Annotated in this window: 54 protein-coding genes, 1 tRNA gene and 2 pseudogenes (2 of these 57 running past the window's edge); 48 read left to right on the plus strand and 9 right to left on the minus strand. The window is 70.1% G+C overall.

The genetic code is table 11. The features are described 5' to 3' along the window. The 12 genes from ACQCO7_RS29270 to ACQCO7_RS29325 form a co-directional block, all read left to right on the plus strand. Positions 1-1,596, plus strand: partial view of a cell division protein FtsK gene (locus ACQCO7_RS29270; protein ID WP_464074614.1) — the 3' portion only. It extends 486 nt beyond the left edge of the window; only the last 1,596 of its 2,082 coding nucleotides appear in the window; its start codon lies beyond the left edge, outside the window; the stop codon is at positions 1,594-1,596. Positions 1,597-1,743: 147 nt separating this feature from the next. Then, positions 1,744-2,022 carry a hypothetical protein gene (locus ACQCO7_RS29275; protein WP_464074615.1) on the plus strand — a complete coding sequence of 93 codons (279 nt, stop codon included), beginning with the start codon at positions 1,744-1,746 and terminating at the stop codon, positions 2,020-2,022. After that, positions 2,013-2,201: a hypothetical protein gene (locus tag ACQCO7_RS29280; protein ID WP_464074616.1), complete on the plus strand. Its 189-nt coding sequence runs from the start codon at positions 2,013-2,015 to the stop codon at positions 2,199-2,201. Before ACQCO7_RS29275 ends, ACQCO7_RS29280 begins: the two co-directional genes overlap by 10 nt. A gap of 82 nt (positions 2,202-2,283) precedes the next feature. Continuing rightward, complete coding sequence (locus tag ACQCO7_RS29285) at positions 2,284-2,778, plus strand: hypothetical protein (protein ID WP_464074617.1); 495 nt, start codon at positions 2,284-2,286, stop codon at positions 2,776-2,778. A gap of 11 nt (positions 2,779-2,789) precedes the next feature. Continuing rightward, positions 2,790-3,101 carry a DUF4326 domain-containing protein gene (locus ACQCO7_RS29290; protein WP_464074618.1) on the plus strand — a complete coding sequence of 104 codons (312 nt, stop codon included), beginning with the start codon at positions 2,790-2,792 and terminating at the stop codon, positions 3,099-3,101. 46 nt (positions 3,102-3,147) lie between these two features. Next, positions 3,148-3,438, plus strand: a complete 291-nt coding sequence (locus tag ACQCO7_RS29295) for a hypothetical protein (protein WP_464074619.1) — start codon at positions 3,148-3,150, stop codon at positions 3,436-3,438. Positions 3,439-3,456: 18 nt separating this feature from the next. Beyond that, a complete protein-coding gene (locus tag ACQCO7_RS29300; RefSeq protein WP_464074620.1) occupies positions 3,457-4,416 on the plus strand; it encodes a MazG-like family protein in 960 nt (319 codons plus the stop codon). 87 nt (positions 4,417-4,503) lie between these two features. Further along, positions 4,504-5,409: a bifunctional DNA primase/polymerase gene (locus ACQCO7_RS29305; protein WP_464074621.1), complete on the plus strand. Its 906-nt coding sequence runs from the start codon at positions 4,504-4,506 to the stop codon at positions 5,407-5,409. After that, on the plus strand, positions 5,406-5,765 hold the full coding sequence (locus tag ACQCO7_RS29310; RefSeq protein ID WP_464074622.1) for a hypothetical protein: 360 nt from the start codon (positions 5,406-5,408) through the stop codon (positions 5,763-5,765). Before ACQCO7_RS29305 ends, ACQCO7_RS29310 begins: the two co-directional genes overlap by 4 nt. Beyond that, a complete protein-coding gene (locus ACQCO7_RS29315) occupies positions 5,762-6,928 on the plus strand; it encodes a DUF3631 domain-containing protein (protein ID WP_464074623.1) in 1,167 nt (388 codons plus the stop codon). The genes ACQCO7_RS29310 and ACQCO7_RS29315 overlap by 4 nt, the downstream gene beginning before the upstream one ends. A 211-nt stretch (positions 6,929-7,139) precedes the next feature. Continuing rightward, the gene (locus ACQCO7_RS29320; RefSeq protein ID WP_464074624.1) at positions 7,140-7,334 is read left to right on the plus strand and encodes a helix-turn-helix transcriptional regulator; all 195 of its coding nucleotides are present in this window, start codon (positions 7,140-7,142) and stop codon (positions 7,332-7,334) included. Beyond that, complete coding sequence (locus ACQCO7_RS29325; protein ID WP_464074625.1) at positions 7,331-8,815, plus strand: tyrosine-type recombinase/integrase; 1,485 nt, start codon at positions 7,331-7,333, stop codon at positions 8,813-8,815. The genes ACQCO7_RS29320 and ACQCO7_RS29325 overlap by 4 nt, the downstream gene beginning before the upstream one ends. 141 nt (positions 8,816-8,956) lie before the next feature. Here the strand turns inward: ACQCO7_RS29325 and ACQCO7_RS29330 are convergent. Next, positions 8,957-9,028: transfer RNA gene (locus ACQCO7_RS29330), tRNA-Arg, on the minus strand. A 103-nt stretch (positions 9,029-9,131) separates the two neighbouring features. Between ACQCO7_RS29330 and ACQCO7_RS29335 the strand changes: the two are divergent. The 26 genes and pseudogenes from ACQCO7_RS29335 to ACQCO7_RS29460 all read left to right on the plus strand — a co-directional run. After that, positions 9,132-9,549, plus strand: a pseudogene (locus tag ACQCO7_RS29335) (response regulator); the annotation flags it as partial. A gap of 813 nt (positions 9,550-10,362) precedes the next feature. Continuing rightward, a complete protein-coding gene (locus ACQCO7_RS29340) occupies positions 10,363-11,580 on the plus strand; it encodes an IS110 family RNA-guided transposase (RefSeq protein WP_464074626.1) in 1,218 nt (405 codons plus the stop codon). A gap of 220 nt (positions 11,581-11,800) precedes the next feature. Continuing rightward, a complete protein-coding gene (gene nrtL / locus ACQCO7_RS29345) occupies positions 11,801-13,096 on the plus strand; it encodes an ArgS-related anticodon-binding protein NrtL (RefSeq protein ID WP_464074627.1) in 1,296 nt (431 codons plus the stop codon). 45 nt (positions 13,097-13,141) lie between these two features. After that, entirely contained in the window at positions 13,142-14,533 is a 1,392-nt protein-coding gene (lysA, locus tag ACQCO7_RS29350) for a diaminopimelate decarboxylase (protein WP_464074628.1), read from the plus strand. A 138-nt stretch (positions 14,534-14,671) separates the two neighbouring features. Further along, a complete protein-coding gene (locus tag ACQCO7_RS29355; protein ID WP_464074629.1) occupies positions 14,672-15,961 on the plus strand; it encodes a homoserine dehydrogenase in 1,290 nt (429 codons plus the stop codon). 6 nt (positions 15,962-15,967) lie between these two features. After that, on the plus strand, positions 15,968-17,026 hold the full coding sequence (thrC, locus tag ACQCO7_RS29360) for a threonine synthase (protein WP_464074630.1): 1,059 nt from the start codon (positions 15,968-15,970) through the stop codon (positions 17,024-17,026). A gap of 248 nt (positions 17,027-17,274) precedes the next feature. Continuing rightward, positions 17,275-18,210, plus strand: a complete 936-nt coding sequence (gene thrB, locus ACQCO7_RS29365; RefSeq protein WP_464074631.1) for a homoserine kinase — start codon at positions 17,275-17,277, stop codon at positions 18,208-18,210. Positions 18,211-18,639: 429 nt separating this feature from the next. Beyond that, positions 18,640-20,697: a transcription termination factor Rho gene (gene rho, locus ACQCO7_RS29370; protein ID WP_464074632.1), complete on the plus strand. Its 2,058-nt coding sequence runs from the start codon at positions 18,640-18,642 to the stop codon at positions 20,695-20,697. A 168-nt stretch (positions 20,698-20,865) separates the two neighbouring features. Beyond that, positions 20,866-21,957 carry an LCP family protein gene (locus tag ACQCO7_RS29375; protein ID WP_464074633.1) on the plus strand — a complete coding sequence of 364 codons (1,092 nt, stop codon included), beginning with the start codon at positions 20,866-20,868 and terminating at the stop codon, positions 21,955-21,957. Between the two features lie 331 nt (positions 21,958-22,288). Then, positions 22,289-22,513: a 50S ribosomal protein L31 gene (gene rpmE, locus ACQCO7_RS29380; RefSeq protein WP_075732744.1), complete on the plus strand. Its 225-nt coding sequence runs from the start codon at positions 22,289-22,291 to the stop codon at positions 22,511-22,513. A gap of 110 nt (positions 22,514-22,623) precedes the next feature. Then, the gene (gene prfA / locus ACQCO7_RS29385) at positions 22,624-23,700 is read left to right on the plus strand and encodes a peptide chain release factor 1 (protein WP_464074634.1); all 1,077 of its coding nucleotides are present in this window, start codon (positions 22,624-22,626) and stop codon (positions 23,698-23,700) included. A gap of 26 nt (positions 23,701-23,726) precedes the next feature. Continuing rightward, the gene (prmC, locus tag ACQCO7_RS29390) at positions 23,727-24,572 is read left to right on the plus strand and encodes a peptide chain release factor N(5)-glutamine methyltransferase (protein ID WP_010357469.1); all 846 of its coding nucleotides are present in this window, start codon (positions 23,727-23,729) and stop codon (positions 24,570-24,572) included. 91 nt (positions 24,573-24,663) lie between these two features. Then, positions 24,664-25,311 (plus strand): L-threonylcarbamoyladenylate synthase, encoded by a 648-nt coding sequence (locus ACQCO7_RS29395; protein ID WP_464074635.1) that lies wholly within the window; start codon positions 24,664-24,666, stop codon positions 25,309-25,311. A 46-nt stretch (positions 25,312-25,357) separates the two neighbouring features. Continuing rightward, positions 25,358-26,017: an arsenate reductase/protein-tyrosine-phosphatase family protein gene (locus ACQCO7_RS29400; RefSeq protein WP_010357471.1), complete on the plus strand. Its 660-nt coding sequence runs from the start codon at positions 25,358-25,360 to the stop codon at positions 26,015-26,017. 84 nt (positions 26,018-26,101) lie between these two features. After that, on the plus strand, positions 26,102-27,343 hold the full coding sequence (locus tag ACQCO7_RS29405) for a serine hydroxymethyltransferase (protein WP_464074636.1): 1,242 nt from the start codon (positions 26,102-26,104) through the stop codon (positions 27,341-27,343). Between the two features lie 139 nt (positions 27,344-27,482). Beyond that, entirely contained in the window at positions 27,483-28,781 is a 1,299-nt protein-coding gene (locus ACQCO7_RS29410) for an MraY family glycosyltransferase (protein ID WP_464074637.1), read from the plus strand. A gap of 335 nt (positions 28,782-29,116) precedes the next feature. After that, entirely contained in the window at positions 29,117-29,530 is a 414-nt protein-coding gene (locus ACQCO7_RS29415) for a hypothetical protein (protein WP_464074638.1), read from the plus strand. A gap of 225 nt (positions 29,531-29,755) precedes the next feature. Further along, a complete protein-coding gene (atpB, locus tag ACQCO7_RS29420; protein WP_010357476.1) occupies positions 29,756-30,583 on the plus strand; it encodes a F0F1 ATP synthase subunit A in 828 nt (275 codons plus the stop codon). Positions 30,584-30,661: 78 nt separating this feature from the next. Then, positions 30,662-30,910, plus strand: coding sequence for an ATP synthase subunit c family protein (locus ACQCO7_RS29425; RefSeq protein WP_010357477.1), 249 nt, complete (start codon positions 30,662-30,664; stop codon positions 30,908-30,910). A 41-nt stretch (positions 30,911-30,951) separates the two neighbouring features. Continuing rightward, positions 30,952-31,497 carry a F0F1 ATP synthase subunit B gene (locus tag ACQCO7_RS29430; RefSeq protein WP_464074639.1) on the plus strand — a complete coding sequence of 182 codons (546 nt, stop codon included), beginning with the start codon at positions 30,952-30,954 and terminating at the stop codon, positions 31,495-31,497. Then, positions 31,494-32,309: a F0F1 ATP synthase subunit delta gene (locus tag ACQCO7_RS29435; protein ID WP_464074640.1), complete on the plus strand. Its 816-nt coding sequence runs from the start codon at positions 31,494-31,496 to the stop codon at positions 32,307-32,309. The genes ACQCO7_RS29430 and ACQCO7_RS29435 overlap by 4 nt, the downstream gene beginning before the upstream one ends. A 131-nt stretch (positions 32,310-32,440) precedes the next feature. Next, positions 32,441-34,024, plus strand: a complete 1,584-nt coding sequence (gene atpA, locus ACQCO7_RS29440; protein WP_409117140.1) for a F0F1 ATP synthase subunit alpha — start codon at positions 32,441-32,443, stop codon at positions 34,022-34,024. A 21-nt stretch (positions 34,025-34,045) separates the two neighbouring features. After that, complete coding sequence (locus ACQCO7_RS29445) at positions 34,046-34,966, plus strand: F0F1 ATP synthase subunit gamma (protein WP_464074641.1); 921 nt, start codon at positions 34,046-34,048, stop codon at positions 34,964-34,966. Next, positions 34,966-36,402, plus strand: a complete 1,437-nt coding sequence (gene atpD / locus ACQCO7_RS29450) for a F0F1 ATP synthase subunit beta (RefSeq protein ID WP_464074642.1) — start codon at positions 34,966-34,968, stop codon at positions 36,400-36,402. The genes ACQCO7_RS29445 and atpD overlap by 1 nt, the downstream gene beginning before the upstream one ends. A gap of 134 nt (positions 36,403-36,536) precedes the next feature. Further along, positions 36,537-36,911 carry a F0F1 ATP synthase subunit epsilon gene (locus ACQCO7_RS29455; RefSeq protein ID WP_010357483.1) on the plus strand — a complete coding sequence of 125 codons (375 nt, stop codon included), beginning with the start codon at positions 36,537-36,539 and terminating at the stop codon, positions 36,909-36,911. Positions 36,912-37,065: 154 nt separating this feature from the next. Beyond that, a complete protein-coding gene (locus tag ACQCO7_RS29460; RefSeq protein WP_464074643.1) occupies positions 37,066-37,512 on the plus strand; it encodes a DUF2550 domain-containing protein in 447 nt (148 codons plus the stop codon). A gap of 73 nt (positions 37,513-37,585) precedes the next feature. Here ACQCO7_RS29460 and ACQCO7_RS29465 read toward each other — a convergent pair whose 3' ends face one another. The 4 genes and pseudogenes from ACQCO7_RS29465 to ACQCO7_RS29480 all read right to left on the minus strand — a co-directional run bounded on the left by ACQCO7_RS29465 (position 37,586) and on the right by ACQCO7_RS29480 (position 41,063). Then, complete coding sequence (locus ACQCO7_RS29465; RefSeq protein ID WP_464074644.1) at positions 37,586-37,774, minus strand: hypothetical protein; 189 nt, start codon at positions 37,772-37,774, stop codon at positions 37,586-37,588. Between the two features lie 117 nt (positions 37,775-37,891). Beyond that, positions 37,892-38,998: pseudogene (locus ACQCO7_RS29470) on the minus strand (glycoside hydrolase family 18 protein); the annotation flags it as partial. Between the two features lie 263 nt (positions 38,999-39,261). Beyond that, positions 39,262-39,903, minus strand: a complete 642-nt coding sequence (locus ACQCO7_RS29475) for a response regulator (RefSeq protein WP_464074645.1) — start codon at positions 39,901-39,903, stop codon at positions 39,262-39,264. Next, positions 39,900-41,063 carry a sensor histidine kinase gene (locus ACQCO7_RS29480; RefSeq protein WP_464074646.1) on the minus strand — a complete coding sequence of 388 codons (1,164 nt, stop codon included), beginning with the start codon at positions 41,061-41,063 and terminating at the stop codon, positions 39,900-39,902. The genes ACQCO7_RS29475 and ACQCO7_RS29480 overlap by 4 nt, the downstream gene beginning before the upstream one ends. 160 nt (positions 41,064-41,223) lie before the next feature. On the opposite strand from ACQCO7_RS29480, the gene ACQCO7_RS29485 reads away from it, so the two are divergent. Further along, a complete protein-coding gene (locus ACQCO7_RS29485; protein WP_464074647.1) occupies positions 41,224-41,805 on the plus strand; it encodes a hypothetical protein in 582 nt (193 codons plus the stop codon). 7 nt (positions 41,806-41,812) lie between these two features. On the opposite strand, the gene ACQCO7_RS29490 is transcribed toward ACQCO7_RS29485, so the two are convergent. Continuing rightward, entirely contained in the window at positions 41,813-42,385 is a 573-nt protein-coding gene (locus ACQCO7_RS29490; RefSeq protein ID WP_464074648.1) for a cob(I)yrinic acid a,c-diamide adenosyltransferase, read from the minus strand. A 343-nt stretch (positions 42,386-42,728) separates the two neighbouring features. Here ACQCO7_RS29490 and ACQCO7_RS29495 point away from each other — a divergent pair, with 343 nt between their 5' ends. The 6 genes from ACQCO7_RS29495 to ACQCO7_RS29520 all read left to right on the plus strand — a co-directional run bounded on the left by ACQCO7_RS29495 (position 42,729) and on the right by ACQCO7_RS29520 (position 50,394). Beyond that, positions 42,729-43,052 carry an STAS domain-containing protein gene (locus tag ACQCO7_RS29495; RefSeq protein WP_409117149.1) on the plus strand — a complete coding sequence of 108 codons (324 nt, stop codon included), beginning with the start codon at positions 42,729-42,731 and terminating at the stop codon, positions 43,050-43,052. 402 nt (positions 43,053-43,454) lie between these two features. Further along, the gene (locus ACQCO7_RS29500) at positions 43,455-45,953 is read left to right on the plus strand and encodes an ATP-binding protein (RefSeq protein ID WP_464074649.1); all 2,499 of its coding nucleotides are present in this window, start codon (positions 43,455-43,457) and stop codon (positions 45,951-45,953) included. Positions 45,954-46,322: 369 nt separating this feature from the next. Beyond that, on the plus strand, positions 46,323-47,273 hold the full coding sequence (locus tag ACQCO7_RS29505; RefSeq protein WP_464074650.1) for an ABC transporter ATP-binding protein: 951 nt from the start codon (positions 46,323-46,325) through the stop codon (positions 47,271-47,273). 1 nt (position 47,274) lies between these two features. Continuing rightward, complete coding sequence (locus ACQCO7_RS29510) at positions 47,275-48,054, plus strand: ABC transporter permease (protein ID WP_464074651.1); 780 nt, start codon at positions 47,275-47,277, stop codon at positions 48,052-48,054. 103 nt (positions 48,055-48,157) lie between these two features. Beyond that, positions 48,158-49,552, plus strand: coding sequence for an ABC transporter ATP-binding protein (locus tag ACQCO7_RS29515; RefSeq protein ID WP_464074652.1), 1,395 nt, complete (start codon positions 48,158-48,160; stop codon positions 49,550-49,552). Next, positions 49,549-50,394 (plus strand): ABC transporter permease, encoded by an 846-nt coding sequence (locus tag ACQCO7_RS29520; protein ID WP_464074653.1) that lies wholly within the window; start codon positions 49,549-49,551, stop codon positions 50,392-50,394. Before ACQCO7_RS29515 ends, ACQCO7_RS29520 begins: the two co-directional genes overlap by 4 nt. Here ACQCO7_RS29520 and ACQCO7_RS29525 read toward each other — a convergent pair whose 3' ends face one another. Then, positions 50,395-50,727, minus strand: a complete 333-nt coding sequence (locus ACQCO7_RS29525; RefSeq protein ID WP_464074654.1) for an ATP/GTP-binding protein — start codon at positions 50,725-50,727, stop codon at positions 50,395-50,397. 244 nt (positions 50,728-50,971) lie between these two features. Between ACQCO7_RS29525 and ACQCO7_RS29530 the strand changes: the two genes are divergently transcribed. Then, on the plus strand, positions 50,972-52,000 hold the full coding sequence (locus tag ACQCO7_RS29530; RefSeq protein ID WP_464074655.1) for an LLM class flavin-dependent oxidoreductase: 1,029 nt from the start codon (positions 50,972-50,974) through the stop codon (positions 51,998-52,000). 120 nt (positions 52,001-52,120) lie between these two features. On the opposite strand, the gene ACQCO7_RS29535 is transcribed toward ACQCO7_RS29530, so the two are convergent. Beyond that, positions 52,121-52,513: an SCO5389 family protein gene (locus ACQCO7_RS29535; protein WP_409117156.1), complete on the minus strand. Its 393-nt coding sequence runs from the start codon at positions 52,511-52,513 to the stop codon at positions 52,121-52,123. Between the two features lie 346 nt (positions 52,514-52,859). On the opposite strand from ACQCO7_RS29535, the gene nucS reads away from it, so the two are divergent. Continuing rightward, positions 52,860-53,531, plus strand: coding sequence for an endonuclease NucS (gene nucS, locus ACQCO7_RS29540; protein WP_464074656.1), 672 nt, complete (start codon positions 52,860-52,862; stop codon positions 53,529-53,531). A 637-nt stretch (positions 53,532-54,168) separates the two neighbouring features. Here the strand turns inward: nucS and ACQCO7_RS29545 are convergent. Next, complete coding sequence (locus tag ACQCO7_RS29545) at positions 54,169-55,551, minus strand: COG1470 family protein (RefSeq protein ID WP_464074657.1); 1,383 nt, start codon at positions 55,549-55,551, stop codon at positions 54,169-54,171. A 222-nt stretch (positions 55,552-55,773) separates the two neighbouring features. On the opposite strand from ACQCO7_RS29545, the gene ACQCO7_RS29550 reads away from it, so the two are divergent. After that, positions 55,774-56,384 carry the 5' portion of a helix-turn-helix transcriptional regulator gene (locus ACQCO7_RS29550; RefSeq protein WP_464074658.1) on the plus strand. 58 nt of this gene lie beyond the right edge of the window, so only the first 611 of its 669 coding nucleotides appear in the window; its start codon is at positions 55,774-55,776; the stop codon falls past the right edge of the window.

A 56,384-nucleotide genomic window follows, 5' to 3' on the forward strand; every position in this document is an offset into this window, starting at 1 on the left:
GCCCCCGAGTACCTGTACGCGTTCGCGGCCGGAGGGGTGCTGCTGCTCGGCATGGGCGGACAGCAGCCCGACGCCCCCGTGGTCGGCCCGGCGGTCCTGAAGACCGAGGTGCAGAAACTCACCGGCTCGATCGTCCTGCGCGGTCTGGACTCGATCGGGAACGCGAAGGTCACCGCCGCGATCAAGAAGGGCGGTGACATGAACGGGCTGCGGTTCGTCTCGGAGATCGTCCGGGACGGGCCCGGCTACCGCGCCGACCTCGATCTCCCCTACGGCGTCACGCCCGAGGACATCATGGAGGCCCGCAAGCCCCTCGCGTCCGGCCTGCGGCGCAAGACCGGCTGCGTGTGGCCCGCCCCCGACCCCGAGCAGCACGAGGGACGCCTCGTGCTGTGGGTGGGGGACAAGCCGATGAACGAGACCACCAAACCCGCCTGGCCCCTCGCCAAGTCGGGCACGGTCGACCTGTTCAGGCCGGTGGTGTTCGGCAACGACCAGCGCATGCGCGACGTGTCGGTCACCCTCATGTTCGCGTCCGTCGTCGTCGGCTCGATCCCCCGCATGGGCAAGACGTTCCTGATGCGGCTGCTCCTGCTGATCGCCGCCCTCGATCCGCGCGCCGCCCTCTACGCGTTCGACTTCAAGGGCACCGGCGACTTCGGCGCCCTGGAACCCGTCTGCCACCGCTACCGCGCCGGCGAGGAGGACGACGACATCGAATACGTCGTCCAGTCGCTGCGGGAGCTGAAAGAGGAACTGCGCCGCCGGGCCAAGGTCATCAAGTCCCTGCCCCGCTCACGCTGCCCCGAGTCCAAGGTCACCCCCGAACTGGCCAGTGACAAGAGCCTGGGACTGCACCCCATCGTGGTCGGCGCCGACGAATGCCAGGTGCCCTTCGAGCACGAGGAGCACGGCAAGGAGATCGAGGCCATCTGCACCGACCTGGTCAAACGCGGCCCCGCGCTGGGCATCGTGGCCATGTTCGGCACCCAGCGCCCCGACGCGAAGTCCCTCCCCACCGGCATCAGCGCGAACGCCGTCCTCAGGTTCTGCCTGAAGGTCATGGGCCAGCCCGCCAACGACATGGTCCTCGGTACCTCGATGTACAAGTCCGGATACCGGGCCACGATGTTCTCCCGCTCCGACCGGGGCATCTGCTGGATGGCCGGCGAGGGCGACGACCCCCGCATCGTCGCGTCCGCGTTCGTCGACGCGGTCGCCGCCGAACGCATCGTCGCCCGCGCCCGCACCGCCCGGGAGGCGTACGGCAACGTCACCGGCTACGCCGTCGGCAAGGGCCCCGAGAACACCACGACCGGCTCCGACATCCTCGCCGACGTCCTGGACGTCATCGCGGACGACGAGAAGGCCGTGTGGTGCGAGCGCATCGCCGCCCGCCTCACCGCCGCCGACCCCGGCACCTACGCCGGGTGGCAGGGCGAGAACGTCACCGCCGCCCTCAAGCCCTGGGGCATCAAACCCGGGCAGGTGTGGGGCACCACCGACGACGGCGAGGGCGCCAACCGGCGCGGCATCAAGCGCGCCGACATCACCACCGCGATTACACGGCGTAACGCCGACCGGGCCGCCGCCTAGCCCGAGCAAGGCTGCTAGACCTAGCAGCCGCCACCGCTAGGTCTAGCGCCCCTACTAGCGCCCCGCAGGGCCGCTGATCAGCTCACTAGCGTCTAGCGGCCCACCTGCGGAAACACCCCGAAACCGCCCTCAGAGGGGATCTGAGCCATGCTGGCTCTCGCTAGCCTCGCTGTCTTCCTGACCGCCGCCGGTTACGCAGCGTTGTGTTTCGTGCAGCCGTTCGCCCCGTGCCGGAAGTGCTCCGGCACCGGCATCCGGCAGGCCCGCCGCAAGGTCAAACTCTGCCGGCGCTGCCACGGACACCGTTACCGCCTGCGCACCGGCCGCCGCCTCCTCAACACCGGCCGCACCGTCCACCACGCCGGCACCCGCCCCCACCACCCCCGCCACCGCGACACCGACCCGGAGTTCCCCACATGGCCGTGACCCTCTCCCTCGTCCTCCTCTTCGGACTCGTCCTGTTCTTCCTCCTGCGAGGCCACAGCCTCACCCCCGGCGCCGCGTTCACCGCCGTGATGTTCGGGTTCTTCCTCGCCGCCACCGGCGCCGCCGGACCCATCAACGACCTCACCACCGCCGTCGTCCACGCCATCCCCACCCCCTGACCAGCCACCACCCCTCCCCCCGCCGGGCCCCGCACACAGAGGCCCGGCAGGGGCCCATGACCCCAGGAACGAGGTTCCCGTCATGCCGCCCGACACCACCCCGGCCAACAGCCGGTTGAGCGAGGCCGCCGCCGAAGCCGAAGCCGCGCGGATCATCGCCGACGCCTACCGCCCCGCCCCCACCCTGCCCACCTCCTACCGCGACACCACCCCCCTCCCCACCCACGGCGACACCCCGCCCGTCCCCCAGCCCGGCATCCCGCCGATGTCGCAGCGCGCGGTGGACGCGTCCCGGCTCATCCTCACCACCGGCCTCGCCACCGTCCCGCCCGGCCTGATCGCGATCGGCGTTCTGATCGCCTCCCGGCAGGCCGACCCCACCGTCATCGGCATGATCTGCGCCGCCCCCGCCGCCGTCGCCGTGCCCGTCCTCGCCCTCGCCCGCCTCTTCGCACGCGTCGGCGAGGCCGCCCCGGACACGCACCACCACCACTACGAGGGCCCGGTCCGGCAGGAGTCGACGACCACCCACACCCGGGCCGTATTCGCCCGCACCCACAACGACAACCGACGGTGAAGGCGCACACCATGACCACCTCGCCCCGCCGTATCCAGCGCCGCCGCACCGCCGGGTGGCGCGCGCCCCTGGGGGCCGTCTACGTCGGACGCCCCTCCCGCTGGGGAAACCCCCACAGCGTCGCCGACCACGGCGCGCAAGAAGCGGTACGCCTCTTCCGCGCCCGGCTCGACACCGACCCCGCCCTGCAAGCCGACGTCCGCACCCATCTCGCCGGACGGGACCTCATGTGCTGGTGCCCGCCCGGCACCCCCTGCCACGCCGACGTGCTCCTGCACGTCGCCAACAAGGCCGGGGACACCACTGGAAGGAAAACCGCGTGACCCGCCGCACCCAACACCCCAAACGCCCTACCAAGAGGAACCCCTCATGATGCGCATCCGTATCAAGGTCGTCTGCGCCACGCGCCGCTCTCTGGCCCTGACCGACACCCCTCGCCCCGGCTGCCCGGACTGCCAGGGCGAGGGCGGTCACCACTACGACTACGGCGACCACAACGGCGAGTACGCCGGCACCGAATGGGTGCACTGCCCGTGCTGGGACAACAACCGGTGCACGGTCCTGCTGCCACTCCCGCGCCGCCCCCGATGGCTGCGCCGCCGCACCACCGGCCGCGACCCCTGGGGACCCGGCGGCTACAGCGACGAACCCCCCTTCTGACCCTGACCGGAGGCAACTGTGCACGTCCACCCGAACACCACCGCGCCCCTCGATGACGGACCGCTGGACACCGCGCCGTCCGGGCACCTCCCGCACGACGTGCAGCGCATGATGCTGCTCGCCGAACTCGCCAACGCGGACGTGGAACTCGGCGCCTACGACCGCCGGATCGTGGACTGGCTCGGCGGATGGGACTACCCCACCACGGCCACCGTGATGAGCCTGATCCGTCGAGCCGCCCGCCCCACCGGACCGGCCGTGTGTCTGCCCTGGGACCACGTCCGCGCCATCGTCGACCGGCTCGACGACCGCAACGGCGACAGCGACCACGAGACCGCGATGCGGCTGCTGAAGCTGACCGAGGAAGCCGGAGAAGTCGCGCAGGCGTACATCGGCCTGCGCGGCCAGAACCCCCGCAAGGGCATCACCCACACCGAGGCCGACGTCGCCGCCGAACTCTGCGACGTCATCCTCACGGCCATGGTCGCCCTGCACCGCTTCACCGACGACCCCCACACCGCCCTCACCAGCGTCGTCAACCGCGCCGCCGACCGCCTCAACGCCCACCCCGGCACCGGTACCGGTACCGGTACCACGCTCTTCCCGGCCCCGGAAACGGCGTACGCGAACGCCCCGGACCTCGACCGCGAGAACGCGTGGGTCACCGGCTGCGTCGCCGACCCCGAGGGCGGGGAGGAAGCGGGCCGGGACTACCACCTGCGCAAGGCCGCCCTGTACGACCGCATCGCGCTGGTCGACGAACCTCATGATCTGTTCAGCGAGGCCACCGAAACCGCCCTGGCGGTGGCGCTGATGCTGGTCGACACCGACCGGCCCCACCTCGTCCCGCACCTCGCCGAACGGGCGGAGAACGACCCGCGCGGCTACGTCCGCCACCTCTACACCCAGCACGCCGCCTGCGTCTGCGCCGCCCACGGCGACGGCCCCTGCTACCAGCACCCCGACACCAGCCTCTAGCTACGCCAGGGGCGGCCCCCGCATCTCGCCAAAGAACCGGGACCGCCCCTGCCTGCCAGCACCAACCAGGGAACTGGAGACCCCAGCATGACCCATGCCCCCCGTCGCGCGCTGCTGCGCGCGGCACTGGACACCGCCGAACACGGCTGGCCTGTAATCCCGCTGCGTCCGCGCAGCAAGGTCCCCGCACTGCACGGCGAACGCCGCTGCCCCCGTACCGGCGACTGCACGGACGGACACCGCACCTTCGAGCAACGTGCCACCACCGACCCCGCCCGGATCGAGCGGTGCTGGGCTTCGGGCCCGTTCAACGTCGGTATCGCCACCGGCCCCGCCCATCTGCTGGTCGTCGACCTCGACACGCTCAAACCGACAGACAAAGAGGGCACGCCTGACGGCGCGGCGAACTTCCTGGCGCTCTGCGAGCGCGCCGGACAGGCCGTCCCCGTCACCCGCCGCATCCGGACCCCCAGCGGCGGAGAGCACCTGTACTTCACCGCTCCGAGCGGTGTCCGGTTCACCAACACCACTGGCACGCTCACGCCCAAGGTCGACACACGGGCGTGGGGCGGTCAGGTCGTCGCCCCCGGCAGCGTCACGCCACAGGGCCCGTACACGGTCCTGGACAACCAACCCGTTGCAAACCTGCCTAAATGGCTGCAAAAGGCTCTGACGGCCCCTCCCAGGCCCGTCACGGCCCCGATCCTGCCCACGCTCGCACGCGACACCGACCGGTACGCCTCAGAGGTCCTACGACGCGAGGTCGCGGCCGTGGCCACCACCGCCGAGGGCGGACGGCAGGCCGAACTCCTGCGCGCCGTACGGGCCGTGGGCCGGTTCGTCGCCTGGGGAGACCTCGACCGCGCCACCGTAGAAGCGGCTTTTACCTGCGGGGGCGAGTCGGCGGGACTGCCGCCGGCCGAGTGCCGCGCCACTATCCGCAAGGCCCTGGACTACTCCATCCACACCGCCTGGCCCCGGAGGACAGCATGACCACCCCCGGACGCCGCCCCGCAGGTAAAAGCACCACACCCACCCCCAACCAGCCCCGCCCCGCCGAACCGGCCGCACCCTCCACCGGCCGTAGCGCGCCGGAGGACGCCGCCCGCAAGGGCGCCCCTACTGCTCTTCGCCCTGACCCGCACAAGCCGGACGGCCGTTACTCCGTCGCGTGGCTGACCATCACCGCGTCGCGCGGCGCGTTCCCCACCGCCACCTCTACATGCGAGTGCGGACGCGACCGCAGCGCCGTCGGCCACGGCAAAGTCCACGCCCTGATCGCCGATCACGCCGCCCACCGCGAGGTCTGCCCCCTCCGCAACCCCCAGGAAGGCAGGGCCGCAGCATGAGCGACCCCACCACCCCGACCGCGCCCGCCGTCGACGGCGCGGCCCTGCTGGACGAAGTGGAGGCATTCCACCGCCGCTTCAATGTCTTCCCCACCGAAGCCGCCTACGTCGCCGTCGCACTGTGGGACGCCCACGCGCACCTGCTGGACTGCTTCGACTCCACCCCCCGCCTCGCGTTCCTCTCCCCGGAACCCGGATCGGGCAAGTCCCGCGCGCTGGAAGTCGTCGAGACCCTGGTTCCCGCGCCGATGACGGCGGTCAACGCGTCCGCCGCCGCCCTGTTCCGCTCCGTCGCCAACCCCAACGGACGGCCCACGATCCTCTTCGACGAGATCGACACCGTTTTCGGCCCCAAGGCTGGGGACAACGAGGAACTGCGCGGGTTCCTGAACGCGGGCCACCGCCGTACCGGGGTCACCTACCGGTGCATCGGCGACGGCGGCAACCAGACCGTTCAGGCGTTCCCCTCGTACTGCGGCGTCGCGGTCGCAGGACTCGGCAATCTCCCCGACACCATCATGACCCGCTCCATCGTGATCCGGATGCGGCGACGGGCACGCAACGAACGCGTCGAAGCCTTCCGCGCCCGCATCCACGAAGCCGAAGGCCACAAGCTCCGTGACCGCCTCGCCCAGTGGGCCGAACACGCGCGGGGGTTCGTCATGGGAGCGTGGCCGGAGATGCCCGACGGGGTCACCGACCGCCCGGCGGACGTGTGGGAATCCCTCCTCGCCATCGCCGACGTCGCCGGTGGCAACTGGCCCGAGCGGGCCCGCGCTGCGTGCGTGACGCTCGTGACCGCGTCCCGCGCCAACGACAAGGGCAGTCTCGGCATCCGGCTGCTGACCGACCTGCGCGACCACGTCCTGGTCGGCATCGACCGCCTCCCCACCGTCGCCATCCTCGACCGCCTCAACGCCCTCGACGACGCCCCCTGGGCCGACCTCCAAGGGAAGCCGCTCGACAACCGGCGCCTGTCGAAGATGCTCGCCGACTACATGACCGGCGACAACGAACCCGTCGCCTCCCGCAACATCAAGACCGCCGGAAGCGTCCTCAAGGGCTACTACGCCACCGACCTCGCGGACGCGTGGCAGCGCTACTGCCCCCCTCCCCGGGAAAGTCCGCTACCTCCGCTACCCGGCACCGAGAACACGGCCTGACCAGCGACAACGCGGTAGCGGCAACCCGCCCGGGTTGCCGCTACCGCCCCGCTACCCATCCGCTACCGCTACCCCTTCCCGCTACCTCCAACAGGCCCCTGACCTGCGCGGTAGCGGCGGTAGCGGAAGTAGCGCCCCTCAGAGAAGGGAGGGGAGGTGAACCTCCCCTCCCCGTACTGGCTTTACCTCATAACAGAAGAGAGGAAGCGGCATGAGCGCCCGCGTGGTGGACGAGAAGCTGACCATCAAGGAAGTCATCACCGATCTGAGAGTCCCCCCATCAACCTTCTACCGATGGCGCCAACTCGGGAAGGGCCCCCGCTCGATCAAACTCCCGAACGGCGACGTTCGGATTCGCCGGTCGGAATATGAGCGTTGGCTCACGGAGCGGGAGGAAGCTGCGTGACCAACGGCACGACCGGTACACCTCAGGGCGCTCACGGAGGTGAGCGCCCTGAGGGCGGCAAGGAACACGTCTTCTCCAACGACGTTCGTCTATGGGGCATCTCCAAGGTGAGGAGTAAAAGCGCTCCGCATCAACTCCGGTGGATTGTCGCGGGGAACAAGTGCTACGCGTCGTTCGCAACCTACCCGCTTGCCGAGAACCGCCGCTCAGAACTGCGTCAAGCAATGCGTAGAGGCGAAGCGTTCGACGTGGAATCGGGACTCCCCGAGTCGGAGGTGCGGAAGGCGGAAGCGGCGGCGGCTGCTGAGGCCGAGAAGAAGAACGATCCCAAGTGGTGGGAATTCTCGCGGGAGTTCATGAAACGTCGTTGGCGTACGGCGGCGGCAAAGACGCGGGAGGGGTTCGCCGACAGCCTCGCTGCCGTGGCCTTGGGGATGATGGCGGACAAGCCTGATGCTCCGGAACTCCGCTTGGTCCGCAGGGCCGTGAGGTGGGCTGTTGTCCCGGCTCACGAGAAGGAGGAACCTCCGCCGGACTTGGAAGAGGTCTGTACGTGGTTGACGGAGAACTCCCTCCCTCTGTCGGCATTGAAGGAACCCACGGTCGCTGAGGACGTCCACTATCGGCTTGCCTACAGGCTTGACGGCAAGTTGGCGGCAAAGGAAACGTACAAGCGGCGTCGACGTAATTTCAACGCGGCGATGGAGTATGCGATCAAGCGCGGTTACATCGATAAAAATCCCGTTGCCGAGTTGGTGAGGCACGCGACTGCTCAGCAAGGGTCGATCGACCCGCGCATTCTGATGAACCCGGTACAGGCGCGGGAGTTCCTCGCCGCCGTGTCGTATGTGGGATCGGTCCACCGGAATCGTGGGAGGCGTTTGGTCGCGTTCTTCGGCTGCATCCTGTACGCCGCGATGCGCCCGGCGGAAGTCGTCGCGCTGAGGCGGTCGGACTGCGAATTGCCGGACACGGGTTGGGGATTGCTCACCCTCCGGAAGACGCGCCCTGTCGCGGGCAAGAAGTGGACCGACACGGGGGAGCGGCACGACAGACGGGGGCTGAAGATGCGTGACCCCGAAGCGGATCGGCCGGTGCCGATCCCGCCTGTACTGGTCGCGATGCTCCGGGCCCACCTCAAGGAGTTCGGCACCGCCAAGGATGGTCGCGTCTTCCACAACGAGCGGGGCGGCTTGGTGGGGTCCACGTCCTACTACCGGGTGTGGATGGAGGCGCGGCCCTACGCCTTCCCCGAGTCCAAGGTGCACAGCCCGCTGGCGGAGAAGCCGTACGCCGGCCGCGCGTTCGCCATCACGCAGTGGCTCAAGGCGGGGGTCGCGATCGCCGAAGTAGCGCGCCGCGCGGGAACCTCCCCGGAGGTCATCGACCGCCACTATGCGGGCCTCATCGACAACAGTGAGGACGAGGACAACGAGAAGATCGAGAAGGGCATGGGATGGGGGTCCGAGGGTGCCGCGTGAGGCGCGCGTGGCTCACGCACTCCTCACGCACAACCAGCAATAGACAGTGAGAAAGGGCGGGAGTCAGTGAGACTGACTCCCGCCCTCATCTACCAGCACTCTGCCTGGTCAGACCCTTGTTTCAGATCTCTGACCGGCGAGTGCCCCCGGCAGGATTCGAACCTGCGCACACGGCTCCGGAGGCCGTTGCTCTATCCCCTGAGCTACGGGGGCTTTGTCGGCGGAGTGTTGCTCGCGGCGACGGACAGAACACTACCAGCCCGGGTGGGGTGATCCCGAACGGGTTTGGGGGAGGGGTCGCGCGTAGGGGGCGGAAGTGGGGAAAAGCCGGACGCGGTGGCCGGTGCGGACCTACTCTCAAGGGGTGCCAGGCGCGTCGGGGCGGGTGCTTGTTGTGGACGACAACAAGGTCATCCGGCAGCTGATCAGGGTCAATCTCGAACTGGAGGGGTTCGAGGTCGTGACCGCGTGCGACGGTGCCGAGTGTCTGGAAGTCGTGCACGAGGTACGGCCGGACGCGGTCACCCTCGACGTCGTCATGCCCCGGCTGGACGGGCTGCGTACGGCCGCGCAGCTCCGCGCGGATCCCCGTACCCGTGATCTTCCGCTGGCCATCGTCAGCGCGTGCACCCCGGACGAGGTCGATGCCGGGCTCGATGCCGGGGTCGACGTGTTCCTGCCGAAGCCGTTCGAGCCGGCCGACCTCGTCGACATCGTACGGAAGCTCGTACGGCAGGGGCAGGGCCGGGAGTACGACGGTCCCGAGGCGGCCCCCGTTCCCGCCGGGCCGGACGCGTCCGGGCAGACCACCGGTACGGCGGACTCCGGAGAACCCGACGACACCCACGACCGCGGCACGGCCACCCCCGGCGAACCGACCGCCCTCAACGCCCCCGGCAAGCAGGGCGCCCACAACAGCTCCGGCCGGACCGCTCTCAGCAACGCCGGCGAACCGGCCGCTCCCGACAACCCCGGCGAGTTGGGGACCCACAGCGACCCCGTTGACCTGGCCACGCCCCACACCGTCGGCGACCTCGCCCCCCACGGCGACTCGGCCACCGCCGATCCCCACGAACTGACCACCCCCCACCACGGCGACGAAAAACGCCCCGCCCAGAGCGGCAGCTGACCCCCGCTCCTCCCGAACCCGGCGACGAAATCCACGCCGCCCACCGCAGCCGCCGCCCTGAGCGGACCCGGCGACGAATCCACGCCGCCCACCGCAGCCATCGCCCCCAACCCTTGACCGAACCCGGCGACGAAACCCTCGCCGTCCACCGCAGCCACCGTTATCTTCTTCGCGGTCCTGCAAGAGGGCCGCTGGCCTCCGGGCCCGGCATGACTGTGTCCCCCTGTCGAATGGATGACCTGGGGGGTGGTGTCACCGGGCCCGGAAGGTGCCGTCGGAGACGCTGATGAGAGGTCCGGCCACCGCCCGGTCCGGCGCAATGCCGGACAGCTCGCGGGCGGCAGGTCTGCATAACGTGGATGCGCGCGTACGACACCACTGCCAAGGCCGGCACGTTCGACTCCCCTGGAAGGGCGCGATGTTCGACACCGAAGACGTGGGCGTGTTCCTCGGCCTGGACGTCGGCAAGAGTGCTCACCACGGCCATGGGCTGACCCCGGCCGGGAAGAAGGTCCTCGGCAAGCAGCTGCCCAACAGCGAGCCGAGACTGCGGGCCGTCTTCGACAAGCTGACCGCGAAGTTCGGCACCGTCCTGGTGATCGTGGACCAGCCCGCCTCCATCGGCGCCCTCCCGCTCACGGTCGCCCGGGACACGGGCTGCAAGGTCGCCTACCTGCCCGGACTCGCGATGCGGCGGATCGCCGACCTGTATCCGGGCGAGGCCAAGACCGATGCCAAGGACGCCGCGGTCATCGCGGATGCGGCCCGGACCATGCCGCACACCCTGCGCTCCCTGGAGCTCACCGACGAGATCACCGCCGAACTCACGGTCCTCGTCGGCTTCGACCAGGACCTTGCGGCCGAGGCCACCCGCACCTCCAACCGCATACGCGGCCTGCTCACCCAGTTCCACCCGTCGCTGGAGCGCGTCCTGGGCCCCCGCCTCGACCACCAGGCGGTCACCTGGCTGCTGGAGCGCTACGGCTCCCCGGCCGCACTGCGCAAGGCCGGCCGCCGCAGACTCGTCGAGCTCATCCGCCCCAAGGCCCCACGCATGGCCCAGCGGCTGATCGACGACGTCTTCGACGCCCTGGACGAGCAGACCGTCGTCGTCCCGGGGACCGGCACCCTCGACATCGTCGTGCCCTCGCTGGCCCGCTCTCTCGCCGCTGTCCACGAACAGCGCCGGGCGATGGAAGCCCAGATCAACACCCTGCTGGAGGCCCACCCTCTTTCCCCGGTCCTGACGTCGATGCCCGGCGTCGGCGTCAGGACCGCCGCCGTCCTGCTGGTCACCGTCGGCGACGGCACCAGCTTCCCCACCGCCGCCCACCTCGCCTCCTACGCCGGACTCGCCCCGGCCACGAAACAGTCGGGCACCTCGATCCACGGCGAACACGCGCCCCGCGGAGGAAACCGCCAGCTCAAACGCGCCATGTTCCTCTCCGCCTTCGCCTGCATGAACGCCGACCCGGCCTCCCGCACCTACTACGACAAGCAACGCGCCCGCGGTAAGACCCACACCCAGGCACTCCTCCGCCTCGCCCGCCAACGCATCAGCGTCCTGTTCGCCATGCTCCGAGACGGCACCTTCTACGAACCCCGCACACCCGCGGACGTCGAACTCGCCGCATGACCCCAGCAAGACCTAATCACCGCAAACCCGACAGGGGTGCCTTGACGAAGGACATAGAGGCACCCCCCCGGCCGAACCCCACGACGACAATCCCGCCGCCCACCACAGAAGCCGCCCCCGAACCCCCCCACCCCCGACCCCCCCCACCCCCCTGTCCACATCCCGAAACCCCGCCGAACCGACTCGCCTCCCCACCCCCCTCCTCGCCTACGCTGGCCCCGTGACCCCCCTGGAGCTCTCCCACACCGTCCTGCGTGCCGTCCGGCGCGCGGTGGACGCCGGTGAGCTGCGGGTCGAGGTCCCCACCCGGGCCCCCGTGACACCCCCCGGCCCAGGCGGCTGCGGCGACTACGCGACGCCGATCGCCCTGAAGCTGGCCCGCCCCGCCGGCCACCCCCCGCTGAAGGTCGCCGAGATCCTCCGCCCCCACCTCGCGCACGAAGCGGGCATCAGGGAAGTCGTCATCACACCCCCCGGCTTCCTGAACATCACCCTCCAGGAAACCTCCCTGATCCAGGAGATCCTGGCGAGGGGCCCGAGGTACGGACACGCGGAGACCCCCACCGCCCCCCTCACCCACCTCCACGCCCCCGACGAGGCCCGGGCCCTGGTCGTCATGGACACCCTGGCCCGAGTACTCCGCTCCCAGGGCACCCCCGTCCACACCTCGTGCGACACCCGCCCCACCCCGGAACTGACCTCGACCCTGGGCATCGAGATCGACACGTACGCCCCCCCGGCGGAGAACGCGCTGACCATCCGCCCGGTCCCCGCCCCCCTCCCCGGCACCCCGCCCTTCTTCCCCCTGGGCAGGGACGCCACCCGCTGGGCTCTCCTCCACCCGGCACCGCACGACCACCCCCACCTCACCGGCGACCACCTGACCCAACGCGAAACGAACCCCCTCTTCCGAGTCCGCTACGCGTACGCCCGCACCCGAGCCCTCACCCGCAACGCGGCGGCACTGGGCTTCACATCGAAGGCACCGACCCCCGCACCGGAACCCGGCGTGCAGGCAGGACCCACCGACGCCGCAGCGATCCCAGGCACCGGCGACACCCCCAGGTCGGCCACCCCCGGCACCGGCGACACTCCCCTCCCCCCAACAGCCGCCCCCGCGACCGCCGCCTCTCCCCCCGCGCGCCCCACCGCCCACGGAGAACCCACCGCGACCACCCCCACCGCGGCCCACCAGGCAGCCACGACCACCCCCGCCGCTCCCCCCCAGACAGCTGCCCACCCCACCCCCACCCCCCCAACCCCCCTCCACCTCCTCCTGGCAGACCACCCCCGCATCCTCACCACCACAGCCACCCACCACACCCCCCACCGCCTGACCCACCACCTCGTAGCGATCGCGGACACGCTCCTCCCCCTCCTCCCGCACGTCCTCCCCATCGGCGACGAGAAACCCGAGGCCACCCACCGCACCCGGCTCGCGCTCGCCGAAGCCGCCGGGGCGGTGCTGGCCGGTGGCCTGTCCCTGCTCGGCATCGACGCTCCAGAGCATTTGTAGAACGACAGCTTTTGTAGAACGACCGAAAGAAAGCCCAGAACGAAGATGAGCCGTTCCGCACACCCCGCCGGACCCCGTCACGCAGACGTCCTGCCGGAGGGCCACTACAGCGCCCCGCCCGCCGACCTGAACACGCTGGACAAGAAGGTGTGGGCGCAGACGGTGGAGAGGGACGAGGACGGAGTCCTCACCGTCGGCGGCATCCCCGCGACGCGCATCGCCGAGGAGTTCGGCACCCCGGCCTACGTCCTGGACGAGACGGACTTCCGCGCGAGGGCGAGGGCCTGGCGCACGGCGTTCGGCCCGGACGCGGACGTCTTCTACGCGGGCAAGGCGTTCCTGTCGAGGGCGATCGTGCGCTGGCTGCACGAGGAGGGCCTGAACCTCGACGTCTGCTCGGGCGGCGAACTGGCGACGGCCCTGTCCGCCGGGATGCCCGCGGAGCGCATCGCGCTGCACGGCAACAACAAGTCGACCGAGGAGATCCGCCGGGCGATCGAGGCCGGCGTAGGACGGATCGTGCTCGACTCCTTCCAGGAGATCGTCCGCGTCGCGCACATCGCGAGGGACCTCGGCAGGCGCCAGAAGGTCCAGATCAGGATCACGGTCGGCGTCGAGGCGCACACGCACGAGTTCATCGCGACCGCCCACGAGGACCAGAAGTTCGGCATCCCGCTGGCCGGCGGCCAGGCCGCGGAAGCCGTACGCCGCGCGCTCCAGCTCGACAGCCTGGAGCTGATCGGCGTACACAGCCACATCGGCTCGCAGATCTTCGACATGTCCGGCTTCGAGGTCGCCGCGCGCCGGGTCGTCGGCCTCCTCAAGGAGATCCGCGACGAACACGGCGTACAGCTCCCGGAGATCGACCTCGGCGGCGGCCTCGGCATCGCGTACACCAGCGACGACGACCCCCGCGAGCCGCACGAGATCGCGAAGGCGCTGCACGAGATCGTCACCCGCGAGTGCGAGGCGGCGGCGCTCAGCACCCCCCGCATCTCCGTCGAGCCGGGCCGCGCGATCGTCGGCCCGACGGCGTTCACGCTGTACGAGGTCGGCACGCTGAAGCCGCTGGACGGCCTGCGGACGTACGTCTCCGTCGACGGCGGCATGTCGGACAACATCCGCACCGCGCTGTACGACGCCGAGTACAGCGTCGCCCTCGTCTCGCGCACGTCCGACGCCGAGCCCATGCTGTCCCGCGTCGTCGGCAAGCACTGCGAGAGCGGGGACATCGTCGTCAAGGACGCGTTCCTGCCGGCCGACCTGGCACCGGGTGACCTCATCGCCGTACCGGCGACGGGCGCGTACTGCCGGTCGATGGCGAGCAACTACAACCACGTACCGAGGCCCCCGGTGGTGGCGGTCGGGGACGGACAGGCGAGGGTGATCGTGCGGCGGGAGACCGAGGACGATCTGCTGAGGCTCGACGTCGGCTGAGCCGCACGGGAGAATCTCCTGTCGGAACCGCTCAGGGAAATGAAATAGACGTCTCACGATCCGGACCCGGGGCAGAAACCGCGGTCCGGTGGGTGAGACTGGTCGAACCGTAGGCCGTATGAGAAACGAGGTCGCATGATGCGTACGCGTCCGCTGAAGGTGGCGCTGCTGGGCTGTGGAGTCGTCGGCTCAGAGGTGGCCCGCATCATGACGACGCACGCCGACGACCTCGCCGCGAGGATCGGCGCCCCGGTCGAACTGGCGGGAGTGGCGGTCCGCCGGCCCTCCAGAGTCCGGGACGGCATCGACCCGGGCCTGGTCACGACGGACGCGACCGCGCTGGTCAAACGCGGGGACATCGACGTCGTCGTCGAGGTCATCGGCGGCATCGAACCGGCCCGCACCCTCATCACGACCGCCTTCGAGCACGGCGCCTCCGTGGTGTCGGCGAACAAGGCGCTCCTCGCGCAGGACGGCGCGGCGCTGCACGCGGCGGCGCAGGAGCACGGCCGGGACCTGTACTACGAGGCGGCCGTCGCCGGCGCGATCCCCCTGATCCGCCCGCTGCGCGAGTCGCTGGCCGGCGACAAGGTCAACCGCGTCCTCGGCATCGTCAACGGCACGACGAACTTCATCCTCGACAAGATGGACTCGACCGGCGCCGGCTACCAGGAAGCGCTCGACGAGGCCACCGCCCTCGGGTACGCGGAAGCCGACCCGACCGCCGACGTCGAGGGCTTCGACGCCGCCGCCAAGGCCGCGATCCTCGCCGGGATCGCCTTCCACACCCGCGTGCGCCTCGACGACGTCTACCGCGAGGGCATGTCCGAGGTGACCGCCGCGGACTTCGCCTCGGCGCGGAACATGAACTGCACCATCAAGCTGCTGGCGATCTGCGAGCGCGCCGCCGACGGCGGCTCGGTCACCGCGCGCGTCCACCCCGCGATGATCCCGCTCTCCCACCCGCTCGCCTCCGTGCGCGGCGCCTACAACGCCGTCTTCGTCGAGTCCGACGCGGCCGGCCAGCTCATGTTCTACGGCCCCGGCGCGGGCGGCGCGCCCACCGCCTCGGCCGTGCTCGGCGACCTCGTCGCCGTGTGCCGCAACCGGCTCAGCGGGGCGACGGGGCCCGGCGAGTCGGCGTACGCGGCCCTGCCGGTGTCGCCCATGGGCGATGTCGTGACGCGGTACCACATCAGCCTCGACGTCGCGGACAAACCGGGTGTACTCGCCCAGGTCGCGACCGTGTTCGCCGAGCACGGGGTGTCGATCGATACCGTTCGTCAGCAGGGAAAGGACGGCGAGGCATCCCTCGTCGTCGTCACCCACCGCGCATCCGACGCCGCGCTCAGCGGGACCGTCGAGGCGCTGCGCAAGCTCGACACCGTCCGCGGTGTCGCCAGCATCATGCGGGTTGAAGGAGAGTAACCAGCAATGACCCACCAGTGGCGCGGAATCATCGAGGAGTACCGGGACCGGCTGCCCGTCTCCGCCAGCACGCCGGTCGTGACGCTCCGCGAGGGCGGTACGCCGCTCGTGCCCGCGCAGGTGCTCTCCGAGCGCACCGGCTGCGAGGTCCACCTCAAGGTCGAGGGCGCGAACCCGACGGGGTCCTTCAAGGACCGCGGCATGACCATGGCCATCTCCAAGGCCAAGGAGGAGGGCGCGCAGGCCGTCATCTGCGCCTCCACCGGCAACACGTCGGCCTCCGCCGCCGCGTACGGCGTCCGCGCGGGCATGGTCTCCGCCGTGCTCGTGCCGCGCGGCAAGATCGCGCTCGGCAAGATGGGCCAGGCCCTCGTGCACGGCGCGAAGATCCTCCAGGTCGACGGCAACTTCGACGACTGCCTCGCCCTCGCCCGTGCCCTGAGCGACAACTACCCTGTCGCGCTGGTCAATTCGGTCAACCCGGTGCGCATCGAGGGCCAGAAGACGGCCGCCTTCGAGATCGTCGACATGCTCGGCGACGCCCCCGACATCCATGTCCTCCCGGTTGGCAACGCGGGCAACATCACCGCGTACTGGAAGGGCTACCAGGAGTACGCCGCCGACGGCATCGCCGCGCGGACGCCCCGCATGTGGGGCTTCCAGGCGTCCGGCTCCGCGCCCATCGTGCGCGGCGAGATCGTCAAGGACCCCTCGACGATCGCGACGGCGATCCGCATCGGCAACCCGGCCTCCTGGGAGTACGCGATCGCCGCCCGCGACGAGTCCGGCGGGCTCATCGACGAGGTGACGGACCGCGAGATCCTGCGCGCCTACCGCCTGTTGGCCGCGCAGGAGGGCGTCTTCGTCGAGCCCGCCTCCGCCGCCTCGGTCGCCGGCCTCCTCAAGGCCGCCGAGCAGGGCAAGGTCGACCCCGGCCAGCGCATCGTCTGCACGGTCACCGGCAACGGCCTCAAGGACCCCGACTGGGCGGTCGCGGGCGCCCCGCAGCCGCTCACGGTCCCCGTCGACGCGGCGGCAGCCGCGCAGAACCTCGGTCTCGTCTAGGGGTTCCCCCGCCAGGGGTGCACAGGGGGCTTACGACACGCATCGTGCGCCTCCTGTGCGCCCTATGTCGCCACAGAACCTTCCTTCGATAGGCTGTAGCGAACCCGCCCGCTGCATATGCACCGTGGATGCCGGGCTGTCGCGCCGTCGCCGCAGCCCCCGGCGGGTCTCACCGCACGTCAGTCACCGAACGTCGACGTCGCCGCATGACAATCGACAGTTCCGCAGCTCAAGGAGTTCATCGAGCGATGGCCGGTCCAGCCTTCCGCGCCGCCGCCGTCCGGGTGCGCGTCCCCGCCACCAGCGCCAACCTCGGGCCCGGCTTCGACGCCTTCGGCCTCGCGCTGGGGCTCTACGACGACGTCGTCGTCCGGGTGGCCGACTCCGGGCTGCACATCGACATCGCCGGAGAGGGCGGTGAAACCCTCCCGCGCGACGAGAGCCACCTCCTCGTACGAGCCATGCGCACCGCCTTCGACGCCCTCGGCGGACAGCCGCGCGGCCTGGAGATCGTCTGCGCCAACCGCATCCCGCACGGCCGCGGCCTCGGCTCCTCGTCCGCCGCGATCTGCGCCGGCATCGTCGCCGCGCGCGCCGTGACCATAGGCGGCGAATCGCGGCTCGACAGCGCCGCGCTCCTCGAACTCGCCACCGAGATCGAGGGCCACCCCGACAACGTCGCGGCCTGCCTGCTCGGCGGGTTCACCATCTCCTGGATGGACGGCGGCGCCGCCCGCGCGATCCGCACCGAGCCCGCCGGTTCCATCGTTCCGGTGGTTTTCGTGCCCGGGAAACCGCTCCTCACCGAGACCGCGCGCGGACTGCTCCCGCGCACCGTCCCGCACGTCGACGCCGCCGCCAACGCGGGCCGTGCCGCCCTGCTCGTCGAGGCCCTCACCCGGCGCCCCGAACTGCTGCTGCCCGCCACCGAGGACCGCCTCCACCAGGAGTACCGCGCCCCCGCGATGCCGGAGAGCGCCGCACTCGTGGAGCGGCTGCGCGCCGACGGGATCCCCGCGGTGATCTCCGGCGCGGGACCCACCGTGATGGCGCTGGCCGACGCGGAATCGGCCGACAAGGTCGAGGCGTCGGCGGGCGCGGACTGGGCCGCCAACCGGCTGGACCTGGACCTTCGGGGAGCGAGCGTCCTGCCGCTCGCACCCCCCGGCGACCTTCAGGCATAGGGCATCGCGTGAATCGTCGCCGGATTTCGAGAGGGGGAATGTTTGTTGGATCCGGTAGTGTTAACCTCAAGTCTGCACCCGACCCCACCATGGCGAGGTGCTTCACGTCCCCGTCCGGGACAGACATTCTTCCGGGAGCTCCCCAAGCCGCACCGCGTTCCGTATCGCGTACCTGGGCAGTGCGCTGTACATCGACGCTGAGTGGCCCACAGGGCACGCTCCGGAACAGGTGCGACCCCGCCACGTGACACTGACACCGGGTGCCACGGATCGACTGATCTGTCGGGAGAGCGCCATCACCAGAAACCTCATCCGCCGCTCCGGCGGATTACCGCCCCGGTTCCGTCCCCACCAAAAGGACAGGAACCGGACAGCACAACCGGTCGCCGAGCCAGACAGGCCGACGTCCGCTCCAGGGAAGGACCCTTCGTGAGCGACACCACCGATCTGATGGGCGCACGTGTCGAGGAGACCGCTGCCGCGCCCGCCACGGACGCCTCCGCGCCTGCCACCGGTGCCGGCTCCCGGCGGCGCCGCGGTACCGGCCTCGAAGGCATGGTGCTGGCAGAGCTTCAGCAGGTCGCATCCGGCCTCGGTATCAAGGGCACCGCGCGGATGCGCAAGAGCCAGCTGATCGACGTCATCAAGGAGGCGCAGGGCGGGGGCGGCGCCACCGCTCCGCAGGCCGAGGCGCCTGCCGAGAAGCCCAAGCGCCGCGCCACCTCCCGCGCCCGTACGGCCGACGAGACACCCCAGGCCGAGGCGCCCGCCGCCGAGCAGCCCGCGGCCCAGCAGCAGATCGACATCCCCGGCCAGCCGGCCGGTGACGCGCCCGTCGAGCGCCGTGGCCGCCGCCGCGCCACCTCCGAGGCCGGCGCCCCCGTGGCCGCCGCGCCCGTCGAGACGGTCGTCGTCGAGGCGAAGACGGAGCCCAGGGCCGAGACGCCCGTCGCCGCGCAGCCGCAGGCCGACGCGGGTGACGGCGAGGGCCGCCGCCAGGGCCGCCGCGAGCGCGGTCGCGACCGCGGTGAGCGGGGCGAGCGCGGGGACCGTACCGAGCGCGCCGACCGTGGTGACCGCGCCGACCGCAGCGACCGGGGCGACCGTCGCGGCAAGAGCGACGACCAGCAGGGCCAGGGCCGTCAGGAGCGCCAGCCGCGTCAGGACCGCCAGGACCGGCAGGAGCAGGGTGGCCGCCAGGACCGCCAGCAGCGCGACAACGGTCCGCGCCTCGACGAGGACGACGAGTTCGGCGACGGCCGCCGTGGCCGCCGCGGCCGTTACCGGGACCGCCGTGGCCGCCGTGGCCGCGACGAACTCGGCGCCCCCGAGCCGCAGTTGGCCGACGACGACGTCCTGATCCCGGTCGCGGGCATCCTCGACATCCTCGACAACTACGCCTTCATCCGTACCTCGGGCTACCTGCCGGGCCCCAACGACGTGTACGTCTCGCTCGCCCAGGTCCGCAAGAACGGCCTGCGCAAGGGCGACCACGTCACCGGCGCGGTCCGCCAGCCCAAGGACGGCGAGCGGCGCGAGAAGTTCAACGCGCTCGTCCGGCTCGACTCCACCAACGGCATGGCGCCCGAACACGGCCGTGGCCGCCCGGAGTTCAACAAGCTGACGCCGCTGTACCCGCAGGACCGGCTCCGCCTGGAGACCGACCCGGGTGTGCTGACCACGCGGATCATCGACCTCGTGTCGCCGATCGGCAAGGGCCAGCGCGGTCTGATCGTGGCCCCGCCGAAGACCGGCAAGACCATGATCATGCAGGCCATCGCCAACGCGATCACGCACAACAACCCCGAGTGCCACCTGATGGTCGTCCTCGTCGACGAGCGTCCGGAAGAGGTCACCGACATGCAGCGGTCGGTGAAGGGCGAGGTCATCTCCTCGACCTTCGACCGGCCCGCCGAGGACCACACGACCGTCGCCGAGCTCGCCATCGAGCGCGCCAAGCGGCTGGTCGAGCTGGGCCACGACGTCGTCGTCCTGCTCGACTCCATCACGCGTCTGGGCCGCGCCTACAACCTCGCGGCGCCGGCCTCCGGGCGCATCCTGTCCGGTGGTGTCGACTCGACCGCCCTCTACCCCCCGAAGCGCTTCTTCGGCGCCGCGCGCAACATCGAGGACGGCGGCTCGCTGACCATCCTCGCGACCGCGCTCGTCGACACCGGGTCCCGCATGGACGAGGTGATCTTCGAGGAGTTCAAGGGCACCGGCAACATGGAGCTCAAGCTCGACCGGAAGCTCGCCGACAAGCGGATCTTCCCGGCCGTCGACGTCGACGCGTCCGGTACCCGCAAGGAAGAGATCCTGCTCGGCAACGAGGAGCTGGCGGTCGTCTGGAAGCTGCGCCGGGTGCTGCACGCGCTCGACCAGCAGCAGGCGATCGAGCTGCTCCTCGACAAGATGAAGCAGACGAAGTCGAACGCCGAGTTCCTGATGCAGATCCAGAAGACGACGCCGGGCAACGGCAGCGACTGACGGCAGGTCTCCGAAAGCGGTCACCCCTCGTTCACGGGGGGTGACCGTTTTTCTGTCTCTTTCCTGTGTTTTTGATCGGCTCTGGCGACTTGTGCAACCCTGTCCGGAGTTTCCCCGTCTGATCTGGCGGAGTGATGATGAGACGAGGCAGAAGAGAGCCGAGGAGACATGTCCGCCGAGAGCACGCCTGACATACCCGGGAACAGCCACCGCAAGCCGAAGAGGCGCCGGGGGCTGGTGGTCGCGGCGTGGGTCGCCGGGGGGATCCTCGTCCTCGGGGGGACCGGGGCGGGGTACCTCTACGTCAAGCTCAACGGCAACATCAAGAGCGTCGACATCGACCAGGCGCTCGGTACGGACCGGCCCGCCAAGGTCGACAACGGCTCCGAGAACATCCTCGTGCTCGGGTCCGACTCGCGGTCCGGGGCCAACAAGAAGCTCGGCGGGGGGACCGACGACGGCAGCGCGCGCTCGGACACGGCGATGATCGTCCACGTCTACGAGGGGCACAAGAAGGCCAGTGTCGTCTCCGTACCCCGCGACACACTCGTCGACCGGCCCGCCTGTACGGACGCCGGCGGGGTCACGCACGACGCCGTGAGCGGGGTGATGTTCAACACCGCGTACACCACCGGTGGGGCGGCCTGCGCGGTCAAGACCGTCGAGGCGATCACGAATCTGCGGATGGACCACTACCTCGAAGTCGACTTCTCCGGGTTCCAGAAGCTGATCGACGACCTCGGCGGGGTGCGGGTCACGACCACCAAGGCGATCAGCGACAAGGACAGCCACCTGAACCTGGCGGCGGGCACGCACACGCTGAACGGCCAGCAGGCGCTGGGGCTGGTCCGTACGCGCCACGGCGTCGGCGACGGCTCCGACCTCGGCCGCATCCAGCTCCAGCAGGCGTTCATCAAGGCGCTGGTCAACCAGGTCAAGTCGATCGGCCTCTTCACCAGCCCCACCAAGCTGTACGACCTCGCCGACACGGCGACGAAGGCGGTCACGACAGACTCCGACCTGGGCTCGGTGAACTCCCTGATGTCCTTCGCGAACGGCCTCAAGAGCATCAGCTCCGCCAACATGACGATGGTCACGATGCCCGTCCAGTACGACCCGGCGAACCCGAACCGGGTGATCGTGTCGGAGACGAAGGCGGCGCAGGTGTGGACGGCGCTGCAAGCGGACCAGCCGATACCGAAGGCGGCTACGGAGGGGACGGCGACGGGGGAGGCGAACGGGGTGGTGGCTTCCTCCTAGGGGGCGGGTGCGGCGCCGTCGTGGCCGTTCGCGCCCGCGCGGCGGTAGCCGCAGATCAGATACAGCCCCGCGCCCCTGAAAGACGACCGGTGCGGACTCGTTGTGGCTGATCGCGCCGCTGAAAAAGTCGGCGCCAGCCGGCTTTTCTCAGGGGCGCGGGGAACTGCGCGACAAGCCACGACGCACCCGCACTCGCCCCCCGGGAATAGTTCACCCCCACCCCCGGTTTGGGCGTATGGCTCCAGTCCTGGCAGACTGGTACGTCGGCCCCGGTTCACGCCCCGCGCCGCGGAAGCGACCCGGTGCCCTCCCGTAAATCTAGGAGAATCCCTTGAAGCGCGACATCCACCCCGCGTACGTCGAGACGCAGGTCAGCTGCACCTGCGGCGCGTCGTTCACGACCCGCAGCACCATCGAGTCCGGCGCCATCCGCGCCGACGTGTGCTCCGAGTGCCACCCGTTCTACACGGGCAAGCAGAAGATCCTCGACACCGGTGGCCGCGTGGCCCGCTTCGAGGCCCGCTTCGGCAAGGCCGCCGCAGGCTCCAAGAAGTAGCGAGCCCCTCTTCGCCGGTCCACGGCAGCGCTCCCGCGAGGGGGTGCTCCCGGGACCGGCGTTTTTGGTCGCCGCCCACTTCACCGCCGTAGGAACCACAGGAGCCCAAGATGTTCGAGGCCGTCGAGGAACTGGTCACGGAACACGCCGCGCTGGAGACGACGCTCGCCGACCCGGCGGTCTTCGCCGACCAGGCGAACGCGCGCAAGCTGAACAAGCGCTACGCCGAGCTGACCCCGATCGTCGCGACGTACCGCTCCTGGAAGCAGACCGGCGACGACATCGGGACGGCGAAGGAGTTCGCCGCCGACGACCCGGACTTCGCGGCCGAGGTCAAGGAGCTGGAGAAGCAGCGCGAGGAGCTGACGGAGAAGCTGCGCCTGCTGCTCGTCCCGAGGGACCCGTCGGACGACAAGGACGTCATCCTGGAGATCAAGGCGGGCGCGGGCGGCGACGAGTCGGCCCTGTTCGCCGGCGACCTGCTGCGCATGTACCTGCGGTACGCGGAGCGCGTCGGCTGGAAGACCGAGATCATCGACGCCACCGAGTCGGAGCTGGGCGGCTACAAGGACGTCCAGGTCGCCGTGAAGACCAAGGGCGGCCAGGGCGCCACCGAGCCCGGCCAGGGCGTCTGGGCGCGGCTGAAGTACGAGGGCGGCGTGCACCGCGTGCAGCGCGTGCCGGCCACCGAGTCGCAGGGCCGGATCCACACCTCCGCCGCCGGTGTCCTCGTGACGCCCGAGGCCGAGGAGGTCGAGGTCGAGATCAACCCGAACGACCTGCGCATCGACGTCTACCGCTCGTCGGGCCCCGGCGGCCAGTCCGTCAACACCACCGACTCCGCCGTACGCATCACGCACCTGCCCACCGGCGTCGTAGCCTCCTGTCAGAACGAGAAGAGCCAGTTGCAGAACAAGGAGCAGGCGATGCGTATCCTGCGCTCCAGGCTGCTCGCCGCCGCTCAGGAGGAGGCGGAGCGGGAGGCCGCGGACGCCCGGCGCAGCCAGGTGCGGACCGTCGACCGCTCCGAGAAGATCCGTACGTACAACTTCCCGGAGAACCGCATCTCCGACCACCGCGTCGGCTTCAAGTCGTACAACCTGGACCAGGTCCTGGACGGCGACCTCGACGCGGTCATCCAGGCCTGCGTCGACGCGGACTCGGCGGCGAAGCTCGCAGCCGCGTAAGCCACTTACGAAACCGGAGGACTCGCGTGAACCTGCTGCTCGCCGAGGTGGCCCAGGCCACTCAGCGGCTGGCCGACGCCGGTGTGCCCTCGCCGCGCACCGACGCGGAGGAGCTGGCCGCGTTCGTGCACGCGGTGAAGCGCGGCGAACTGCACTCCGTGAAGGACTCCGACTTCGACGCGCGCTACTGGGAGGCCATCGCCCGGCGCGAGCAGCGCGAGCCGCTCCAGCACATCACCGGGCGCGCCTACTTCCGGTACCTGGAACTCCAGGTCGGGCCCGGGGTGTTCGTGCCCCGGCCCGAGACCGAGTCCGTCGTCGGCTGGGCCATAGACGCGGTGCGCGCGATGGACGTCGTCGAGCCGACCATCGTCGACCTGTGCACCGGCTCCGGCGCGATCGCCCTCGCCCTCGCGCAGGAGGTGCCGCGCTCCAAGGTGCACGCCGTGGAGCTGTCCGAGGACGCGCTCGTGTGGACCCGCAAGAACATGGCCGGCTCCCGCGTCGACCTCCGGCAGGGCAACGCGCTGGACGCCTTTCCCGACCTCGACGGCCACGTCGACCTCGTCATCACCAACCCGCCGTACATCCCGCTCACCGAGTGGGAGTACGTCGCCCCCGAGGCCCGTGACTACGACCCCGAGCTGGCCCTCTTCTCCGGCGAGGACGGCCTCACGCTGATCCGGGGCCTGGAGCGCACCGCGCACCGGCTGCTGCGGCCCGGCGGCGTCGTCGTCGTCGAGCACGCGGACACGCAGGGCGGGCAGGTGCCGTGGATCTTCACCGAGGAACGGGGCTGGGCCGACGCGGCCGACCACCCCGACCTCAACAACCGGCCCCGCTTCGCGACGGCTCGCAGGGCGATGCCGTGATGACTGTTTCCGCGATGACTGTTTCCGCCGTGATGGCTATTTCTTACGTGACGGCTGTTTCTTACGTATTCGAGCAGGAGGGCCGCTAGACATGGCACGGCGATACGACACCAACGACGCGACCGACCGTACGACCGGTCTGCGCGAGGCCGCGTCCGCCGTCCGCCGGGGCGAGCTGGTCGTGCTGCCCACCGACACGGTGTACGGGATCGGCGCCGACGCGTTCTCCTCCGAGGCCGTGGCGGAACTCCTCGACGCGAAGGGGCGGGGCCGCAACATGCCCACGCCCGTTCTCATCGGCTCGCCCAACACCCTGCACGGGCTCGTCACCGACTTCTCCGAGCTCGCCTGGGAACTCGTCGACGCGTTCTGGCCCGGTGCGCTCACGCTCGTCGCCCGTCATCAGCCGTCCCTCCAGTGGGACCTCGGGGACACGCGCGGGACCGTCGCCGTGCGGATGCCGCTGCACCCCGTCGCCATCGAGCTGCTCACCGAGGTCGGGCCCATGGCCGTGTCCTCCGCCAACCTCACCGGGCATCCCGCGCCGGAGAACTGCGACGAGGCCCAGGGCATGCTCGGCGACTCCGTCTCCGTCTACCTCGACGGCGGGTCCACGCCCGGGAACGTGCCCTCCTCCATCGTCGACGTCACCCGTGAGGTGCCCGTCCTGCTGCGGGAGGGTGCGATCACCGTCGAGGAGCTGCGGAAGGTCGTACCCGATCTTGAGGTGGCGAATTGACGGGGCCCGTGCGCGCCGTCCTCCCGGCCGGGCGGGGGGTCACCCCATGCCGGGCATAGGCGGTGGGGAGTCGGCCGCCGAGATCACGACGACGTTCGGGTTTCCCCGGGACAGTTTCCGGATTCTGCACGTCAGTACGGGGAACGTGTGCCGGTCGCCCATCACCGAGCGGCTCACCCGGCACTTCGTCGCCGAGCGGCTCGGGATCCTCGGGGGCGGGCTCATCATCGAGAGCGCCGGGACGTGGGGGCACGAGGGTGCCCCCATGGAGGCCAACGCGGAGGCCGTTCTCGCCGAGTTCGGGGCGGACTCCTCCGGGTTCACCGGGCGGGAGCTGCTCGACGAGCACGTCATCCGGGCCGACCTCGTGCTGACCGCTACCCGGGATCACCGGGCTCAGGTCATCTCCATGGGGCACTCCGCGGGGCTGCGCACCTTCACGCTGAAGGAGTTCACGCGGCTCGTGCGGGCCATAGACCCCGCTACCCTGCCCTCCCTGGACGAGGGCGTCGTCATGCGCGCCCGTGCGCTGGTGCGGGCCGCTGCCGCCCTCCGGGGGTGGCTCCTCGCGCCTACCGCCGAGGCGGACGAGGTGCATGATCCGTACGGGGCTCCGCTGCCGTTCTTCCGGTCCGTCGGCGGCGAGATACATCAGGCGCTGGATCCTGTTGTGACCGCTCTTACCGGGGTGCCGGCGCGCATGTAGGTGCGTGGGCGGAGTCCCGCCGTGTGGGTTGTCGTGGTTCGGCCTACATTGGGGGTACGTCCGCTTCGAGGCTCGGAGCCTGTCATGGTCGTTTCTCTGTCTGGGCCGGAGGCCGGGGTTCTGCTGCGGCAGGACCCCGAGATCGCCGAGGTTCTGGTGGGGGAGCGGCGGCGGCAGGCTTCCGGGCTGCAACTTGCCGCCGCCGAGAATTTCTGTTCGCCCGCCGTGCTGGCCGCGCTGGGGTCCGTGCTCGCCAACAAGTACGCCGAGGGGTATCCCGGGGCTCGGCATCATGGCGGGTGCGAGATGGTGGATGTGGCCGAGCGGGTCGCTGTGGAGCGGGCCAAAGGGCTGTTCGGGGCCGGGCACGCGAACGTGCAGCCCCATTCGGGGTCCTCGGCCGTGCTTGCCGCGTATGCCGCCTTGTTGCGGCCCGGGGACACCGTGCTCGCTCTGGGGCTGCGGGACGGGGGGCATCTGACTCATGGGTCGCCCGTCAACTTTTCCGGGCGGTGGTTCTCTTTCGTGTCGTACGGGGTGGACGCGGAGACCGGGTTCGTCGATCACGACGCCGTGCGGGAGCTGGCTCGGGTGCATCGGCCCAAGGCGATCGTCTGCGGGTCCATCGCCTATCCGCGCCATCTCGACTACGGGGTCTTCCGGGAGGTCGCCGATGAGGTGGGGGCCTATCTGATCGCCGACGCCGCTCATCCCATCGGGTTGGTCGCCGGAGGGGTCGCGCCCAGTCCTGTGCCGTACGCCGATGTGGTGTGTGCGACCACCCACAAGGTGCTGCGGGGGCCTCGGGGCGGGATGGTGCTGTGCGGGGAGGAGCTGGCGGAACGGGTCGACCGGGCCGTTTTTCCGTTCACTCAGGGTGGGGCCCAGATGCATGCGGTGGCTGCCAAGGCCGTGGCGTTCGGAGAGGCCGCGGCTCCTGGGTTCGCGCGGTACGCGCGGCAGGTCGTCGCCAATGCCCGGGTGGTGGCGGCCGGGTTGGCCGCCGAGGGGATGCGGGTCGTCACCGGGGGGACGGATACGCATCTTGTCGTCGTCGATCCGTCGCCTTTGGGGGTCGACGCGAAGGTTGCCCGGGGGCGGCTGGCGGCCGTTGGGGTGGTTCTGGACTGTTGTGTTCTGCCGGGGGGTGGGGGGCGCGGGCTGCGGTTGGGGACCGCCGCCGTGACCACCCAGGGGATGGGGGAGGCCGAGATGGCTCGTGTCGCCGCGCTGCTCGCAGGGGTCGTACGAGGTGAGGTGACCGCGCGGAGAGGGCGTGAGGAAGTGGAGGAGCTGGTTCGGGAATGGCCGCCGTATCCGGACTGAACGGACGGTCCGGGGTACACGTACAAGGGACCGCACAGCCGGACGTGCAACCATCGTGGCTACCCGGATGTCCTTACCCGTATGCGCTCGTCGCTAGGGTGTGGGGCTGAGATGGCCAGCGAGACCTGTGGGGAAGCCCGTGCGTGAATACCTGCTGACGCTCTGCGTCACGGCCGCGGTGACGTATCTGCTGACCGGGCCGGTGCGGAAGTTCGCGATCGTGGCCGGGGCGATGCCGGAGATCCGGGCGCGTGACGTGCACCGGGAACCGACTCCGCGGCTCGGTGGGATCGCGATGTTCTTCGGGCTGTGCGCGGGGTTGTTGGTCGCGGATCATCTGACCAACCTCAACGAGGTGTTCGAGAAGTCGAGCGAGCCCCGGGCCCTGCTGTCCGGGGCCGCGCTGATCTGGCTGATCGGGGTGCTCGACGACAAGTTCGAGATCGACGCGCTGATCAAGCTCGGTGCGCAGATGATCGCCGCCGGTGTCATGGTCGTCCAGGGTCTGACGATCCTGTGGCTGCCGATCCCGTTCGTGGGGACCGTCGCGTTGACGCAGTGGCAGGGGACCCTGCTGACAGTCGCGCTGGTCGTCATCACGATCAACGCCGTGAACTTCGTGGACGGCCTCGACGGCCTCGCGGCCGGCATGGTGTGCATCGCCGCCGCCGCGTTCTTCATGTACGCCTACCGGATCTGGTACTCGTACGGCATCGAGGCCGCCGCCCCGGCGACGCTGTTCTCGGCGATCCTGATGGGGATGTGCCTCGGCTTCCTGCCGCACAACATGCATCCGGCGCGGATCTTCATGGGCGACTCGGGGTCGATGCTGATCGGGCTGATCCTGGCGGCGGGCGCGATCTCGATCACCGGCCAGGTGGACCCGGACGCGATGAAGCTGTACGTCGGGTCCGAGCGCGACGCCGTCCACCAGATGGTGCCGGTGTACATCCCGCTGCTGATGCCGCTGACCATCATCGCGATCCCCGCGGCCGACCTGATCCTCGCGATCGTGCGGCGGACCTGGAAGGGACAGTCGCCGTTCGCCGCGGACCGGGGTCACCTGCACCACCGGCTCCTGGAGGTCGGCCACTCGCACAGCCGGGCCGTGCTGATCATGTACTTCTGGTCGGCGCTGATCGCGTTCGGGGCGCTGGCCTACTCCGTCAACTCGGCGTCGATGTGGATCGTCCTCGGCGTCGCGGCGCTGAGCGCGTTCGGCCTGGTCCTGTTGCTGCTGCCCCGCTTCACGCCGCGCGCCCCGCGGTGGGCCCAGACGTTCCTCCCGCCGCGCTACCGGCGCCGCAGGGCCGTGCCGGCGCCCCTCCCGGTGGCGGCGGAGGAGGCCGAGGAGCGCACTCCGGTGGGCGCGGGAGCGGCGGGCGGCGTCAACGGGGCTACCGCCGTGGGGGGTCGGACCCGGTTCCCCCGAAGGTGAGAACGTTTTGAGCGGGGTCCAGCTCAAAGTAAGAATCTGACTAGAGCATTGCCAAGTCGTGGGGGAAGCTAGAGGGTGCGAAGGGGGCAATACCAGACAAGCTCCCCCGGTTTTCGCTCAGGCGCGCGCTTTCACTCTCATGTGTGACAGTCAGCACCCCTTCGAGGTAAAGACCTCATCAAATAGTTTGTGATACGGTTCACGAGAACCCCGGACAGAGCCGAAGGACCGCAGTGCGACGGTCCGAAGGTCTGAGGTCTCACCCCCTCGAACCGGGACTACGCTCGTCCATGACGACACCCCTTCCCCACTTTTTTGAACGCGGAGTTGCCGCCATGCCGTCCAACGACGTCCGGATTTTGGCCCAGGCCGCTGTGCCCACAGCCGCCGCCGGTGCGATCGCCGCCGTGGTGAGCGGCGTGGTCGCGGGCGGCAAGGGTGCCATCGGGGCGGTCGTCGCGACGGTCGTGGTGGTCCTCTTCATGGGGATCGGGCTGTACGTGCTCCAGCGCACGGCCAAAACGCTTCCGCATCTCTTCCAGTCCATGGGACTGATGCTCTACGCGGCGCAGCTCCTGCTGCTCTTCGTCTTCATGGCCATGTTCAAGAACACCACCCTGTTCAACCCCCGGGCCTTCGCCATCACGCTCGTCGTCGCCACCCTCGCGTGGATCGCGGCTCAGACGCGTGCTCACATGAAAGCCAAGATCCTCTACGTCGAGCCCGAAAAATCGGGGCACTCGTCGTGAGAGGTAGGGGTGGGATAAAGACGCACGACAGACCCTGCTATCGTCCGGTGCCAACTGCGGCATCGCGGGCGCGGGCATTCGAGCTGACGCCTGTTCATTCGCGAGGCGAGATGCCCCTGAGCCGCCCCCACATCCGTAACACCAGTCCCGTGCCGAACGGCGGCCCCGTGCCGCGCCGACACAACGAGGTTGCCGTACCTATGCGCCACGACGAAGGAGCCCGCGGTGAGTGCTGACCCGACGCAGACGCTCGCTTTCGACACGAGTTGTCACCTGTTCGACGGGTGTGGCTTCGACACGGTCGCTCCGGGCCTGCACTCGTTCCTGTTCAAGCCGCTCTTCGGAGACGCGGACAGCAACCTGTACTTCAACAAGACGATGCTGCTGGCGCTCCTCGGCTCGATCATCATCGTCGGCTTCTTCTGGGCCGCCTTCGCCAGGCCGAAGGTCGTCCCGGGCAAGCTCCAGATGGTCGCCGAAGCCGGCTACGACTTCATCCGCCGCGGCGTCGTCTACGAGACGATCGGAAAGAAGGAGGGTGAGAAGTACGTACCTCTCATCGTCTCCCTCTTCTTCTTCATCTGGGTGATGAACCTCTGGTCGATCATTCCGCTCGCCCAGTTCCCGGTCACCTCGATCATCGCCTACCCGGCGGGCCTCGCGGGTCTGGTGTACATCCTGTGGGTGTCCCTGACCTTCAAGCGGCACGGATTCGTCGGCGCCTTCAAGAACTTCAGCGGCTACGACAAGTCCCTCGGCGCGGTCCTGCCGATGGTCATGACCCTCGAACTGCTCTCGAACCTGATCGTGCGCCCCTTCACGCACGCGGTCCGGCTCTTCGCGAACATGTTCGCCGGCCACACCCTGCTGCTGCTCTTCACCATCGCCAGCTGGTACATGCTCAACGGCATCGGTATCGCCTACTCCGGCGTGTCCTTCGTGATGGTCATCGTGATGACGGCCTTCGAGCTCTTCATCCAGGCAGTTCAGGCGTACGTCTTCGTACTGCTGACCTGCACCTTCATCCAGGGCGCGCTCGCCGAGCACCACTGAGCACAGCCCGCTTCGCACCCCCCTAAGCACCCGGTGGCCAACCCCCACCGGACCTTGAAAGAGAAGGAAGAACCGGACATGTCCGCTCTCCAGACCCTTGCCGCCGGCGTCGAGATCAAGGGCAACCTCGGCTCCATCGGTTACGGCCTCGCCGCCATCGGCCCGGGCGTCGGCGTCGGCATCATCTTCGGTAACGGCACCCAGGCGCTCGCCCGCCAGCCCGAAGCTGCCGGCCTCATCCGCGCCAACCAGATCCTCGGCTTCGCCTTCTGTGAGGCGCTCGCGCTGATCGGTCTGGTCATGCCGTTCGTTTACCCGAGCGCCTGACCTGATCCGTCGGACCGCCCCTTTCGACGAAAGGCACTGATATGAGCCCTCTGGTTCTCATGGCGGCTGAGGAGGCGGAAAACCCCCTCATCCCGCCGATCCCCGAGCTCGTCATCGGCCTCATCGCCTTCGTCATCGTCTTCGGCTTCCTCGCCAAGAAGCTCCTCCCGAACATCAACAAGGTTCTGGAAGAGCGTCGCGAGGCCATCGAGGGCGGTATCGAAGACGCGCAGGCCATGCAGCAGGAAGCCCAGAGCGTCCTGGAGCAGTACAAGGCCCAGCTCGCCGAGGCCCGTCACGAGGCCGCCCGGCTGCGCCAGGAGGCGCAGGAGCAGGGCGCCACGCTGATCGCCGAGATGCGCGCCGAAGGCCAGCGCCAGCGCGAGGAGATCGTCGCCGCCGGCCACGCGCAGATCGCGGCCGACCGCAAGGCGGCCTCCTCCGCGCTGCGCCAGGACGTCGGCAAGCTCGCCACCGACCTGGCCGGCAAGCTCGTCGGCGAGTCCCTCGAGGACCACGCCCGGCAGAGCCGTGTGATCGACCGCTTCCTCGACGACCTTGAGGAGAAGGCCGAGGCCACGCGATGAACGGAGCCAGCCGCGAGGCCCTGGCCGCCGCACGGGAGCGCCTCGACGCGCTGACCGACGCCACGTCGGTCGACGCGAGCGCGCTCGCCGGTGAGCTGGCGTCCGTGACCGCACTGCTCGACCGCGAGGTCAGCTTGCGTCGGGTCCTCACCGACCCGGCGCAGTCCGGCGAGGCCAAGGCCGCGCTCGCCGCGCGCCTGCTCGGTGACCGGATCAGCGGCCCCGCCGCCGACCTGGTGGCCGGACTGGTCCGCGCCCGCTGGTCGCAGTCCCGCGACCTGGTGGACGCGCTGGAGGAACTGGCGAACATCGCCGACCTGACCTCCGCGCAGCGGACGGGCAGGCTCGACAGCGTCGAGGACGAACTGTTCCGCTTCGGACGGATCGTCTCCTCCTCCACCGAGCTGCGCGCCGCGCTGACCGATCGGAAGGCCACCGCCGCGGCCAAGAGCGAGCTGCTCGGCAGCCTGCTGGCGCGCCGTGCGGACGCGGCCACCGAACGGCTGGTGACGCGCCTGGTGACCGCGCCGCGTGGACGTAGCCTGGAATCGGGCCTGGAGGCCCTCTCCAAGCTCGCCGCCGAGCGCCGGGACCGGATCGTCGCCGTGGTCACCTCGGCGGTCCCGCTGAGCGACGGCCAGAAGCAGCGCCTCGGCGCCGCCCTCGCCAAGCTCTACGGCCGCTCGATGCACCTCAACCTCGACGTCGACCCCGAGGTCGTCGGCGGGATCCGGGTGCAGGTCGGTGACGAGGTCATCAACGGCTCGGTCGCGGACCGTATCGAGGACGCCGCCCGCCGTATGGCGAGCTAAGCAGTAACAGAACGTAATACGGCCCGCGTTGGGCCGTGCAAGAGGATTCACCTCGTTCAGGGGGGAGTCCGAAGTCGAGACATCCCCCCAAAGTGAAACTTCGGGCCCAACAAGGAGAGCAGGGAACCCAGATGTCGGAGCTCACGATCCGGCCGGAGGAGATCCGGGACGCGCTGGAGACCTTCGTCCAGTCGTACCAGCCGGACGCGGCCTCGCGCGAGGAGGTCGGTACGGTCACCCTTGCCGGCGACGGCATCGCGAAGGTCGAGGGCCTTCCCTCGGCCATGGCCAACGAACTGCTGAAGTTCGAGGACGGCACCCTCGGCCTCGCGCTGAACCTGGAAGAGCGCGAGATCGGCGCCATCGTCCTCGGCGAGTTCAGCGGCATCGAGGAGGGCCAGTCGGTGCACCGCACCGGAGAGGTCCTCTCCGTCGCGGTCGGCGAGGGCTACCTCGGCCGCGTCGTCGACCCGCTCGGCAACCCGATCGACGGCCTCGGCGAGATCGAGACGTCCGGCCGCCGCGCCCTGGAGCTCCAGGCTCCCGGCGTCATGGCCCGTAAGTCGGTGCACGAGCCGATGGAGACCGGCTACAAGGCCGTCGACGCCATGACCCCGATCGGCCGCGGCCAGCGCCAGCTGATCATCGGCGACCGCCAGACCGGCAAGACCGCCCTGGCCGTCGACACGATCATCAACCAGCGCGACAACTGGCGCTCCGGCGACCCGAAGAAGCAGGTCCGCTGCGTCTACGTCGCCATCGGCCAGAAGGGCTCGACCATCGCCTCCGTGCGTGGCGCCCTCGAAGAGGCCGGCGCGCTGGAGTACACGACCATCGTCGCGGCCCCCGCGTCCGACCCGGCCGGCTTCAAGTACCTGGCGCCGTACACCGGTTCCGCCATCGGCCAGCAGTGGATGTACGAGGGCAAGCACGTCCTCATCATCTTCGACGACCTGTCGAAGCAGGCCGACGCCTACCGCGCCGTCTCCCTCCTGCTGCGCCGCCCGCCGGGCCGCGAGGCGTACCCGGGTGACGTCTTCTACCTGCACTCCCGTCTCCTGGAGCGCTGCGCGAAGCTCTCCGACGACCTGGGCGCCGGCTCGATGACCGGTCTGCCGATCGTCGAGACCAAGGCGAACGACGTCTCGGCGTTCATCCCGACCAACGTCATCTCCATCACCGACGGCCAGTGCTTCCTGGAGTCGGACCTGTTCAACGCCGGTCAGCGCCCCGCGCTGAACGTCGGTATCTCCGTCTCCCGAGTCGGCGGTTCCGCTCAGCACAAGGCGATGCGCCAGGTCTCCGGCCGACTGCGCCTCGACCTCGCCCAGTACCGCGAGCTGGAGGCGTTCGCCGCCTTCGGTTCCGACCTGGACGCCGCGTCGAAGGCCCAGCTGGAGCGTGGTTCGCGACTGGTCGAGCTGCTCAAGCAGGCTCAGTACCAGCCGATGGCCACCGAGGACCAGGTCGTCTCCATCTGGGCCGGTACCAACGGCAAGATGGACGAGGTTCCGGTCGTCGACATCCGCCGCTTCGAGAAGGAGCTGCTGGAGTACCTGCACCGCAAGGAGCAGGGCCTCATGACCTCCATCAAGGAGGGCGCGAAGATGTCGAACGACACCATCCAGGCGATCGACGACGCCGTCGCGGAGTTCAAGAAGCAGTTCGAGACCGCGGACGGCAAGCTGCTCGGCGAAGACTCCGCCGCCAAGTGACGTAAGGAAGGGACCTGACTCATGGGAGCCCAGCTCCGGGTCTACAAGCGTCGCATCCGATCCGTCACCGCGACCAAGAAGATCACCAAGGCGATGGAGATGATCGCCGCCTCGCGCGTCGTCAAGGCGCAGCGCAAGGTGGCGGCCTCCGCGCCGTACGCGACCGAGCTGACGCGCGCGGTCACGGCGGTCGGGACCGGTTCGAACACGAAGCACCCGCTGACCACGCAGGCCGAGACCGTCGTACGGTCCGCGGTCCTGCTGCTGACCAGCGACCGCGGTCTGGCCGGCGCCTTCAACTCCAACGCCATCAAGGCGGCGGAGCAGCTCACGGCCCGACTCGAGGCCGAGGGCAAGGAGGTCGACACGTACATCGTCGGCCGCCGTGGCGTCGCGCACTACAACTTCCGTGAGCGCACGATCGCGGACTCGTGGTCGGGCTTCACGGACGAACCGACGTACGCGGACGCCAAGAACGTCGCGGCGCCGCTGATCGAGGCGATCGAGAAGGACACGGCGGACGGCGGGGTGGACGAGATCCACATCGTGTTCACCGAGTTCGTCTCGATGATGACGCAGTCGGCGCTCGACGACCGCCTGCTGCCGCTCAGCCTCGACGAGACGGTCGGCTCGGCCGAGTCCAAGCAGGGCGAGATCCTTCCCCTGTACGACTTCGAGCCCTCGGCGGAGGACGTCCTCGACGCCCTGCTGCCGCGCTATGTGGAGAGCCGCGTCTACAACGCGCTGCTCCAGTCGGCGGCTTCGAAGCACGCGGCGACGCGGCGTGCGATGAAGTCGGCCACCGACAACGCGGGTGAGCTGATCGAGACGCTCTCCCGCCTTGCCAACGCGGCCCGCCAGGCCGAAATCACCCAGGAAATCAGCGAGATCGTCGGTGGCACCGCAGCCCTCGCCGACGCGACCGCGGGGAGTGACCGCTAATGACCACCACTGTTGAGACCGCGACGGCCACGGGCCGCGTCGCCCGGGTCATCGGCCCGGTCGTCGACGTGGAGTTCCCCGTCGACGCCATGCCGGAGATCTACAACGCGCTGCACGTCGAGGTGGCCGACCCGGCCCTGGACGGCGCGCAGAAGACGCTGACCCTGGAGGTCGCCCAGCACCTGGGTGACGGCCTGGTCCGCACCATCTCCATGCAGCCCACCGACGGCCTGGTCCGCCAGGCCCCGGTGACCGACACGGGCACGGGCATCACCGTCCCCGTCGGTGACTTCACCAAGGGCAAGGTGTTCAACACCCTCGGCGAGGTCCTGAACACCGACGAGACGTACGAGGGCGAGCGCTGGTCCATCCACCGCAAGGCCCCGCGCTTCGACGAGCTCGAGTCGAAGACCGAGATGTTCGAGACCGGCGTCAAGGTCATCGACCTGCTCACCCCGTACGTCAAGGGCGGCAAGATCGGCCTGTTCGGCGGTGCCGGCGTCGGCAAGACGGTGCTCATCCAGGAGATGATCTACCGCGTCGCCAACAACCACGACGGTGTCTCCGTGTTCGCCGGTGTCGGCGAGCGCACCCGTGAGGGCAACGACCTCATCGAGGAGATGGCCGACTCGGGCGTCATCGACAAGACGGCCCTCGTCTTCGGCCAGATGGACGAGCCCCCGGGCACCCGTCTGCGCGTGGCCCTCGCGGGTCTGACCATGGCGGAGTACTTCCGCGATGTGCAGAAGCAGGACGTGCTGTTCTTCATCGACAACATCTTCCGCTTCACGCAGGCCGGTTCCGAGGTCTCGACCCTGCTCGGCCGCATGCCGTCCGCCGTGGGTTACCAGCCGAACCTGGCCGACGAGATGGGTCTCCTCCAGGAGCGCATCACCTCGACCCGCGGTCACTCGATCACCTCGATGCAGGCGATCTACGTCCCCGCGGACGACCTGACCGACCCGGCCCCGGCCACCACCTTCGCCCACCTCGACGCGACGACGGTTCTCTCCCGTCCGATCTCCGAGAAGGGCATCTACCCGGCCGTGGACCCGCTGGACTCCACGTCCCGCATCCTGGACCCCCGCTACATCGCGGCGGACCACTACAACACCGCGATGCGCGTCAAGACGGTCCTCCAGAAGTACAAGGACCTCCAGGACATCATCGCGATCCTCGGCATCGACGAGCTGGGCGAGGAGGACAAGCTCACCGTCCACCGCGCCCGTCGCGTGGAGCGCTTCCTGTCCCAGAACACCCACGTCGCCAAGCAGTTCACCGGCGTCGACGGGTCGGACGTACCGCTGGACGAGTCGATCACGGCGTTCAACGCGATCATCGACGGCGACTACGACCACTTCCCGGAGCAGGCGTTCTTCCTCTGCGGCGGTATCGAGGACCTGAAGGCCAACGCCAAGGAGCTGGGCGTCTCCTGACGCTTTTGGCGCTCGGTAGGTGAGCGTCAGAGCTCGTGAAGAGGGGCGGGTGCGTCCCGCCCCTCTTCTCACTCCCCTTAGACTTGTAACCAACACCCGGCAGGACCGCCGGGTGGTGACCCGAGGAGCCAACCTTGGCTGCTGAGCTGCACGTCGCGCTGGTCGCGGCCGACCGAGAGGTCTGGTCGGGCGACGCCACTCTCGTCGTCGCGCGCACCACGTCCGGCGACATCGGCGTCATGCCCGGTCACCAGCCGCTGCTCGGTGTGCTGGAGTCGGGCCCGGTGACCATCCGTACGAGTGACGGCGGGACCGTCGTCGCCGCGGTGCACGGCGGATTCGTCTCGTTCGCCGACAACAAGCTGTCGCTGCTGGCGGAGGTCGCCGAGCTGTCGGACGAGATCGACGTCCAGCGCGTCGAGCGGGAGCTGGAGCGCGCGAAGACCGAGGGGGACGCCGCCGCCGAGCGGCGCGCCGAGGTCCGACTGCGCGCGGCGGCCACGCATTGATCGCAGCGCCCATGTGATGCCAGTCATTCAGCCGCGGCCGGCCCGGAGCGATCCGGTGCCGGTCGCGGCTGTGGCAGATCTGGATGTTTTTTCCGTTCCGTTACCAATCGCCGAACCACATTTCGGTACGTAGGAGACGAGGAGGTCGGTGTCGATGGTCCTCGCTCTGACTGTGTGCGGAGTTGTCGTGGCCCTCGTGGTGCTGGGCCTGTTCGTCTTCGGCCTGCGCCGCAGACTGATCCAGCGCTCGGGCGGCACGTTCGACTGTTCGCTGCGCTGGGACGTGCCCGAGAAACCCGACCCGAGCGGGAAGGGCTGGTCGTACGGTGTCGCCCGCTACAGCGGGGACAGCGTCGAGTGGTACCGCGTCTTCTCCTACGCCTACCGGCCGCGCCGGGCCCTGGAGCGCTCGGCGATCGAGGTCGCGGGCCGCCGACTCCCCGAGGGCGAGGAGGAGTTGGCGCTCCTGTCCGACGCGGTGGTCCTCGCCTGCACGCACCGGGGAACCCGGCTCGAACTCGCGATGAGCGAGGACGCGCTGACCGGTTTCCTCGCCTGGCTGGAGGCGGCTCCGCCCGGGCAACGGGTGAATGTCGCTTAAATTCCTTGCCCGTTGAATGGGGGTGCCGCCGGACGAAGTCTGGGGGAGCGTCAACGTGGCCTGAGCATCGGACCTACAGCGGGCACACCGGCCGTACCGGCTGTTCCACTACGGCCGCCTGGTGCTGCCCCTGGGACAGGGTCACCGTCACGCTGACCTGGGAGAGTACGGCCAGCAGGGCCGCCGAGGTGGCCGAGCCGAGGGCGGCGAGCTGGGCCGCCGAGGGTGTGAGCCTGTGCTTGTCACTGGGCCGGCGCTTCATGGGTCCCCCTGAGCTTTTCGTTCCGCTTGCTGTGCAGAGACCCACTTTCTTCCCCGCGTCCCCCGCTTCTCACGGGCCGTTCGGTCCACCGGGGTGGGCCGAACGGCCCGCTCTGCCCTACGCGAGCCCGTTGTCGATGGCCGTCACCAGTTCGCCGTTGGCCGTGTCGCCGCTGAACTCCCAGAAGAACGCGCCCTTCAGGCCCTGGGACCTGGCCCACGCCATCTTTCCGGCGATCGTCTGGGGGGTGTCGTACGACCACCAGTTGGTGCCGCAGTACGCGTACGCCGTGCCGCCGACCAGGCCGGTTGCCGGGCACGTCGTCTTCAGGACCTTGTAGTCCTCGACGCCCGCCTCGTACGTCCCCGGCGCGGCGCCCGTCGCGGTGCCGCCCGGTGTGGACCGGGTGACTCCGGTCCAGCCCCGGCCGTAGAAGCCGATGCCCACCAGGAGCTTGTTCGCGGGGACGCCCTTCGCCCGGTACTTGGCGATCGCGTCGGCCGTGGTGAAGCCCTGTTGCGGGATGCCGGGGTAGGCGTACAGGGGGGAGTGGGGGGCCGTGGGGCCCTGGGCGGTGAAGGCGCCGAAGAAGTCGTACGTCATGACGTTGTACCAGTCGACGTACTGCGCGGCGCCCGCGTAGTCGGCCGCGTCGATCTTGCCGCCGCTGGAGGCGTCGGCCGTCGTCGCGGCGGTGACCAGGTAGTGCGCGCCGAACTTGGCGCGCAGGGCCGCCATCAGGTTCTTGAACGCGGCCGGGCCCGAGCTGTCGCAGGAGTTGCCGCAGGCGTTCGGGTACTCCCAGTCGATGTCGACGCCGTCGAAGACGTCCGCCCAGCGGGGGTCCTCGACGAGGTCGTAGCAGGACTGGGCGAACGCGGCCGGGTTGCGCGCGGCCTCGCCGAAGCCGCCGGACCACGACCAGCCGCCGAACGACCAGAGGACCTTGATGTGCGGGTACTTGGCCTTCAGCTGGCGGAGCTGGTTGAAGTTGCCGCGCAGGGGCTGGTCCCAGGTGTCGGCGGCGCCGCTGACGGACTGGTCGGCGGTGAACGCCTTGTCGTGGTCGGCCCAGGCGTCACCGATCGCGCACTTGCCGTCCGTGACGTTGCCGAACGCGTAGTTGATGTGGGTGATCTTCGCGGCGGAGCCGGAGGTGACCAGGTTCTTGACGTTGTAGCCCCGGCCGTAGATGCCCCACTCGGTGAAGTAGCCGAGTTTTACCGGGGATTCGGCGCGCAGGTGCGGGGCGGGGGCGGGGGTCTTCGCGGTGGCCGGGGCCGCGAGGGCGGCCAGGGGGAGCAGGGTGGCTGCGGCGAGTACGGCTGCCAGCCTGCGGAAGGGGTGTCTGCCGAGTGCGAAGCGCATGGGGACGCCTCCTCGTCGTGGGGGATCGTGGTTGACGTGCCGTGGCGGAGCGTAGGAGTGGTCTGGACCACGCGTCAATAGGTCTGTACCAATAGGGACTTGATCGCTCCGGTGCCAGCCTAGATCCCCAACTCCTGTGCCAGTACTGCCGCTTGCACCCTGCTGCGGAGTTCCAGCTTCGCCAGGAGGCGGCTGACGTGGGTCTTCACCGTGGCCTCGGCCATGTCCAGGCGCTTCGCGATGTCCGCGTTGGAGAGGCCGTCGCCGAGGCAGGCCAGGACCTCGCGTTCACGCCGGGTGAGGGTGTCCAGGACCGTGGGGTCCGTCGTGGGGTGGCGGGCGGTGGCCGTCGCGAACTCGGTGATCAGGCGGCGGGTGACGGCCGGGGCGATCAGGCCCTCGCCGCGCGCCACCGTCCTTACCGCGTCCAGGAGTTGGGAGGCTTCGGCGTTCTTCAGGAGGAAGCCCGACGCGCCTGCTCGCAGGGCTCCGAAGACGTACTCGTCCAGGTCGAAGGTCGTGAGGATCAGGACGTCCGCCAGGGACTCGGCGCTGATCTGCCGCGTTGCCGATACGCCGTCCAGGCGCGGCATCTGAACGTCCATCAGGACCAGGTCCGGCCTCAACTCCCGGGCCAGGGACACCGCTTGTTCGCCGTCCGCCGCCTCGCCGATCACCTCGATGTCCGGGGCGCTGCCCAGGATCAGGACCAGGCCCGAGCGGACGGCCGACTGGTCCTCGGCGACCAGGACGCGGATCATGCGGGATCTCCTTCGGGGAGGGGGAGGCTGGCGCTGACCGTCCAACGGCCTTTCCGCGGGCCCGCGTCGAACGTTCCGCCGATCAGCGTGGCCCGTTCGCGCATACCGATCAGGCCGGCGCCGGAGCCCGGTGCGCGAGGGGTCGCGGGGGTGGCGTACGGGCTCGTGACCGTGACCTTCAGGTGGGCGTCGTCGCTGTGGAGGGTGACCGTCACCTGGCCCGGGGACGCGTGTTTCAGGGCGTTCGTCAGGGACTCCTGGACGATGCGGTACGCCGCCAGGGCCACAGGGGCCGGGGCGTCGGCCGGTGGGGGCGTGGTCAGGGTGACGTCCAGGCCGTTCGCCCGCGCGCCGTCGATCAGGGTGGGAAGGGCGTCGAGGGTGGGGGCCGGTTCGACCGTGTCGTCGGGGTGTCTCAGGATGCCGATCAGGCGGCGCATCTCCGCGAGGCCCTCGACGCTGTTCTCCCGGATCACCGTGAGGGCCTTCTTCGAGGTGTCCGGGTCGTCGATCGAGAGGGCTGCCGTCGAGTGGATCGCGATCGCCGAGAGGTGGTTGGCGACCAGGTCGTGCAACTCCCGCGCCATCCGCGCGCGTTCGGCCGTCACCGCCTGCGTTCTGTCCAACTCGGCGAGGAGCGCGGTCTGTTCGGCCCTGAGACCTGCCGCCTCCGCCGCCGAGCGGTGGTCGCGGACCAGGACGCCCGTCATCGCCGGGGTCAGGGTGACCAGGCCGACCGCGAAGCCGATCAGCAGGGCGTTCGGGGTGCGCCAGAGCGCGAACGGGACGGTCGCGCCGAGCAGCGTCAGCAGCGCCGAGATCCTGGGGAGCTGGCGGGCCGTCGCCGGGGTGCCGTACAGGACCGCCGCGTAGATCAGGTCCGTGTACATCAGGACGGTGACCACGCTGCCGCGCGTCACCGTGTCCAGGACCAGGGTCGCCGTGCCGATCAGGGTGGCCGTGTTCGGGTGCGTTCTGCGGAGCAGCTCGCAGGCCGCCATCACCGCGAGCGGGAGCAGGGGCGGCCGGTCGCCGTCCCACAGCACGATGCCGTTGTCGCCGCCCGGACGGGCGAACAGGCCTAGCGCCCACAGGAGCACGCCGCCGGCCAAGCCTGCGGCGGCGATGCGGAGGTCGTCGCGGTGGGGTCGTCCGGCCATGGCTCCCATCCAACACGGGTCGCGGGCCCGGCGCCTGCTGCCCTGGGCGGGTCCTGGACTGCATCTTTCGATGTACCGGGATCTCGTCACGGGCGACGAGGTGAGGGGGGTCGCCGTGCCGGGAGGCTGGAGGTGTTGCGTCCCGGAAGGAGTGATGTGCGTGATCGTCGGACTGATCGTCGCCTGTGAGGTGGCGTTCTGGGTACTGCTGGCGCTGGGGCTGACGTTCCGGTATGCCCTGAAGATGCCGCGCACCGGCCTCGCCCTCCTCCTGTGCGAGCCCCTCCTCGAAGTCGTCCTCCTCGTCATCACGGCGATGGACCTGCGGAACGGCGCGGAGCCCAGCTGGCACCACGGCGTCGCCGCGGTCTACATCGGCTTCACGGTCGGCCTCGGCCACTCCACGATCAAGTGGGCCGACGCCCAGGTCTCCCACCGCTTCTTCGACGGCCCCCCGCCGCCGAAGCCCCCCAAGTACGGCATGGCCCGCGTGGTCCACGAGTGGAAGACCGCCGCCCGCTGGATCCTCGCGGCGGTCGTCGCCGCGGGCCTCCTCCAGGCGGCGATCTGGTACGTCGGCGACTCCGGCGAGACGGGTTCACTGCGGGAGTGGCAGACCCGGATGCTGTTCGTGATCGGCATCAACGCGATCATCGCGGGGGCGTACACGGTGTTCCCGAAGCGGGGGCCGGGTCTTCCGGGGGAACGGCACGAGAAGGCGGGACGGCACTACCGGCCCTGACCCGCCCTCACCTCTCCCCGCCCGGTACCCACAGCACGTCCCCCGTCTCCTTGTTCGCCGTCCTCGCCAGGATGAACAGCAGGTCCGACAGGCGGTTCAGGTACGTCGCCGTGAGCGGGTTCATCGTGTCGCCGTGGACCTCCAGCGCCGCCCATGTCGAGCGTTCCGCACGGCGGACCACCGTGCACGCCTGGTGGAGGAGGGCCGCGCCCGGGGTGCCGCCGGGGAGGATGAAGGAGCGGAGTTTCTCCAGGGCGGCGTTGTAGTGGTCGCAGTCCTGTTCGAGGCGGTCGATGTAGAACTGCTCGACCCGTAGCGGCGGGAACTCCGGGTTCTCCACCACCGGGGCCGAGAGGTCCGCGCCCACGTCGAACAGGTCGTTCTGGACCCGGGTCAGGACCTTGACCACGTCCTCCGGGAGCGCGCCGAGGGCGATCGCCGTGCCCAGCGCCGCGTTCGCCTCGTTCGTGTCCGCGTACGCCGCGATCCGCAGGTCCGTCTTGGGTACGCGGCTCAGGTCGCCGAGGTTGGTGGTGCCCTGGTCGCCGGTGCGGGTGTAGATGCGCGTCAGATTGACCATGGCATCAGGGTAGTTGTGGGGGCCGGGTGTGATGTCCGTCCGAGGGGACGTGACTCGCGTTACTAAGGCGTCACAGAGCGGCTCCGGGCCGCTAAGGTCCGGGCCAAGGGCGGCGTACCGGGGCGGATATCGGTGCGCCGGCGCGGTCGCGTGCTGCCTCGGGGCGGCTCACTGGCGCACACGAACCGCACAGACCCCATGAGCCTCACCCCTACGAGTGAATTCGGTATCGGTTCGCTCACAGACGGCAACCTCGGGCCGTCCGGGGCAGTCAGACGATGCGATACCGGACGAGTACACACAGCACACGCGGAGCACGGCACGCGACGCCAGGGGAGCGCATATGCACATCAGGGGCGACCACGCCGAGGTGGTCGTCGGGGGTCGGCTGGACGTGCACAGCGCGGCGGACGCCCGTACGGTCCTGCACACGGCGGTCGACGCGGGGGTCGGCGACCTCCTGCTCGACCTGTCCGAGCTGGACTTCTGGGACGCGACCGGACTCGGCGTGATCATGGGCGTGCACCGCAGGGCGGGCCGCGCGGGCCGACGGCTCGTCCTGCGCGGCGTACCCCCGCAGCTGCAACGCCTGCTGGTCGCCACCCGCCTGCACCGCATCCTCGCCATCGAGGGCGGCCTCGCGGCCGAATCCCTGCCCCGGGTGTGACGCAGACCGACCGGCAATTGGGGGGGGCGGCGTCGCGGGGCCGGGCACGCGCGCCCCCGAGCTCTGCGAGCAGGGGGGACCCCCAGCCGCGTTGTCGTCGGTCCCCATGGCTCCGCCATGACTCCCTCCTCCGCCTTGCAGCTGCACGCACCCAGCCCCGCTCCTTCACCCACCCCCCAGTTGCCGGTCGGTCTCGCCAGGTCACCCGTGCAATCCTCACCGGACCGTGACGTCTCGGGCGGCGCGGTACCCCGGGCTGTCGGAGATACTGTGCGAAGGTTTACGGTTCGTCTGCCCGCCGTCCTCAGCCCTCTGGCGGGCACCGGACCAGAAGCGACAGCGCAGTGTGCACCGCGGCCGGGAAGGGCCACCACCACACGACGCTTTTGGGGGGCTTGACCTATGGACCCGAACACCCGGGAGCCCGAGGAGAGCGGCCAGGACGGCCGCGCGCAGCGCCCGCGTTCCTCCAGGGACCCCCTCGCACCGGGCCAGCACGCGCCGGCCCCGGCCCGCACGGTCGACGTGGTCGCCGGCGAGCACCTCCTCACCGTCAACCCGGTCGACGGCAGCGAGATCGAGCTGTGCCCGCCGACCGAGCGCCCCGACACCCCCGTACGCCGCACCGCCGAGGCCCGCGCCGAGGCGGAGCGCGCGGCGCGGCCACCGGTCCCCGCCGGGCACGTACCGGCTCCGCCGCCGCTGCTCGGCCGCCAGGAGGAGCGCGAACAGCTCGTCCGGCTCGTCGCGCGCGGGCGCTCCGTACGGCTCACCGGGCCCGCCGGGTCCGGCCGCACCCGGCTCCTCGACCTCGTCGCCGAGGACTGCGTGGACCTCGCCCCCGACGGCGTCGTCCGCCTCAGCGGGTACGGCCGTGGCGCCGAGGAGCTGCTCCACGAACTGTTCCACGCCGTGTACGACGCACCCCGGCACCGTCCGCTGCACGGCGAACTCCTCGTCCTGGTCCGTGAGATCGGCGCGGTCGTCGTCGTGGACGACCTGGAGTTCGGCGGCGCCGAGCTGGACGGGCTGCTCGCGGCGACCCCCGAGTGCGCGTTCGTGTTCGGCGCGACCGGGGAGACGCCGCTGCCCTCGGCCGGGTCCGCCGTCGAGGAGGTCGGTCTCGGCGGGCTCGACCGGGCCGGCGGCATCGACCTCATCGAGCGCGCGGTCGGCCGGGTCCTCACGGAGGAGGAGGCCAACTGGGCCGGTGACCTCTGGTTCGAGTCGGAGGGGCTGCCGCTGCGGTTCGTGCAGGCCGGGGCGTTGCTCCAGCAGCGGGATCAGGTGCGGGCGACGGCCGACGCGGTCGACGAGTACGGGGTCTTCGAGGACGCGCGGCCCGTCCTGTCCCAGGACGGGGAGCCGGAGGAGGAGATACCGCTGCCCTCGCTGGGGGAGGCGGCCGGGCCCGCGCCGCTGCTTGCCGCGCGGCTCAGCTCTTCGGCTCGGGCGACTCTGCGGTTCGCCATCGCGCTCGGTGGAGAGGTGCCGCACCAGGCGCATCTGCCCGCGCTGGTCGGGGACACGCACGCGGACGCGGCCCTCGGGGAGCTGGTGTCGTGCGGGTTGGTGACGCCGGTCGGGTCCCGGTACCGGCTCGCCGCGGGGATCGAGGTGCAGTTGGAGGCCGCGGGGTACGGGGGTGGGTCCGGGGCCCTCGCGCAGGAGGCCGCCGCGCATTACGCCTGGTGGGCCGGGCATCCTTCCGTGACGCCGGAGCGGGTGTGTGCTGAGGGCGATGCGATTCTGGCCGCGCTGGGTGTTGCCTCGCCGTTGACCGTGCCGCCCGGTGAGGGGGAGCAGTCGGTCGCCGTCCAGTTGGCTCGTACCGCTGTGCCCGCGTTTGCCGCGGGGCTGGCCTTCGATGCGTGGGAGCGGGCGTTGCGGGGCGGGGCCGAGGCCGCTCGGCTGTCCGGGGAAGTCGCCGATCAGGCGTACTTCCATCATGAGCTGGGGGTGTACGCGATTCTTGCCGGGCAGCTCGATCGGGCCCGGTCGGAGCTGGAGACGTCCATCGGGTTGCGGGGGGCGCTGGCTGACAAGCGGGGGACGTTGGCGGGGCGGCGGGCGTTGGCGCTCGTCGCTGATCGGTCGGGGGAGGTTCCGGGGTTGCCGGGGGTGGTGGCTTCCGCTTCTGCTTCTGCCGGGGCCGTGGTGTCTGCGGGGGAGGGTGTGCCGCGTCGTCCCGAGGTGGTGGTGACTCAGAAGCAGCGGGTTGTCGTGCCGCCTGGGGTGGCGGCGGGCGGGGCGGTGGGGGCGCAGCATCGTCGTAGTCTGCGGGGGATCGCTCGGCGGAACCTTGTCGCCGCTGGGGCCGGGGCGCTGCTTGTCGCTGTGCTCGGGACTGTCGTGGGGCTCGGGGCCACCTCCGACAAGGGGGCGGACGGGCCCTCTCGGGAGGTCGGGCCCTCCGCCAGTACGGGGCTTGATGGTGGGGAGTCGGGGGTGGGGGCGCCGCCTGGGGGTTCCGGTGGGTCGTCCAGTGGATCGGGGGGTTCAGGGGGCGGTACGGGGGGTGTGGGTGATCCCACGAGTCGGCCCAGTCCTACGGATCCGGGGCCGGACGGGAAGATGGGGACGCCGGACGATCCGACGCCTTCGGAGTCCGCCGATGGGGGGACGGGCGGTACTGCTGGGGGGAGTACGGGGTCTACGGGTGGGAGTACGTCGCCTACGCCTACGCCGCCCCCTACGCATTCATCGCCCAGTCCGACGCCGAAGCCCTCGGACTCGCCGAGCCCGACCGTGCCGGCTTCGCCGAGCCCCACGGCGCCTTCGAGTAGCCCGACGGCGCCGGAGAGCACGCCGTCCACATCCACCTCGGCGAGTGGGCCTGCGGCCAGCAGTCCGGCGGTGTCGCCGAGCACGGCTGGCTCCGCTTCGGCGGCGGTGATCTGAGGGAGGGCCTTCTGTAGTGCCGGGTCAGGTTGTCCGGCGGGTGCGGCGCCGTTGTGGCTGGTCGCGCCCGCGCGGCGGTAGCCGCAAGTCAGATACAGTCCCGCGCCCCTAAAAGATGACAGCTGATCCGGCGCTTCGAGGCGCCGCCTCAGACGGGCATCGCCCCCGGAGGGCGTCGCATGCACCGGCACTGCAACGCGCTCCGAGGGCCGGCGCCGCAACGCGCGCCTGAGGGGGCGCCTGGCCCGGCACCGCAGTGCCCCGAGAGGCATCGGGCGGTCCGGTGTTTCGGGAACGTGCGCCAAACCCTTCCCCCAACGTTCTCCTTCTCCGGTGGCATCGGCTTTCCCAACGTCCTAGCGTGGCCGCATGATCGAGCTTGAGGGGTTGACCAAGCGGTACGGCGAGAAAGTGGCGGTGAACAATCTCAGTTTTGCCGTGCGGCCGGGGATCGTTACCGGGTTTCTGGGGCCCAACGGGGCCGGGAAGTCCACCACGATGCGGATGATGTTGGGGCTGGACCGGCCTACTGCCGGCGATGTGCGGATCGACGGGCAGCACTACGACGAGCTCAAGGAGCCGTTGAAGTACATCGGGGCGTTGCTGGACGCGAAGGCGATGCATGGGGGGCGCAGTGCCTTCAACCATCTGTTGTGCCTCGCGCAGAGCAATGGGATTCCCCGGAGCCGGGTCGACGAGGTGCTCGATACCGTCGGGCTGACCGCCGTGGCCCGGAAGAAGGCCAAGGGGTTCTCGCTGGGGATGGGGCAGCGGCTCGGGATCGCCGCCGCGCTGCTCGGTGATCCCCGGATCCTGATGTTCGACGAGCCGGTGAACGGGCTCGACCCCGAGGGCATCCACTGGATCCGCAACCTGATGAAATCGCTCGCGGCGCAGGGGCGGACGGTGTTCGTGTCGTCGCACCTGATGAGCGAGATGGCGCTGACGGCGGACCACCTGGTCGTGATCGGCCAGGGGAGGCTGCTGGCGGACACCTCGATGGCGGAGTTCATCGCGCACAACTCGCGCTCGTACGTCCGTATCCGCACCCCGCAGCGCGAGCGGATGCTGGATGTGCTGCACCAGGCGGGGGTGACCGTCGTGGAGACGGGCAGCGGGGTCCTTGAGGTGGACGGCGAGAAGGCGGAGCAGCTCGGGGAGCTGGCGGCCCAGCACCACCTCGTCCTGCACGAACTGTCGCCGCAGCAGGCGTCGTTGGAAGAGGCGTTCATGCAGTTGACCGCCGAGTCGGTCGAGTACCACGCACACACGGACGAGGCCCCGCCGCAGGAGTGGGGCGACGGCTGGAGGAAGGACTGAGATGGCCGTCACCCAGGTTTCGCAGGTCGTGCGGTCGGAGTGGACGAAGGTCCGGTCGGTCGCGTCGACGGTGTGGACGCTGTCCCTCGCGGCGGTCGTCAGCGTCGGGATCGGGATGCTGCTCTCGGCGCTGTCCAAGAACCAGTTCGACGACCTGAGCCGCGACGACAAGCTTTCCTTCGACCCGACGTTCATCAGCTTCGCCGGGATGACCCTCGGGCAGCTCGCGATGATCGTGTTCGGGGTGCTGGTCGTCTCGAACGAGTACAGCACCGGCATGATCCGTACGTCGCTGGCGGCCGTACCCCAGCGCGGCGCCTTCTACTTCAGCAAGATCGCCGTCGCCGCCGGGCTCGCCCTGGCCGTCGGGATGGTCACCAGTTTCGCGTCCTTCTTCCTCGGACAGGCCATGCTCGGCTCGCTGCGCGCGCACATCGGGGACCCCGGGGTGCTGCGGGCCGTCATCGGGGGCGGGCTGTACATGATGCTGATCGCCCTGTTCTCGATGGGCATCGCGACGATGTTGCGCTCGCCGATGCTGTCCCTCGGCATCCTGATGCCGTTCTTCTTCCTCGTCTCCAACATCCTGGGGAACGTCTCCGCGACGAAGAAGGTCGGGCGCTATCTGCCGGACCAGGCGGGCAGCAAGATCATGCAGGTGGTGACGCCGGTCGACAACGACACCCCGTACGGACCCTGGGGCGGGCTCGCGATCATGGTCGCGTGGGTGGTGGCCGCGCTGCTCGGCGGATACCTCCTGCTCAAGCGGCGAGATGCCTGAGGCTTTGCCTCCTCTTGGTCGGAACCGTCAGCTCCCCGATAAGCTCCTAACTCTTACGGGGGCGTGTGCCCCGCTGTCCTGAACCTGGTGGTGGGTGCGGAGCATGATCGAGGCAGTCGGCCTGACCAAGCGCTACGGCGACAAGACCGCTGTGCACAATCTGTCCTTCCGGGTGCGGCCGGGTGCCGTCACCGGGTTCCTCGGGCCGAACGGGTCGGGCAAGTCCACGACGATGCGGATGATCCTGGGGCTGGACAACCCGACCGCCGGGTCCGTCACGATCAGCGGGTATCCGTACCGGCAACTGCCGAACGCCGCGCGGCACGTGGGGGCGCTGCTCGACGCGAAGGCCGTGCACGGGGGGCGGCACGCGCGCAACCATCTGCTGTGCCTCGCGCAGCTCTCCGGGATTCCGGCGCGGCGCGTGGACGAGGTGCTCGGGGTCGTCGGGCTCCAGGGGGTCGCCCGTAAGCGGTCCAAGGGGTTCTCGCTCGGCATGGGCCAGCGGCTCGGCATCGCCGCCGCGCTCCTCGGCGACCCCCAGGTCCTCCTCTTCGACGAGCCGGTGAACGGGCTCGACCCCGAGGGCATCCTGTGGGTGCGGAACCTGATGAAGGCGCTGGCCGCCGAGGGCCGTACGGTGTTCGTCTCCTCCCACCTGATGAGCGAGATGGCCCTCACCGCCGACCACCTCATCGTCATCGGGCGCGGACAACTCCTCGCCGACATGAGCGTGCGCGACTTCATCGAGGCGAACTCCGCGGGGTTCGCGCGCATCCGTACGCCGGACACGCAGCCGCACCTGCGCGAGAAGCTGACGTCCGCGCTGACGGAGGCGGGCGGGCACGTCCTCCCGGAGTCCGACGGGGCGCTGCGGGTGACGGGGCTGCCGCTGCCGCGGATCAGCGACATCGCGCACGACACGGACGTACGCCTCTGGGAACTCTCGCCGCACCAGGCGTCCCTGGAGGAGGCGTACATGCGGATGACGCAGTCGGCCGTCGACTACCGCTCCACCACGGACCAGAAGTCGGGCCTCCAACAGCCGCTGCCGCCGGGGGCGTTGCCGCCGATGGCGGTGGCGGGGCAGGGGCAGCCGGGGTGGTACGCGCCGCCGCCGCCGCAAGGGGCGCCGCCGAACCCGTATCCGCAGGCACAGCCGCCGGTACCGGGAGGCGGCTTCGGGCCGCCGCCGGGCGGCCAGGCGGGGGCTCCGGCGGGGCAGGGCGAGGCGGGGGCGCAGGCCGCCACCGCGCCGGCCACAGCTCCGGCCCCCGCGTCGACCCCCGCTCCGGGCGGCTTCGGGCCGGCTCCGGTGGTTCCTTCGGCTCAGCCCGCTGGGGCAGCTGCAGTGAAGGAGCCCGGGACGCTGGTGATCGCGCAGGTGAAGACCGAGGCCGCTCCGGTGGAGAAGGCGGCGGACGGGGTGCCCGAGGGGGCCGAGGGCGTCGCCGCTGCCGGCGAGAAGAAGACCACCGATTCCGAGGACGCACGATGAGCCAGCAGATCCCTTCGCCGCAGGTGTGGCAGCAGGCCGGTGTCGGGTACACGTCGCCCATTCCCGTGGTGCGGACGCATCTGGGGCACGCGATCGCCTCGGAGTGGACCAAGATCCGGTCCGTGCGGTCGACGATGTGGACGCTCGGGGTGTTCGTGGTGATGGTCGTCGGCGTCGGGCTGCTGACGGCCTTGCTGATCGCCGCCAACGCCGCTCCGGAGGACCTCCAGGGCGACAACCCCTTGTCCTACGGCGTGTTCGGGCTGCTGCTCGGGAGCATGTGCGTGATCACGCTGGGCGTGCTGACGACCGCGTCCGAGTACGGCACCGGGATGATCCGTACGACGATGGTGGCGTGCCCCTCGCGGGGGCGGGTGCTCGCGGCCAAGGGGATCGTGTTCTTCGGCGTCGCGTTCGCGTTCACGTTCGTGTCGACGCTGGTCGTGGCGCTCGCGGACGTCGCGCTGCTGGACGGGGCGCGGACGCCGTCCACGGGGGAGTGGGTGAAGGGGACCTTCGGGGTATCCCTGTTCATCGCGCTGCTCGGGCTGCTGTCGCTGGCCGTCGGGTCGGTCGTACGGCACTCCGCGGGGGCCATCACGATCATGATCGGGCTGGTGCTGGCGCCGCTCGTGCTGGCGCTGTTCATGTTCGCGGAGTCGCTGTCGGGGCTGCGGGACTTCCTCTTCGAGTACTCGATCCCGAATCTGCTGAGCACGTTCTACGCGGAGACGCTCACCGAGTCGGGGCCGTCCGCGTGGGACTCGCTGCTGATCGCCCTGGTCGTGACCGGCGCCGTCTTCGGTGCCGGGTTCGCGTTGCTGGAGAAGCGGGACGTGTGATCAGAAGCGCGGTGCGTTGCGGGACCGTCGTACCCCCGGGGTGCGGCGGTCCCGTGCGTTCCAGCACGCCTTGTGCCAGTGGCGGCGGTCGTCGACGCCCGCGTGCTGCGGCCACGCGACGACGTGCGGGACGCCGTCGGGGATCAGCTGGTCGCAGCCGGGGCAGCGGTACGACTTGCCCTGGCTGCTCGCGCCCGCGACATGCCGCACGCTCCACTCCTCGCCGGCCCAGTCCGTCGAGGACTGCCAGCCGCCGTAGCGGCCCACGCGGTCGTCCTCGGTGCTGTTGCCTGACAGGTCGGTGCCCTTGGGGCGGTTGCGGCGCGGGGACACGGGACACCTCACGGGCTTTTACAGGGAGCGTGGTTCCGCTCCAGCCTACGCGGCGTGATGCGGGGTAGGCGAAGAACGGCCAATCCCCACAAGTCCCCCTGGGGGGAGGGGGTTGAGTGGCTCCCGGGAGCCGTTCTCCAGACAATCCGGAAATCTCTTCGCCAGGCCGTGTCCTCGGCACGTGTCAGGCGGTTATGCCGGTGTGGGGGAGCTCCGTGTCGGAGCCAAGGAAGCAGGAAAGTCCATGCGCGTTGGAAGTTTCGTGTTGGCGGCCCAGTTCCCCGGGCAGGGGCAGGGGGAGGCGCTGCACCGGGCGGTGCGGTCCGCCGAGGTCGCCGAGGAGTCCGGCCTCGACTCCGTGTGGCTGGCCGAGCATCACTTCGTGCCGTACGGCACGTGCCCCTCGGCCGTCACGCTCGCGGCGCTGCTGCTCGGGCGTACGCGGCGGATCCGGGTCGGTACGGCGGTGAGTGTGCTGCCGAACGTCCATCCCGTCGCGCTCGGGGAGCAGGCGGCGCTGCTGCACCTCACCAGTGGGGGGCGGTTCTCCCTCGGGGTCGGGCGGGGTGGGCCGTGGGTGGACCTTGAGGTGTTCGGGGGCGGGCTCGGGGCGTACGAGTCCGGGTTTCCGGAGGACCTCGACCTGTTGCTGCGGTGGCTGCGGGAACCTTCGGTGGGGGCGGTGGGGGAGCGGTACCGGTTTCGGGACGTCGCCGTCGTGCCGCGTCCCTCCGAGTCCCTCACGGACGCCGACGGGCCTGAGGTCGTCGTCGCCTGTACCTCTCCCGCGAGTGTGCGGCTCGCCGCCGAGCGGGGGCTCGCGATGCTCCTCGGGATGCATATCGGGGACGAGGAGAAGGCGGAGATGGTCGCGTTGTGGCGGCGGCATGCGCGGGATTCCGGGCGGCCCCGGGAGGAGATCGCGACCGCCGGGCACGTGTCCGCGGGGGTGTGCCAGATCGCCGATCGGCGTACCGAGGCGGTGGAGATCCTCGTCAAGTCCATGCCGGGGTGGTTTAGGCAGGGGCTCGGGGCGCATGTCACCGTCGACGGGCGGGAGCGGGCGATGCGGGACCCTGTCGCGTATACGGAGCTGCTCTGCGGGCTGCATCCCGTGGGGACGCCGAGGCTGTGCGCGGACCGGCTGGCGGCGACGTCGGAGCGGACCGGGATCACGCGGTTCGCGTTGCTCGTCGAGGGGTCGGGGGATCTGGCGGCTACCGAGGAGAACGTGCGGAGGCTGGGGGTGGAGGTGGTGGGAGGGTTGCGGTGAGGGGGCGGCGGGTTCGCTGTGGTGCGGTGCGGCGGCTGCGGGTGGGCCCGGTCGCCTGCCGGTCCGGGGTGTTGTTTGGATCTCCCGCATCCCGGAGCGGCAGGCGAACGGGGTGGTGCGTCAGCAGTCCCTGAGTTCCGGGGACTGGTTCAGGAGCTGGCCGCGGATCGAGGTGAAGCGGGCCAGGCGGTCGTCTGCCGAGGGGTCGAGGGGGAAGACCGCGACCCGGTGACAGTTCTGGAAGGCCAGCCGTACCCCGAAGTGCCGTTGCAGCGCGCCGCGTATCGCGTCACTGGCGAGCGCGCGGAGCAGCTGTCCGCGAGCCTGCTCGGTCGGCGGAGGCGTCTGGTTGTCGGCGAACTCTCCGCCGTCCACCTTCAGCTGGGCCACCAGCGAGCTGATCATCTCCCACGCGTAAGGCAGGGAGGTCCGGACGCAGTCGACGAATTCGGCTTCGTCGACCTCGCCTCGCTCGGCCTGTTCCAACAGTGCCGGTGAGACGTCGAGCGACATGGGTTCTCCTCTCGCACCCCCGTTTTCCACAGGGGTTGCCGGACAGAAAAAGGGAGAGCCCGCCGTGCTCGTTCTCCCGCAACACTCTGAGTGCACGCACGGCGACCTCCCCGTCACTACGGTAGGCAACCGGTGGGGGCCGCACCAGGAGAATGGCCACTTAGGGGGCTACGGACAGGGAGACAATCAGCCAGCGCGCGAATGACCGGAATCCCGTGGGATTCGGGAGGAACCGGCGGTGTCCGATCTCTCCTGGGGCCGTGTGTGATCGGACGTGTTCCTGTTCCGGCGGGCTTGTGACGGGCGATTCACACCGCCGCCCCTGTGTCGAGTAGCGTTGCTGCCCATGCGTCTCGTCATCGCCCGCTGCTCCGTCGACTACGCGGGCCGCCTCACCGCCCACCTGCCCTCCGCGCCCCGTCTGATCCTGGTCAAGGCCGACGGCAGCGTGTCCATCCACGCGGACGACCGGGCGTACAAGCCGCTCAACTGGATGTCCCCGCCCTGTACGTTGAAAGAGGGGTCCGGGGACGAGTCCGGTGTCTGGACCGTCGTCAACAAAGCGGGCGAGAAGCTCATCATCACGATGGAGGAGGTCCTCCATGACTCGTCCCACGAACTCGGGGTCGATCCCGGGCTGATCAAGGACGGCGTGGAAGCGCACCTCCAGGAGCTTCTCGCGGATCGGATCGAGACGTTGGGGGAGGGGTACACGCTGATCCGGCGTGAGTACATGACCGCCATCGGGCCCGTCGACATTCTCTGCCGGGACGGTGAGGGGCAGACTGTCGCGATCGAGATCAAGCGGCGGGGGGAGATCGACGGGGTCGAGCAGTTGACCCGGTATCTCGAACTGCTCAACCGGGACCCCCACCTGGCGCCGGTGCGGGGGGTTTTCGCGGCGCAGGAGATCAAGCCCCAGGCCCGGGTGCTGGCCACCGATCGGGGGATCGGGTGTCAGGTGCTGGACTATGACGCGCTGCGGGGGATCGAGGACGACAAGTTGCGGTTGTTCTGAGGGAGTTGGGGCGCCGGGGGGCTGCTCGGCGCCTGCCGCCCCGCTGTTGCGGGGGCGGGGCCTCCGGGAAACGTCTTGATCACGTCGGGCCCTGGGGGGCGTACTCAGGCTCGGGTGAGTAGCTCAGCGGTGGTGGGCGTGGCGGGGGGCTTCGAAGCTGGGCGTATGGATACGCGTCTTCAGGGCTTCGGCCGTCAGGTTGTGTCGTTCTCGGTGCCGGCTGTGGTGGCCGCTGGGCTGTGGGGTGGGTGGCTCGGGTGGGATCAGGAGCGGGATGTGCATCCCGATGGGAGCAGCACGGGGCCCTATGAAGCCTGGCAGGTCGTGGGGTTGGGGATCTGTCTGCTCGCTGTTGTCGTGTGGGCGGCCCTTCGGGGGTGTCGCGCTGAAGTCGCCCTGGGGGTCAGCGCGGGGGTGACCGGGGCCGCCTGCCTCGACTGGTCCGATGACGCCAGTGGGCTGTTCATGATCGGCGTGCTGATGGTGGCTGTGGGGAGTCTGGTCGGCACCACAGCCGTATCAGTGACCGTCAGGAGTCTCTTTTCGGACCGGAGTTGTTGATTTTTGGACTTACAGGGTGAGCGGGGTTTTGTGTTTGGTCTGTACCGATCGAGAATGAGCCGAGGTGTGGCTCCGGTTACGACGTTGTACGGGTGAGCACACCGCTGACGTTGAGGACTTCGTTGCAGCCTGCCGCGCGTCGGCCGGTGGCCGGGGTACCTGGCTTGGCGCAGGTCACCTCTACGGTCACGGTGTCGTTCGCGGGGATCTCGATGGGGGTGACCCAGTGGTAGTCCTGGTTGCGGAAGGTCTCCAGCGCGATGGTGGTGATCTTGCGGTTGCCGAACGAGAAGGTCAACACCCCCTCGTCGCCCTGGAAGTTGGCGAGGACCACGTCCGTGACGCGGAAGACGGTGTTCGCGGGGACCGTGTAGACGCCGGGGACGGTCTGCCCGGCGTTCGCCTTGACCTCGATGGTCTGGGAGACCTGTTCGCCGACGCCGGTTCCGCCGCCGGTGCCCGTACTCGTACCCGGTCCGGTGCCCGTGCCGCCCTGGCCGTTCCCGTTGCCCTGGCCGGGAGTCACCTGGCCGCCGCCCGGCGCGGCGCCGGCGCCGCCGGTGCCCTGGCCCGCGGTCGCGCCGGAGGTGGGGGCGGGGCGGGGCTGGACGGCCTCCTTGGCCGCGTCCTTCGCCGCGCTGCGCACGGCAGGGCGGACGAGGGTGAACCAGAGCAGGACCAGGGCGATGAGCAGCGCGAGCAGGGCCAGCAGCCACCTGGGGAAGACCGGGATCTGGACGAACTCGGCGTCCAGGGGGGCGCGGGGGACGGTGTCGTCCTCCGTACGCGGCTGCTCCCGGGTACCCGGCTCGCTCGCGTCGGCCGGCTCGGGGGCGACCTCCGTCGTCGTCAGGGTGAACGGCCAGACGACGTGCGAACCGAACCACACGGGCTTGCCGGTGCGGACCTTCAGGCCGATCTCGGCCGACTCGCCGGGCTCCAGCTTCGGGCGCTCGGGGGTGAAGGCGAAGCCCAGATCCTCGCCGGGCTGGCCGGGCGTGAACTCCACCTGCACCGGCGTGTTGCCCTGGTTGCGGACGGCGAGCCGGTAGCGCCCGCGCAGCCAGCCCCGCCGGCGCCTCGGCACCAGCTCGGTCTCCAGCTCGTGGAACTCCTCGATCCGGACGGTTCCCTCGGGGACGCGCACCGCCTCGGGGTGCTCGGCGGGCAACACCCGTACCGCGAACGGCCGTTCACCGGCCCGGATCTCCGGGGAGCGCGGCGGCGACAGCGTGATCGTCACCGTCTCGGAGGTCCCCGGGTACAAGGAGACCCGTGCGGGCTCGACGACGCCCCACGCGGCGCAGTCCCCGACGACCTCCAGGCTGTACGCCTCGACGATGTCGCTGTCGTTGCGGACGGTCAGGGTGGTCGTGGCGACGGAGCCGGGCGCGACCGTCACCACCGGGATGTCGAGGCCGGGCGCACCGGGACCGGAAGAGGCTGGAGAAGGGGTCACCCGACCACGCTAGGGACGCGTACACGCGCGCCGCGAGGGGCGCGAGGGCAGTGTCCGGGCAGTCGCGGTGCCCGCGCGGTGACGCAGCCGAGGGGCCTCCTGTGCCGTCTCCTTACTTAGGCGTAAGCCTTTCGCGCCGGCGTCGCCCTTGTCACCCTTCCCCCCACGAACCAGTGACCACGCACCTCCCACACGCTCCGCGCAGAGGAGAACAGCCCTGCCATGACTTCCGCCCATGAGTACCCGGCTCAGCGCACCGGCGGCCCCCGTCGGCCGGTGACCGTCGCCGTGTACGCCGCCGACCCCGTTCTGCGGGTCGGTGTCGTCCAGCAGCTGAGGCAGCGCCCCGAAGTCGCCTTCGTCGACGACGCGGACGCCGACACGGCGCACATCTCGCTGGTGGTCGTCGACTCCGTCGACGACGACGTCGCCGTCCTCCTCCAGCGGCTGCGCCACAACACCGCCACCCGTACCGGCCTGGTCGTCGGCACCCTCGGCTCGGGCGCGCTGCAACGCGTCGTCGAGTGCGGGGTGACCGCGGTCCTGCGCCGCACCGAGGCCGACCAGGACCGGCTCGTCCACCTCGTCACGGCCCTGGCCAACGGCGAGGGCGTCCTCCCCGGCGACCTGCTGGGTGAACTCCTCACCCACGTGGGGAGTTTGCAGCGGGCGGCGCTCGACCCCCGGGGCGTCTCGCTGTCCACGCTCACCACGCGGGAGGCGGACATGCTGCGCCTGGTCTCCGAGGGGCTCGACACCGCCGAGATCGCGCGCAAGACGTCGTACTCCGAACGCACCGTCAAGAACGTCCTGCACGAGATAACCACCCGGCT

Source organism: Streptomyces saintjeani (genome assembly GCF_055409605.1).

Excerpts from the sequence above, each read along its gene's own strand:
- ACQCO7_RS29275 (WP_464074615.1), top strand. The coding sequence starts at position 1,744 with ATGCTGGCTCTCGCTAGCCTCGCTGTCTTCCTGACCGCCGCCGGTTAC.
- ACQCO7_RS29280 (WP_464074616.1), top strand. The coding sequence starts at position 2,013 with ATGGCCGTGACCCTCTCCCTCGTCCTCCTCTTCGGACTCGTCCTGTTC.
- ACQCO7_RS29285 (WP_464074617.1), top strand. The coding sequence starts at position 2,284 with ATGCCGCCCGACACCACCCCGGCCAACAGCCGGTTGAGCGAGGCCGCC.
- ACQCO7_RS29290 (WP_464074618.1), top strand. The coding sequence starts at position 2,790 with ATGACCACCTCGCCCCGCCGTATCCAGCGCCGCCGCACCGCCGGGTGG.
- ACQCO7_RS29295 (WP_464074619.1), top strand. The coding sequence starts at position 3,148 with ATGATGCGCATCCGTATCAAGGTCGTCTGCGCCACGCGCCGCTCTCTG.
- ACQCO7_RS29305 (WP_464074621.1), top strand. The coding sequence starts at position 4,504 with ATGACCCATGCCCCCCGTCGCGCGCTGCTGCGCGCGGCACTGGACACC.
- ACQCO7_RS29310 (WP_464074622.1), top strand. The coding sequence starts at position 5,406 with ATGACCACCCCCGGACGCCGCCCCGCAGGTAAAAGCACCACACCCACC.
- ACQCO7_RS29315 (WP_464074623.1), top strand. The coding sequence starts at position 5,762 with ATGAGCGACCCCACCACCCCGACCGCGCCCGCCGTCGACGGCGCGGCC.
- ACQCO7_RS29320 (WP_464074624.1), top strand. The coding sequence starts at position 7,140 with ATGAGCGCCCGCGTGGTGGACGAGAAGCTGACCATCAAGGAAGTCATC.
- ACQCO7_RS29340 (WP_464074626.1), top strand. The coding sequence starts at position 10,363 with ATGTTCGACACCGAAGACGTGGGCGTGTTCCTCGGCCTGGACGTCGGC.
- lysA (WP_464074628.1), top strand. The coding sequence starts at position 13,142 with ATGAGCCGTTCCGCACACCCCGCCGGACCCCGTCACGCAGACGTCCTG.
- ACQCO7_RS29355 (WP_464074629.1), top strand. The coding sequence starts at position 14,672 with ATGCGTACGCGTCCGCTGAAGGTGGCGCTGCTGGGCTGTGGAGTCGTC.
- thrC (WP_464074630.1), top strand. The coding sequence starts at position 15,968 with ATGACCCACCAGTGGCGCGGAATCATCGAGGAGTACCGGGACCGGCTG.
- thrB (WP_464074631.1), top strand. The coding sequence starts at position 17,275 with ATGGCCGGTCCAGCCTTCCGCGCCGCCGCCGTCCGGGTGCGCGTCCCC.
- ACQCO7_RS29375 (WP_464074633.1), top strand. The coding sequence starts at position 20,866 with ATGTCCGCCGAGAGCACGCCTGACATACCCGGGAACAGCCACCGCAAG.
- prfA (WP_464074634.1), top strand. The coding sequence starts at position 22,624 with ATGTTCGAGGCCGTCGAGGAACTGGTCACGGAACACGCCGCGCTGGAG.
- ACQCO7_RS29395 (WP_464074635.1), top strand. The coding sequence starts at position 24,664 with ATGGCACGGCGATACGACACCAACGACGCGACCGACCGTACGACCGGT.
- ACQCO7_RS29400 (WP_010357471.1), top strand. The coding sequence starts at position 25,358 with ATGCCGGGCATAGGCGGTGGGGAGTCGGCCGCCGAGATCACGACGACG.
- ACQCO7_RS29405 (WP_464074636.1), top strand. The coding sequence starts at position 26,102 with ATGGTCGTTTCTCTGTCTGGGCCGGAGGCCGGGGTTCTGCTGCGGCAG.
- ACQCO7_RS29415 (WP_464074638.1), top strand. The coding sequence starts at position 29,117 with ATGCCGTCCAACGACGTCCGGATTTTGGCCCAGGCCGCTGTGCCCACA.
- ACQCO7_RS29425 (WP_010357477.1), top strand. The coding sequence starts at position 30,662 with ATGTCCGCTCTCCAGACCCTTGCCGCCGGCGTCGAGATCAAGGGCAAC.
- ACQCO7_RS29430 (WP_464074639.1), top strand. The coding sequence starts at position 30,952 with ATGAGCCCTCTGGTTCTCATGGCGGCTGAGGAGGCGGAAAACCCCCTC.
- ACQCO7_RS29435 (WP_464074640.1), top strand. The coding sequence starts at position 31,494 with ATGAACGGAGCCAGCCGCGAGGCCCTGGCCGCCGCACGGGAGCGCCTC.
- atpA (WP_409117140.1), top strand. The coding sequence starts at position 32,441 with ATGTCGGAGCTCACGATCCGGCCGGAGGAGATCCGGGACGCGCTGGAG.
- ACQCO7_RS29445 (WP_464074641.1), top strand. The coding sequence starts at position 34,046 with ATGGGAGCCCAGCTCCGGGTCTACAAGCGTCGCATCCGATCCGTCACC.
- atpD (WP_464074642.1), top strand. The coding sequence starts at position 34,966 with ATGACCACCACTGTTGAGACCGCGACGGCCACGGGCCGCGTCGCCCGG.
- ACQCO7_RS29460 (WP_464074643.1), top strand. The coding sequence starts at position 37,066 with ATGGTCCTCGCTCTGACTGTGTGCGGAGTTGTCGTGGCCCTCGTGGTG.
- ACQCO7_RS29465 (WP_464074644.1), bottom strand. The coding sequence starts at position 37,774 with ATGAAGCGCCGGCCCAGTGACAAGCACAGGCTCACACCCTCGGCGGCC.
- ACQCO7_RS29475 (WP_464074645.1), bottom strand. The coding sequence starts at position 39,903 with ATGATCCGCGTCCTGGTCGCCGAGGACCAGTCGGCCGTCCGCTCGGGC.
- ACQCO7_RS29480 (WP_464074646.1), bottom strand. The coding sequence starts at position 41,063 with ATGGCCGGACGACCCCACCGCGACGACCTCCGCATCGCCGCCGCAGGC.
- ACQCO7_RS29490 (WP_464074648.1), bottom strand. The coding sequence starts at position 42,385 with ATGGTCAATCTGACGCGCATCTACACCCGCACCGGCGACCAGGGCACC.
- ACQCO7_RS29495 (WP_409117149.1), top strand. The coding sequence starts at position 42,729 with ATGCACATCAGGGGCGACCACGCCGAGGTGGTCGTCGGGGGTCGGCTG.
- ACQCO7_RS29500 (WP_464074649.1), top strand. The coding sequence starts at position 43,455 with ATGGACCCGAACACCCGGGAGCCCGAGGAGAGCGGCCAGGACGGCCGC.
- ACQCO7_RS29505 (WP_464074650.1), top strand. The coding sequence starts at position 46,323 with ATGATCGAGCTTGAGGGGTTGACCAAGCGGTACGGCGAGAAAGTGGCG.
- ACQCO7_RS29510 (WP_464074651.1), top strand. The coding sequence starts at position 47,275 with ATGGCCGTCACCCAGGTTTCGCAGGTCGTGCGGTCGGAGTGGACGAAG.
- ACQCO7_RS29515 (WP_464074652.1), top strand. The coding sequence starts at position 48,158 with ATGATCGAGGCAGTCGGCCTGACCAAGCGCTACGGCGACAAGACCGCT.
- ACQCO7_RS29520 (WP_464074653.1), top strand. The coding sequence starts at position 49,549 with ATGAGCCAGCAGATCCCTTCGCCGCAGGTGTGGCAGCAGGCCGGTGTC.
- ACQCO7_RS29530 (WP_464074655.1), top strand. The coding sequence starts at position 50,972 with ATGCGCGTTGGAAGTTTCGTGTTGGCGGCCCAGTTCCCCGGGCAGGGG.
- ACQCO7_RS29535 (WP_409117156.1), bottom strand. The coding sequence starts at position 52,513 with ATGTCGCTCGACGTCTCACCGGCACTGTTGGAACAGGCCGAGCGAGGC.
- nucS (WP_464074656.1), top strand. The coding sequence starts at position 52,860 with ATGCGTCTCGTCATCGCCCGCTGCTCCGTCGACTACGCGGGCCGCCTC.